This window comes from Bacteroides muris (ex Afrizal et al. 2022) (assembly GCF_004793475.1).
Classification (GTDB): domain Bacteria; phylum Bacteroidota; class Bacteroidia; order Bacteroidales; family Bacteroidaceae; genus Bacteroides; species Bacteroides muris.
Map to the genome: position 1 here is coordinate 1 of NZ_SRYZ01000021.1, position 57,671 is coordinate 57,671.

Genomic DNA, 57,671 nt, shown 5'->3' on the forward strand with positions numbered 1-57,671 from the left:
GTTGAGTATTGTTCCATAACTCTAATTGATTGACACTCATAAAGCTACAAATAAATCTCCAATTAACCTACTGATTTACAATATATTATTCATTGCAACAACGTTTATCTTCAATAAATTTTAAACAGCTTCTGAGTCTTTTCTGTTTCGATAACTACGGCTTGTTCGTCACCACCGCTACGGCAACCGTCAGCTCTACTACTGAAACAACAGGAACATTTGATGCCACAGTGCCCGACCATACGCGAATCATCCATTTTGTGGCCAACCAAAACATGTCGGAGTTTCCCGAAAATGCGTTCTCCGGAAAATCAGAGACAGAAGTAATGGCCCTGCTGCAAGGCTCGTCCGGAAAAATGATTTACTGGGCACGTTTTGCTTGCGACAAGGAGAATACTGGAGATAAAATAGACAAACAGTTGCAAGCAGCCGGTAATAGCATCCGGCTGATTCGTAACCATGCACGGATTTCCGTGAATGAAACGACTCAGAATAATGTTTTCACCGTGACCGGATTTAAAGTCTACAACACGAATGGTTTCGGTACCGTGGCTCCCTATCATCCGGAAAAAGGATTCGATTTCTCTTGGGATGAAATAAAGAGTGTCCCCTTCGTCACCCTTCCACTCAACCGTGCCAAGATGGATGACTTCCAGGATGTCACAACAGAGCTGAGCCAATATGTATTTGAATGTGAAAACAACCTTGACGATCCGGTCAGTGTAATCATTCGCGGACATCACCAAGGTGAAACACAAGACAGTTATTACCGCGTGATGCTGGTGGATGAAAATGGTGACCAGCTTCTGATATGCCGTAACCACCATTACATCGTAAACATCGTAGGCGAGCTCTCCTACGGCCAGCCCACCTTTGGCGAAGCATTGGAAGCCGCTGCCACCAACAACGTATGGATAGCCATTTCCGACGAGGTGACCGCAGTGGAAGACAACAGCTACCGCCTTTCCGTGGCGCAGACTTCTTATGTTCTCGACAGCGAAGAGGCTACCGGTCAGGGTTATTCTCTTGCATATACTGTGGAGGCAAAGAACGGCACGCCACTTACCGATGCCGATAAGCCGGACATCACTTGGCTGGAAGGAAACACCGTGGCGCAGCCAAGGATAGTGAATGACTTCAATCCTGCCACCGGCGCGGGAACCGTTACCATCACCACTTATGCCCTGGGAGAGAATGTGCACCGCCTGGAAGGTACTCTGCTCGTAAAGAAAGGACGGCTGCAACGCAAAATCAAGGTCATCAAGATAAAGAAGCAGTCGTTTGTGCCTGCATGGATGGGGGCTCAGCTTTATGGCAAGATTACCGACCTCAGTAATCGCCCCAAGGCTACAGCCGTGTTCACCATTCCCGAAAGCTGTCCGGACGAACTCTTCCCCATGCGCGTGCTGATTTCGGCAAACGAACTTGATGTCCGCTCTGCTTCGGGCATGAAGCTCGACATCATCCGCAAAGGAGAACCCGGTTATGGAGAAGACAATGGCTGGGGATATAAGTATGTGTATACTGCAACCGCTTCGGGCGGGCAGCGGATTTACTTCGAGAGTATCCTTAATCAGGCGGAAATGGCTGAACGCAAAGTTGTCATCGAGGCAGCGCATTTCGAGCCTGTGGAACTGAAATTTCATTTCTCTGAGAAGAACAGAGCCATCACCATGCCTAAGTTGTCTCAGTATAATGCCGGAGCCGGCGGTAACGGTCCTAAGGACGAGCCTATCTACTATCGCATGGTTCCGCAGAAGAAGAAAGCCCGGGTAGTGTTCTATATGGAGTTGCATGAAATGGGTACTGACTACACACCTCAAAATGCTATCAATGCCGGTGAGTCCGATGAATTTTTAGTGTACAACAGTAATTTGTTTCATTACAACGACGATGAATATGCTGATGCCGGTCTTGGGTCTGCTGACAAGTTTGATTGTGAGTTCTTTCATGATGAGGCTACCGCGTGGTCGGATAAACAAGTTAATATGGGGCAGGTATGTATGTTTAAGGCGCGTAAGCCCAATATTACTCCCGAACTCGGAGATGGTGTGTATCAGATTTATATGTATACCACCAAAGCAAAGAGTGCGGAGACAGTCCGCATTGCTTCCAATCTGCCTACTTTGGACGCGGTATTGAAGAGAGACGGTAATACCACAGGAAGTGATATGGATGACGACGGCGTAATAATTGGACCTGGTAAATACAAGGGAAACACTTACCGTAGCACCATTTTTGAGCTTGCCAACTACAGTCCGTTCCGTTTTGCTGCGGGCGTCAACTGGAATAAGCAAGGATTTATTGAAGAAGGTACGGATGATGCCGCAACGGGCGATGTGCCCGAGAAGGTGACTGATTTGGAATGGAGTTATGAACCCGGCCGTGAAGTCGATATCGAGTTTGATATCACCAGTTTCAGGGGAATGAAGGATGTTAATAAACAGGAGTATGAGTCTGTCGATCCTTTCGGCCAACAGTTTGACATATTTATTGATGCTCCGATGCTGGAAATAGATGAGAACCGCTTAGGCAATCTTGGTGGTAAACTGAGAAAAGACTCCAAAGTGTCCGGTCGCTTTATTTATACCGTGGATGCCAATCGTGAGAAGGAACGCACTTATGGTCAGGCAGAAGCTTACCGGAAAGACGAAATGGGAGGAGTGGATCAGAGTGGTGAGCGCAAACGTCTTCCGTTCAAAGTGAAGAGTGCCGTGAGTGCCGGTGACATCACCGTTTCGTCCGATGAAGACATGGTAGTCTATTTTGCCAAGACATTCCGTGTAAGCAATCGCCCCATCTCGGGCTCATTACGCTACAAATTGGCCGATGGAATAGTGCAGGATGTACCTCAGCATACCTTTGTGTCTTTTGAACGTACCGGCAACAATAGCCGCATCGGTGCAATCACCGTTGTGGGGAACGGCAAATATGAATTGCGCCTGCGTAGAGAGTATGATTTCAACTGGTATACACATGAAGTGGAATTGCGTTGCGAGATTAGCGGAACTGTCTATAGCGCAAAGGTTCGGAACCTGGCTACTTTGTTTAGTAATCCTGATATTGTCCTCGAACCGGTTTCGGCAGGCAACTAAAGTTTCTAAGTAATAGCTCTTGTTTTCAGGCACCCGTCGCGCAACAAGGACGGGTGCCTGAAAATTTATGTTTCTCTTCTTAATCCCTATAAACACTGCTGCTTATGAAAACGTTACATACCCTTTTCCTGGCGTCTCTATACTGTCTGGCAACCGCTTTTTGTCTGCAAGCCCGGGCGCAGCAGGCTTCCTCGTTCCGGTTGCCCGATGTGCCTGCCGTCCTTGCCACACCCGAAGAACGGGCCGCTTATTTGTCGTGCCACTATTGAGACCATTTCGATTTCTCCGATGTCTCTCTCATCGACCGCCCGGAAGTCACCGAGCAGGCTTTTGTCGACTTTATCGGCATCCTGCCTTATACCGACCGGGCGGACACTGCCCTGGAGACCTTGTTGCATCGTGCCTCTGTCGGGAAGAAAATGCTGCGCCATTTCATTTTGTTGGGCGACAAATACCTTTATGAACCCAACTCGCCCATGCACAACGAAGAATTGTACATCCTGATGCTGCGTGCCCTGCTGGCCAATCCCGCACTGGACGAAACCGAGAAAATACGTCCGCGCCACAGGCTGGAGACAGCACTGAAGAACCGGCCGGGACATACGGCTGCCGACTTCGGCTTTGTCTGCCGCGACGGCCGTCGGATGCAACTGAATGCCGTCTGTGCCCCTTATCTTATTCTCTATTTCAACGACCCTGACTGTGATGATTGCCGCCGTGCCAAAGAGCGCCTTGTCACCTCGCAATCCTTGAACAGGCTGATGGATTCGGGTAGCCTTGCCCTGCTTTCGGTATGCGTAGGGGGCAAGACGGCCGCCTGGCAGCAAGCCGCCTTTCCTGCCCGCTGGATAGATGGCTATGACGAAGGACGGCAACTCACCCGCCGGCAGGTGTACGACCTGAAGGCGATGCCTACCCTATATTTGCTTGACAGCCGGAAACGGGTTATCCTTAAAGATACCTCTATCGACAAGATTGAAGAGTGCTTACGGCATTCTGTCCGATGATGTCCTCTGACTCCTGTAGATAAAAAAGCCGTGATATTTGTAGCGTTTCATTTGTTCGTTTCATAAATAAGTCGTTACTTTGCATAAATTTTAAAGAGACTATGCAATCGCAGGAAATGAGAAGCAAATATAACCTCCGTTCGAATGAATTTCATTCGGGGACCGTCGGTTTCTCTTTTTTCGAGGAAGATATTTTTAGTTCTTTGGTAATGCGTTAATCCTTTATTGGGTGACGCATTTTTTTTTGTGTCCGAACGTGAAGAAGAAAAATAATAGACAACAACAAGAGAATATGGAAAAGAATTTAAAGAAAGTGCTTGTCTTGGGCTCTGGTGCGCTCAAGATTGGTCAGGCCGGAGAGTTCGACTATTCCGGTTCGCAGGCGTTGAAGGCGTTGCGCGAAGAAGGTATCGGTTCTGTGTTGGTAAATCCTAATATTGCCACTATCCAGACATCGGAAGGTATTGCCGATCAAGTTTATTTCCTGCCGGTGACTCCCTATTTCGTGGAAGAAATCATCAAGAAGGAACGTCCCGACGGAATCCTGTTGGCTTTCGGCGGACAGACAGCATTGAACTGCGGTACGGAACTCTATCAAAACGGCATTCTTGAGAAATATGGCGTGCGTGTGCTGGGTACTTCCGTTGAGGCAATCATGTATACCGAAGACCGTGACCTCTTTGTGAAGAAGCTGGATGAGATTCCGATGAAGACTCCGAAAAGCCAGGCTGTGGAAGGCATGGAAGATGCGCTGAAGGCAGCCCGCGAAATAGGCTATCCGGTTATGGTGCGCTCGGCGTATGCTCTGGGTGGACTGGGAAGTGGCATCTGTCCGGATGAAGAATCCTTCATTAAACTGGCCGAAAGCTCTTTCGCTTTTTCTCAGCAGATATTGGTAGAAGAGTCTTTGAAGGGGTGGAAAGAAATTGAGTTCGAGGTAATCCGCGATGCCAACGACCACTGCTTCACGGTGGCAAGCATGGAAAACTTCGACCCGCTGGGTATCCATACGGGCGAGTCTATCGTAGTGGCTCCTACTTGTTCGCTGACCGACGAGCAGGTGAAGATGTTGCAGGAACTTTCTACCAAATGTATCCGCCACCTGGGCATTGTGGGCGAATGTAACATCCAGTATGCGTTCAATGCCGAAACAAACGACTATCGTGTCATCGAGGTGAACGCACGATTGTCCCGTTCTTCTGCATTGGCTTCCAAGGCTACCGGTTATCCGCTGGCATTTGTGGCTGCCAAGATTGCTTTGGGCTATACGCTCGACCAGATTGGCGAAATGAGAACTCCAAATTCTGCATATGTTGCTCCGCAGCTTGATTATCTGATTTGCAAGATTCCGCGTTGGGACTTGACGAAGTTCGTAGGCGTCAGCCGTGAAATCGGCTCCAGCATGAAGTCTGTGGGCGAAATCATGTCTATCGGCCGCTCTTTCGAAGAAATCATTCAGAAGGGGCTGCGTATGATTGGCCAAGGAATGCATGGTTTCGTGGGAAATGAAGGCGTGGAATTCGAAGACCTGGATTATGAACTGTCTCACCCTACTGACCTGCGTGTCTTTGCCATTGCTGAGGCTCTGGAAAAGGGATATGCCATCGACCGTATCTTTGAACTGACCAAGATTGATCCTTGGTTCTTGGGCAAGCTGAAGAACATCGTAGACTACAAGCAGAAACTTTCTCAATATAATAAGGTGGAAGACATCCCTGCCGACATGCTGCGTGAAGCAAAAGTGCTTGGCTTCTCCGACTTCCAGATTGCCCGCTTCGTGTTGAATCCGCAAGGCAATATGGAGAAGGAAAACCTTGCCGTACGCGCCCGTCGTAAGGAGTTGGGCATCCTGCCTGCCGTGAAGCGCATCAATACGGTGGCTTCCGAGCATCCGGAACTGACAAACTACCTCTACATGACGTATGCGGTTCAGGGCTACGATGTGAACTATTACAAGAATGAAAAGTCTGTGGTCGTACTTGGCTCGGGCGCTTACCGCATCGGTTCGTCCGTAGAGTTTGACTGGTGTTCGGTGAATGCCGTTCAGACGGCCCGCAAGCTGGGTTACAAGTCCATTATGATTAACTATAACCCCGAAACCGTTTCTACGGACTACGACATGTGCGACCGTCTGTACTTTGACGAGCTCTCCTTCGAACGCGTGCTCGACGTTATCGACTTGGAGCAGCCGCGCGGTGTCATCGTGTCAGTGGGCGGACAGATTCCAAACAACCTGGCAATGAAGCTTCACCGCCAGTCCGTTCCCGTGCTGGGTACTTCTCCCATCTCCATCGACCGTGCGGAAAACCGCAACAAGTTTTCTGCTATGCTCGACCAACTTGGCATCGATCAGCCGGCTTGGCAGGAACTCACCAGCCTGGAAGATGTGAAAGGCTTTGTGGAGAAGGTAGGATATCCGGTACTGGTACGTCCGTCTTACGTACTCTCCGGTGCTGCGATGAACGTATGCTATGACGAAGAAGAATTGGAAAACTTCTTGAAGATGGCTGCTGAGGTGTCCAAGGAATATCCGGTGGTTGTATCCCAGTTCTTGCAGAATACCAAGGAGATTGAGTTCGATGCTGTTGCCCAAAACGGTGAGGTGGTAGAATATGCCATCTCCGAGCACGTGGAGTTTGCCGGTGTGCACTCCGGTGATGCTACGTTGGTATTCCCGGCACAGAAGATTTACTTTGCAACGGCACGTCGCATCAAGAAAATCAGCCGTCAGATTGCGAAGGAACTCAATATCTCCGGTCCTTTCAATATACAGTTCCTGGCACGCAACAACGAGGTGAAGGTTATCGAGTGTAATCTCCGTGCGTCGCGCAGCTTCCCGTTCGTATCGAAGGTGCTGAAGCGCAACTTCATCGAGACTGCTACCCGCATTATGCTGGATGCTCCTTATACACAACCGGATAAGTCGGCATTCGACATCGACCGTATCGGTGTGAAGGCAAGCCAGTTCTCTTTCTCCCGTCTGCACAAGGCAGACCCGGTATTGGGTGTAGACATGTCATCTACCGGTGAGGTGGGCTGTATTGGAGACGATTTCTCCGAGGCGTTGCTGAATGCCATGATTGCTACCGGATTCAGAATCCCTCGTCGCGAGAAGGGAGTGATGTTCTCCTCCGGAGCCATGAAGTCTAAGGTCGATTTGCTGGATGCCAGCCGCATGCTCTTTGCCAAAGGTTATAAGATTTATGCTACGGCAGGTACTGCCGCTTTCCTTAATGCTCACGGCGTGACGACAGAAGCTGTTTACTGGCCGGATGAACGCCCGGATGCGGAAAACAATGTGATGACGATGATTGCCGACCATGCCTTCGACTTGATTGTCAACATTCCGAAGAATCATACGAAACGCGAGCTGACCAATGGCTACAAGATTCGTCGCGGTGCCATTGACCACAATATTCCGTTGATTACCAATGCTCGCCTGGCAAGTGCCTTTATCGAGGCATTCTGCGAAATGAAGCTGGAAGATATTCAGATTAAGAGCTGGCAGGAGTACAAATAAATTGTTTGTTCTGTAAAACGATTGCAAGAGCGGAAAGCCGAAGGGGTTTCCGCTCTTTTGTTATACTGGGCTTATTTCCCTGTCTTGGCTTAGGGTTGAGTCTCTGTATGAAGCAAAAGAAGAAACTTTATCCGATAGCATAGCCGTTGGCAATCCGGCAAAGGTAATCCGGAAAATGAAGCAAAAAAAAATAATAGTATAAGTATTTGAAAATCAGAGTATATTATTAATTGGTTAAAAAAATATCGAAAAATATTATGCAAAAGTTTTGGTAATATCAAAATAAGCTGTATCTTTGCATCGCTTTTGAAACGGAAGTGTACGGGCGTTTAGCTCAGCTGGTTCAGAGCATCTGCCTTACAAGCAGAGGGTCGGCGGTTCGAATCCGTCAACGCCCACTGGAAATTTTGTTCGAAAGTGGTCTTGCAAGCGATTGTAAGGCCATTTTTTTTATCCATTGACTTCCTTTTCTTAAAATCTTTATCCTTTATGTCTTGTTACTCAGAAAAAAGCAGTAATTTTGCAATCCGATAATTATCATCATAAATACGACGTATGAAACTTGATTTACTTACCGCAATCTCTCCGATTGACGGTCGATACAGAGGCAAAACGGATGTTTTGTCTGCCTATTTCTCAGAATTTGCACTGATTAAATACCGTGTACAGGTTGAAGTGGAGTACTTTATCACGCTGTGTGAGCTGCCTTTGCCGCAGTTGAAAGGGGTGGATAAAGGTGTTTTCGAAACCTTGAGAAACATTTATCGTAATTTTTCCGAAGCCGACGCACAACGCATTAAGGACATTGAGAGCGTGACGAACCATGATGTGAAGGCTGTGGAGTATTTCTTGAAAGAAGAGTTTGACAAATTGGGTGGTATGGACGACTATAAGGAGTTCATCCATTTCGGCTTGACTTCACAAGACATCAACAATACGTCTGTTCCTTTGTCTGTAAAGGAAGCGCTGGAGCAAGTGTATTATCCCCAAATAGAGGAACTGATAGCGCAACTCCGCACTTATGCGGAAGAGTGGGCTGCTATTCCCATGCTTGCCAAGACGCACGGACAACCGGCTTCGCCTACCCGTTTGGGTAAGGAAATAATGGTGTTTGTCTACCGTCTGGAACGCCAGCTGGCAACGCTGAAGGCTTGCCCGGTGACAGCAAAGTTCGGTGGCGCTACGGGTAATTATAATGCCCATCATGTGGCTTATCCGGAATATGACTGGAAGGTGTTCGGCGATAAGTTCGTTTCCGAAAAACTTGGTTTGGAACGCGAGGAGTATACTACCCAGATATCCAATTACGATAATCTGTCTGCTATTTTTGATGCCATGAAGCGCATCAATACGGTGATGATTGATATGAACCGTGATTTCTGGCAATATATATCTATGGAATACTTCAAGCAGAAGATTAAAGCCGGTGAAGTGGGCTCCAGTGCGATGCCGCACAAGGTGAACCCGATTGACTTTGAAAATGCGGAAGGAAACTTGGGCATGGCGAATGCCATTCTTGAACACTTGGCGGTGAAACTGCCGGTTTCTCGTTTGCAGCGTGACTTGACGGACTCTACTGTACTCCGAAATGTGGGTATGCCGTTCGGGCATATCATTATTGCCATACAAAGTTCCTTGAAGGGCTTGCGCAAGCTGCTGCTGAACGAGCCGGCTATCTACCGTGACCTGGACAACTGCTGGAGTGTGGTGGCCGAAGCTATCCAGACCATCCTGCGCCGTGAGGCTTATCCGCATCCCTATGAAGCGTTGAAAGCGCTGACTCGTACCAATCAGGCCATTACGGAAGTGTCCATCAAGGAATTTATAGAAGGGCTGAGTGTAAGTGAAGAGATAAAGAAAGAATTGCGGGTGATTACTCCCCATACTTATACGGGAATTTAAGTAACCACAGAGGTGTGCCGGATGAATTTTAACTTTTTAGTCCGGCAATTGTTATAGAAACATATAAAATTCAAGGTATAATAGAGACAATGAATGGCCGTGAGGCCAAGGTTTAATTTTATTCGAATAAAAAACAATGAGTACAGAAAACGAAATTTGGCGTGATGCTTCTTTCTCAGAGGAGAACTCAGGTGCCGGCCGCGATGGTAACCAATTCAGCAAGGAGGGTGGCTACAGCCGCCCGGCTTACAACCGTGATAATGGCGACCGTCCTTATCGCCCTAGATTTAACAGTGAGAACGGTGATCGTTCGCAGCGTCCTTATAACAGTGACCGTCCTTATCGTCCGCGCTTTAATGTCGGTGCAGACAATGGTGATCGTCCGCAGCGTCCTCGTTACAATAACGATAATGGCGACCGTCCCTATCGTCCGCGCTATAACAGCGAAGGCGGTGACCGTCCGCAACGTCCTTATGGAAACAATTCGGGCGACCGTCCCTATCGTCCGCGCTATAGCAGCGAAGGTGGCGACCGTCCGCAACGCTCTTATAACAGTGACCGTCCGCAGCGCCCGCGCTATGGCAATGAAGGTGTTGACCGTCCGCAACGTCCTTATAACAGCGACCGCTCCTACAACAGCGACCGCTCTTATAATACAGACCGTTCCTATCGTCCGCGCTATAACAGCGAAGATGGCGACCGTCCGCAGCGTCCTCGCTACAATAATGAAGGTGGTGATCGTCCTTATCGTCCGCGCTTCAATTCGGGTGGTGGAAGACCGGGTGGATACGGTAATAGAGACAGCTATAGCCGTCCTATCCGTCGTTCAGCCGATTATGATCCCAATGCTAAGTACAGCAAGAAGAAACAGATAGAATATAAGGAGCAGTTTGTAGACCCGAACGAGCCTATCCGTCTGAACAAATTCCTGGCTAATGCCGGTGTCTGTTCCCGTCGCGAGGCTGATGAATTCATCACTGCCGGAGTTGTTTCTGTAAATGGAGAGGTGGTGACGGAATTGGGAACCAAGATTAAGCGTGGCGATGAAGTGAAGTTCCATGACCAGACGGTCAGCATCGAACGTAAGATTTACGTCCTGCTGAACAAGCCGAAAGATACAGTGACTACTTCGGATGATCCTCAAGCACGTCGTACGGTGATGGATTTGGTGAAAGGCGCTTGCAATGAACGTATCTATCCGGTAGGTCGTCTGGACCGCAATACTACAGGCGTATTGCTGCTGACAAATGATGGTGACCTGGCCTCTAAGCTGACGCATCCCAAGTATCTGAAAAAGAAAATATATCATGTGCATTTGGATAAGAATCTGACAAAAGCCGATATGGAGCAGATTGCAGCCGGTATCCAATTGGATGACGGGGAAATTTGTGCAGATGCCATCAGTTATACGGATGACTTTAAGAAAGATGATGTCGGCATCGAAATTCACTCTGGTAAGAACCGTATCGTACGTCGTATTTTCGAGTCGTTGGGATACAAGGTGATGAAGCTGGATCGTGTTTATTTTGCCGGTTTAACCAAGAAAGGCCTGCGCCGCGGTGAATGGCGTTATCTCACGGAACAAGAGGTGAACTTCCTGCGCATGGGGTCTTTTGAGTAATATATATAATGAGGTATAATAACTGTTTTATGGAAAAGATTAGTAGAACAAAGATTATTGACCTGCTGAAGTGTGAGGATTTTGGCGCTATGGTCAATGTGAAGGGATGGGTTCGTACCCGCAGAGGTAGTAAGCAAGTAAATTTTATCGCGCTGAATGACGGTTCTACAATAAATAATGTGCAGATTGTAGTGGATTTGGGCAACTTCGATGAAGAGATGCTGAAAGAGATTACTACCGGTGCTTGTTTGAGTGTAAACGGTGTGCTGACGGAATCTGTCGGTTCCGGTCAGAAGGCCGAAGTGCAGGCCCGCGAAATCGAAGTGCTGGGAACTTGCGATAACACGTATCCGTTGCAGAAGAAAGGCCATTCCATGGAGTTCCTCCGTGAAATAGCTCATCTGCGTCCCCGTACCAATACGTTCGGTGCGGTGTTCCGTATTCGTCATAACATGGCAATTGCCATCCACAAGTTCTTTCATGACAGAGGATTCTTTTATTTCCATACCCCAATCATCACGGCTTCCGATTGTGAGGGTGCCGGACAGATGTTCCAGGTGACTACGAAGAATCTGTATGACTTGAAGAAAGATGAGAACGGTTCCATTATTTATGACGACGACTTTTTCGGGAAGCAGGCCAGTCTGACGGTTTCCGGGCAGTTGGAAGGTGAACTTGCTGCTACTGCATTGGGAGCCATCTATACATTCGGTCCTACATTCCGTGCCGAGAACTCCAATACTCCCCGCCACTTGGCGGAGTTCTGGATGATTGAGCCGGAAGTGGCGTTCAATGATATTACGGACAATATGGATTTGGCGGAAGACTTCATCAAGCATTGTGTGCGGTGGGCTTTGGACAACTGTGCCGATGACGTGAAGTTCCTCAATGACATGTTCGACAAAGGGTTGATTGAGCGTCTGCAAGGTGTCTTGAAAGAAAGCTTCGTGCGCCTGCCTTATACGGAAGGTATCAAGATACTGGAAGAGGCTGTTGCCAAAGGACATAAGTTTGAATTTCCGGTATACTGGGGAGTTGACTTGGCTTCCGAACATGAGCGCTATCTGGTGGAAGACTACTTCAAACGTCCGGTTATCCTGACTGACTACCCGAAGGAAATCAAGGCGTTCTATATGAAACAGAACGAAGACGGCAAGACCGTGCGTGCCATGGATGTGCTCTTCCCGAAGATTGGAGAAATTATTGGCGGTTCCGAGCGTGAGTCGGATTACAACAAGCTGATGACGCGTATTGACGAACTCCATATACCGATGAAAGATATGTGGTGGTATCTTGATACCCGTAAGTTCGGTACGTGTCCCCACTCCGGGTTCGGTTTGGGCTTTGAGCGTCTGTTGCTGTTCGTGACGGGCATGACGAATATCCGTGATGTCATACCGTTCCCGCGTACGCCGCGCAACGCTGAGTTTTAGTTCTCGGAACATACGAATTATATAAGAATGAACCGCACAAACATTTTGTTGTTTGTGCGGTTTTTTTTGTATCTAAAAGTGTTATAATCTCGAAATAAATCTTTATATTTGTGTCTGATGGAATGGCATAACGTTAACCAATATCATACGAATATGAAACGAAACTATTTCTTTACCATGCTGGCGGCGGTGCTGTTTGCGGTAGTGGAATCCAATGCGCAGGAGAGTATAAAGTTTAAGCGGGTCAAGCCGAAATGCCGGTGCATTTGTTAAAATTCGAGAGTTGGAACGTTAAAGCTCATGCATAGAGCTTGACGAGTCGGAAGATGAAGAAGTCACGGTCTCTTACGCCGCGCATCTGCGAGCGGAAGATTTTCACTTTGGAGTTGAAGGCTTCGGCCGAGGCATTAGTTGCGCGACGTCGGAAATAATTTAGGATAGTCGGGGCGTGGTTCTTGAACGTCTTGATGACAGAGCGGAAGTTGTTGTTGCCCAATGCCATTACTTTTTCATACCACTTGTTCATCCGACCCATTGCTTTGGTGGGTGATATCTTTGCGTTGAAGATTTGGCGCAGTTCCATAGCCAGATGGTATGCAGTTTTCAGTATCGGATAGTGTTTGAACAGAATGTTTGCGCGATGACGCTGTATGTCAGTCCATTTGTTCTGCGACATCATCAGGGTGTGCTTGCTGCGGGCAAGGATCTGGCGCATGGTCTCGCCGTTGGAATATGTAATTGGGGTCTCTGATTTGTCACGGCTGTTGTCTTCGGCAATGAGCTGTCGGCGTATGTCTATGCGAATTTCGTCGACAGCCTCGTTATAGACCTGCTGCACATGGAAGCGGTCGTTAACGACGTGGGCGTTGTAGAATACCTCGGCGGCTATCAGCATCATCGAGGGCGACAGATCGCAGGTCACTTCTTTTACCCTGCGTCTGACCGATTTACCCATAGCTCCGATGAGGATTGTGGTTATCTCATCGCTCTTTGTGCCGGGTATGGCCGCCGCCAGCGTCCCACGGCCACCGTGTCCGTCCTTGTTCGTGAGGAAAGTCCATACCTCGCCGTTGCTCAGGCAGGTTTCGTCAAGACTCATGTACGGGCCGATATTGTTAGCGTTGAAGTAGAAGCCGCAACCGAGTTCGGCCTCACGCCATTCGGTATAACCGCTTATCCTGTTGCGATACTGTTCGGCAAAATATTTGCCGTTGACGCAGTACATCTGCGCTATATGCTTAATCGACAATGCCGTCGTCTCCACCTTCGTCTTTTAAAAAAGCCACGAACTCGGCGCTGAGTCGTGTCCTCTCCTCGTTGGGCAGTTCCAGGTTATATGAGAATATCTCGTTGGTCTTTTTGTCCCACCATTTGTTCTTGCGCATGTGCAGGAACACCGGTCTGCCGCGCATCGGATAGTCCTGGACTGTAACGTAATCCGTGTATCCACGTGCAACAATGTTCGGATTGCGGAAATCCTCATCCGACAGTTTCTTCTTCTCGTCAAGCCATATGTCGTAGGACTGGTCTGTCTTTTCAAACTTGACCATCTCAAACAGTTCGTCCAATCCTTCAGGCAGGAATTGCCAAAATGCATCTGCGGTTTTCATACCGCAAATTTAACACTTTTCCAAAAATTCATGCACCGGCATTTCGGCTTGACCCGTTTAAGCCTGCAGATTTGGCAGGAATTTGGCAGTTATGTCATTATGTGTCCGAAATCCCGGATGTGCCCGGGATATTGAAACCGAGTAATACCTTTAAGGTGCTAAGCGATGATGGTCGCATTGTTAATTTTACGATTATTCCGGGCAAGGATGCCATCATTACGGGATATGGCACTTATCAACAGCTGACGGATAATTCTTATAAAGAAAGCATCGAGAAAAACATCCATCTGCCCATGCTGGACCATAAAGACAATATCTTGGAATTTGAAATAGGGGATGATGGGGTGATGTATCTGAAATATTTTATAGCCAAGGATTTGAATGGAAATGAACTGAATACATGGTTTCATGAAACATGGAAGCGGATAGATATGCCTTCGAAATTCCCTGAAGACATTGTACGCTGATGCTTTTACCCCTTTTCACGTTTCTTTCTCAATATAACTTTAAAAGCCTTTCATGACGGCATCGGCCGATGAAAGGCTTATCCTAAAGAGTTGTCCTACGGAGATTCTTCCGTTTCCCCGCAGAATAACCTTGTCTATTGTATATCAGCCAAGTGGCTCTCTAAAAAAAAGTGGAAAACTTTTGCCAATTCTAAGAAAAACCGTACCTTTGCAAGCCGATTATTATCTCAAAAGGATAAGCATTTAATTCATAGTGAGTTAATCTTTCATTGTCCGGGATGATTGACTTGCGGTGAAGAGAAACATTTAGTAGTAACATTTAAAAAACAATTAAGAGTGGATACTTTAAGTTACAAGACCATTTCTGCAAACAAGGCTACAGTGACTAAAGAATGGGTCATTGTTGACGCTACAGACCAGGTGTTGGGCCGTCTGGGCGCAAAAGTTGCGAAACTGTTGAGAGGAAAGTATAAACCTAACTTTACTCCTCACGTAGATTGCGGCGATAATGTAATCATTATCAATGCCGACAAAGTAAAATTAACCGGTAACAAGTGGAATGACAAGGTGTATCTGTCATATACAGGTTATCCCGGCGGTCAGAGAGAAATCACTCCTGCTCGTTTGCAGGCAAAACCGAACGGTGATGACAAGTTGCTGAGAAAAGTAGTAAAGGGTATGTTGCCTAAGAACAAGTTGGGCGCACAATTGCTGGGTAATATGTATGTATATGCCGGCAGCGAGCATAAACATGATGCTCAGAACCCGAAAATGATTGATATTAACGTACTTAAATAAGAAATAATGGAAGTAGTAAATGCATTAGGCAGACGTAAAAGTGCAATTGCACGTATTTTCGTAAGCGAAGGTACCGGAAAGATTACTATTAATAAGAGAGACCTCGCAGAGTACTTTCCATCAAGCATTCTTCAGTATGTAGTTAAACAGCCGTTGAACAAGCTGGGTGTTGCTGAAAAGTACGACATCAAAGTTAATCTCTGCGGTGGCGGTTTCACCGGACAGTCTCAGGCTTTGCGTTTGGCAATTGCCCGTGCGCTGGTGAAAATCAATGCTGAGGACAAGGCTGCTCTCCGTTCTGAAGGCTTCATGACTCGTGATCCTCGTTCTGTTGAACGTAAGAAACCGGGACAACCGAAAGCACGTCGTAGATTCCAGTTCAGTAAACGTTAAGAGTTGGAGAACGGTTGGGGCGGACAAGTTGCTTAATTCTCGACTTTCACCTCTCAACTCTCAACTGAAAAAGCGTTTAGTATCTAAACTACCGGGACTCTTCAGATTCAGACTACCCGGCGGTTGGTTTAGAAGAAACAAAAAAGAAAGTAAACGATTAATTTAAAAGAAAATGTCTAGAACAAATTTTGATACATTATTGGAAGCCGGTTGCCACTTCGGTCACTTGAAAAGAAAGTGGAACCCTGCAATGGCTCCTTACATCTTTATGGAGCGCAATGGTATTCATATCATTGACCTCAACAAAACGGTTGCTAAAATTGACGAAGCTGCTGAAGCTTTGAAGCAAATCGCTAAATCAGGAAAGAAAGTCCTGTTTGTTGCTACTAAAAAACAAGCTAAGCAGGTGGTTGCCGACAAGGCTGCATCTGTAAATATGCCTTATGTAATCGAGCGTTGGCCGGGTGGTATGTTGACTAACTTCCCGACTATCCGTAAGGCTGTGAAGAAGATGGCTACCATCGACAAGTTGACTAACGACGGTACCTATTCAAACCTCTCCAAAAGAGAGATTCTTCAGATTTCACGTCAACGTGCAAAATTGGACAAGACTTTAGGCTCTATCGCTGACCTGACTCGTCTGCCGTCTGCCCTGTTCGTTATCGACGTGATGAAGGAAAACATCGCAGTTCGTGAAGCTAACCGTCTGGGTATTCCCGTATTCGGTATCGTTGATACAAACTCCGATCCTACAAACATCGATTTCGTAATCCCGGCAAATGATGATGCTACTAAGTCTGTAGAGGTGATTCTTGATGCTTGTTGCGCTGCTATGCAGGAAGGTCTGGAAGAGCGTAAGGCTGAAAAAGTAGATATGGAAGCTGCCGGCGAAGCTCCTGCAAACAAAGGCAAGAAGAAAGCTACAAAAGCAAGACTCGACAAGTCCGATGAGGAAGCAATCAATGCTGCTAAGGCTGCTGCTTTCATGAAGGAAGAAGAAGAGGCTTAATCATACTGTTGAGAGTTGAGAATTGAAAGTTGAGAGTTACTTTACAGCAATTCTCAATTCTCTATTCTCAGCTCTCAATTACTTTATAAAGATATTATTAACAATTAAAATAGAAAGATTTTATGGCTGTAAGTATGGCTGATATAACCAAGCTCCGCAAGATGACCGGTGCTGGTATGATGGATTGCAAGAATGCTTTGACAGAAGCTGAAGGCGATTTCGACAAGGCAATGGAAATTATCCGTAAGAAGGGACAAGCTGTTGCAGCTAAGCGTTCAGACCGCGAGGCTTCTGAAGGCTGTGTGCTGGCTAAGACTACGGGTGACTTTGCCGTTGTCATCGCTCTGAAGTGCGAAACTGACTTCGTGGCTCAGAATGCTGATTTCGTGAAACTGACTCAAGATATTCTAGACCTTGCCGTAGCTAACAAGTGCAAGACTTTGGACGAAGTAAAAGCTCTGCCGATGGGTAACGGTACTGTACAGGATGCAGTAACAGACCGTAGCGGTATCACTGGCGAGAAGATGGAGTTGGATGGTTACATGACTGTAGAAGGCGCAAGCACTGTAGTCTATAACCACATGAACAGAAACGGTCTCTGCACCATCGTTGCTTTCAACAAGGCTGTTGAAGAAGGATTGGCTAAGCAGGTTGCCATGCAGATTGCTGCTATGAGTCCGATTGCAGTAGACGAAGACGGCGTATCTGAAGAAATCAAACAGAAGGAAATTGATGTTGCTATCGAAAAGACAAAAGCTGAACAAGTACAGAAGGCTGTTGAAGCTGCTTTGAAAAAGGCTGGTATCAATCCGGCTCACGTGGACAGCGAAGACCACATGGAAAGCAACATGGCTAAAGGCTGGATTACTGCTGAAGACGTGGCAAAGGCAAAGGAAATCATTGCTACTGTTTCTGCCGAGAAGGCTGCAAACCTGCCTGAACAAATGATTCAGAATATTGCTAAGGGTCGTCTTGGCAAGTTCTTGAAGGAAGTTTGCTTGCTGAACCAGGAAGACATCATGGACGGTAAGAAGACAGTTAGAGAAGTATTGAAGGAAGCTGATCCTGAATTGAAGGTTGTTGACTTCAAGCGTTTTACTTTGCGTGCTGAATAATTCCGCTTAGAAACGATTTAATAAAAAGAAGTGACCGTATTGGGAGTAAATCCTGAACGGTCACTTTTTTTGTGTCTTTTCGGTTGTTTTGAAGCGGAGGATATGCTTGAGTTCATCCCACGGGTTTGGTCTGCGTGTATCCTTCTGATTTCAGCAGTTCGATGACTCTCTGCTTGAAGTCGCCTTGCACGATGATTTCTCCATCTTTGGCACTTCCGCCTACTCCACATTTGCTTTTCAGCAATTTGCCCAGTTCTTTCAAGTCATTATCGGTGCCCACGAAGCCAGTGACAAGGGTGACGACTTTGCCACCCCGGTTCTTGCGGTCCAGTTGTACGCGCAAGCGTTGTTGTGTGTGGGGAAGGGTAGTTTCCTCCTTGTCGTCGCTCATCTCATAGTTGTAGTCCGGATTGGTGGAATAGACTATATTCAACCGGTCTTTCCAATCATTATTTTTCATATTTCTTTCTTTTAGACTTTCCAAAAGTACAATATTGTGTGGAATTATGCAATTAGAAATTATGTTAAGCTTTTGTTGCATCCGTATCACGGATTAGAAAAAAGCATTACTTTTGTCAATCACAATATTGAGAACTTAAATAAGGAACTATGAGCAGTACGTTACAGAAAAAAGAAACCATGAAGGTGCCGGAGCCTACCTTGCGCCGACTTCCGTGGTATCTTTCCAATGTAAAGTTGCTGAAACAAAAGGGGGAGCGATTCGTATCATCCACCCAGATTTCCAAGGAAATCAATATTGATGCTTCACAGATTGCCAAAGACCTTTCGTATGTCAATATCTCGGGGCGTACGCGTGTGGGCTATGAAGTGGATACACTGATAGCTGTACTGGAGGATTTTTTGGGATTTACAAATATGCACAAAGCCTTTCTGTTTGGTGTAGGAAGTTTGGGAGGTGCCTTGCTGCGCGACTCGGGTCTGAGCCATTTCGGCTTGGAGATTGTGGCTGCTTTCGATGTGAAGCCCGAACTGGTGGGTACTACGTTGAGTGGCATCCCCATCTATCACTCGGACAAGTTCAAGCAGAAGATGCAGGAGTACGATGTCAATATAGGCGTGCTGACGGTACCTATTGAAATAGCCCAGCAGATAACGGATTCCATGGTAGAGGGCGGCATCAAGGCCGTATGGAACTTCACTCCGTTCCGTATCCGTGTTCCTGAGAATATTGTTGTGCAGAATACTTCCCTTTATGCCCATCTGGCTGTAATGTTTAACAGACTGAACTTTAACGAAATCAAGTAATGAAGATTATTGCTGTAGGAATGAACTATGCTCTGCACAACAAGGAGCTGGGACATACACACGAGAATAATGAACCGGTTATTTTCTTGAAACCCGATTCGGCCATTCTGAAAGATGGCAAGCCTTTCTTTATCCCCGACTTTTCTGATGAGGTGCATTACGAGACGGAAGTGGTCGTACGCATCTGCCGTTTGGGAAAGAACATTGCACCCCGTTTTGCGCATCGCTATTACGATGCGGTGACGGTGGGCATCGACTTCACAGCACGCGACTTGCAACGTAAGTTCCGTGAGGCGGGTAATCCGTGGGAGCTTTGCAAAGGTTTCGACAATTCGGCAGCTATCGGCACCTTTGTCCCTTTGGAACAAGTGGGCGGCAATGTACAGAATTTGGACTTCCATTTGACGATTGATGATAAGGAGGTGCAACGCGGTCATACATCGGATATGCTTTTTCAGGTAGATGAAATCATTGCTTATGTCAGCCGCTTCATGACCTTGAAAATCGGTGACTTGCTGTTCACGGGTACCCCTGTGGGAGTAGGTCCCGTCAGCATCGGCCAGCATTTGCAGGGCTATCTTGGGGAAGAGAAAGTACTTGACTTCAATATCCGCTGAGCAGCATTCGGGATTTTTGTCCGTAAACCTCTATGTTAGCTTACTAAACTTCTGCTTTATAAAGCTAAAGTACCCCTTTACTAATTTCGTCCAAACATCTTTTGTCCAAAGAACTTTGTAATCAACGGGTAAATGTTTACTTTTGTGATGTAATCTTGAACTATAGACAGAGAAACCGTACTGCATGAAACGTTTGTTTGCCATCCTTTTCGCTTTGTTTTGCACTATGCCTTTATTCTGCCAAGATAGAGAGGTGGATTCATTGCTTCGGGTGCTTGATGCATCTGTGCAGGGGCGTGAACGATATACACTGGAACGTCAGTCTCAAATTAATGCCTTGCAGTGCCAGCTGAAGGCTACCCGTTCCGATGCGGAATTACTGGAAATCTACCAGGAGTTGTTCGGCAAATACAGCGCCTACCGCATGGACTCTGCCTTGTGGGCAGCAAATCGTTGCGTGGAAGTAGCCCAGCGTATGTCCGTAGCATCGCATCTCTACTCTGCCCGTATGCGTGTGGCAGAGGTGATGATTGGTACAGGAATGTATAAGGAAGGACTGGAAATTTTGGAAGACATTCCCCAGGAGGAACTGGGTGCGATAGATATGTTCTACTACTATAATCTTTATCATAAAGTGTACACGCTGATGGCATCCTATGCTTTTTCAGAAGAATTGCAGGCGTCATACTCCCGGCTGGCATATCAGTACAAAGACTCCATTCTGCGTGTGAAGCGTCCCGATTCGCAAGGCTATCAACTGACTTTGGGCGACAAACTACTGTATGAGGGTAAGTATGACGAAGCCATAGGTGTTTTGGAGGGTTGCTATGATATCCATAGCCAGAAGGACTTCAGCCTTGCCATTCCTTCTGTTGCATTGGCAAGCGTTTATGGTGCCAAAGGAGACCACAAGCAGGAAAAGAAATATCTTACCATCTCGGCAATAGCCGACGTGCAAAGCGGAACAAAGGAATACATTTCGCTTTGGAAACTTGCCAACCTGCTCTATGGCGAGGGCGACATAGAACGTGCGTATACCTATATGGAATGCTCCATGCAAGATGCTACCTTCTGTAATGCTCGCTACCGTACGATGGAGATTTCGGGGATGTTGCCCGTCATCAACTCCACCTACGAGGCCAAGTTGCATGAGGAAAAAGAACAGCTGGTCACCTTATTTATATGGATATCCATCCTGGCGGCAGTATTGCTGGTGGCCTTGGTCTATATTTATCATCAGATGAAGCGCCTTTCCCTTGCCAGAAAGACCATGGATGACATGAACAAGGAATTGAAGCACATCAACGGTGACTTGCAGGAACTGAATGCTCGGTTGCAGGAGTCGAACCGTGTGAAGGAGGAGTACATCGGCTACGTCCTCAACATGTGTTCCGTCTATATAGACAAGCAGGAAGAATTCCGCAAGATGCTGGCAAGGAAAGTGAAGGCCGGGCAGCTGGACGACCTGGTGAAAACCATCCACTCCACCACCTTTGTCACCGGCGAGTTGAAAGAATTCTTCCATACGTTCGACAGCGTCTTCCTGAAACTCTATCCTAAGTTTGTGAACGACTTTAATAACCTTTTGCAGGAGAACGAGCGCATCTATCCTAAAGAGGGCGAACTGCTGACTCCGGAACTCCGTGTGTTTGCCTTGATTCGGTTGGGAATTTCAGATAGCGGAAAGATTGCCACCTTCCTGCATTACTCTTCGCAGACCGTATATAATTACCGCTTGAAAGTGCGGAGCAAATCCTTCCTTTCTAAAGAAGATTTCTTGAATATGGTGCAGAAAATAGGGTAAAACTCCTCCTATGCCCTTTATGTGAATCTACTTTCTTACTTTCTGCTGATTTTTACAATATGTTGTTTTTTAAGGCTTTATAGATAAAGATAATCTGCTTGCGTCTACTTTAAGCTTCTACTCGCCTTTTTCGCGGGACAGTTAATCATATACCTTTGCAACATCGACAAAAGATTAAAGTTAACTGTAGTTTTTTGATAAGTATTAGTTAAGAAGATTGGGTATAAGGATTGCATGGAACCGGGCGTGCTTGGTTCCTTTTCTTGGCAAACATTATTTTTATTAACTATATATTGTATTATATGAAAAACATGCTTAAAATCGCAAAGAGTATTCTCCCGTTGCTGGGATTACTCTTGTCTTTGTCACTTTCGGCACAAGATGTTGCAGTGAAAGGACATGTGAAAGACCACACAGGCGAACCACTGATTGGGGCTAACATCTTGATAAAGGGTACCTCTGTGGGAACTATCTCTGATGTGGACGGTAACTTTACTTTGAAAGCTGCCGTCAATGATATTCTCTCCATTACATGTATCGGTTTTAAGGGCCAGGAACTGACGGTTACCGGCAGCAATACACCGCTCGTCATCACTTTGCAGGAAGACACGGAGATGCTGGACGAAGTCGTTGTAATCGGTTACGGTCAAGTGAAGAAAGGAGATGTCACTGGTTCTCTGCTAACTGTGAAGCCGGACGAGCTGAACAAAGGAAAGCAATTGACTGCCGAAGACGCTCTGGTGGGTAAGGTTGCCGGTGTGAACATTGTACCGGGCAGTGGTGCTCCGGGCAGCGGCGGCACCATCCGTATCCGTATGGGAGCTTCTTTGTCAGCAGACAACGACCCACTGATAGTTATCGACGGTGTGCCTGTCAGCAACGCCTCCATCAGCTCTATCAACCCGAATGACATTGCTTCGTTTACGGTATTGAAAGATGCTTCGGCAACAGCCATCTACGGTTCGCGTGCCTCCAACGGTGTCATCATTATCACTACGAAGAAAGGAAACACCGACGGTGTTTCACGTCCCTCTTTCAGCTACAGTGCCAACGTGACGGTGGGCAATGTGTATAAGAAACTGGATGTACTTTCCGCTTCCGAATATCGCGAAGCCTTTGCCAAGTATGCCAATGCTCCGGAGGCTTTCAAGCTGGGTGATGTCAATACCGACTGGCAGGATGAAATCTACCGCGTGGCAATGGGTACAGACCACAACCTCTCCATAACTGGTGCTTTGAAGAATATGCCTTACCGCGTGTCCGTGGGCTATACTAACCAGAACGGTACGTTGAAAAACAACAACTACCAGCGCCTCAATGCCAGTATCGGTTTGTCGCCCAAGTTCTTCGACAAGCATCTCTCTGTTGACATCAATATCAAGGGTAGCATCGAGGACGAAAAGCCTGTTTCCACCAGTGTCATCGGAAGTGCCGTAGGTTTCGACCCTACACGCCCTGTATATCAGAACTATGACGGTAATGTAGGTTTGGGGTACTATATGTGGATGGGTGCAAGTAATACCCCCATCACGCTAGCTGCCTCAAATCCCGTCTCCGACTTGGAACTTGCCGACAAGCAGAACAAGACCAAACGCTCCATCGGTAATATTGCCCTCGATTATAAAATACACGGTTTTGAAGACTTTCGACTGAACCTGAACGTGGGGTATGATTTCCTGACGGAAGACAAACACGATAACATGCCTGACTTGGCCCCCGCCATGTACACCGGCAACGAACAGGATGGTACCGGAAAGCGTTATACATATCATAGCGACAAACGCAATACACTACTCGACTTCTATGCCAACTATGCCAAAGACTTCAACGACCATAACCTCAATGCCATGGCTGGTTACGGCTGGCAACGTTTCTGGTACAAGAACCATGATACCACTACCGACACCAAGGGTGAGGATCTTACCTCTCCCAAGCACGAGGAAGCTGAACTCTACCTGCTCTCCTTCTACGGTCGATTGAACTACTCTTGGAAACAGCGTTATATGCTGACTGCTACGTTACGTGCCGATGCTTCTTCTCGCTTCTCGCCCGAGACCCGTTGGGGCTACTTCCCTTCCGTAGCCGCTGCATGGCGTGTGAACGATGAGGCTTTCTTGGCAGACAACAAAGTAGTGTCCGACCTAAAACTCCGTTTGAGCTACGGTCAGACCGGCCAGCAGTCCATCGGTTCCTACTACCAGCATTTGTCCACCTATACTGCATCTTACGATGAGTCCAGATACTTGTTCGGTAACAAGTGGTACACCACCTACCGCCCCAACGGCTACGATCCCAACATTAAATGGGAGACTACGGAAACTTACAACATCGGCATCGACTACGGTTTCTTGAACAACCGCATCTCGGGTACGATTGACTACTACTGGCGTAACACGAAAGACCTGCTGAACGACATTTTTGTACCTGCCGGCAGTAACTTCACCAACCGTATCGAAACCAACATCGGTGATATGGAAAGCAAAGGTCTTGAAATCGGTGTGAACTTGGTTCCCATCCAGACCAAAGATTGGGAATGGAACATCAGCGGTAACTTCACTTGGAATGCCTCAAAGATTACCAAGCTGAACACCATCGACAACGAGAGCAACTACGTAAAGACAGGTAACGCCGGAGGTACAGGCCGCTATCTGCAAGTACACATGGTAGGAGAGACTCCGAATACCTACTATCTACTGAAGCAAGCTTATGACGAAAACGGACAGCCGCTGGACGGTAAATACATTGCCAAAGACGGCTCCATCACTTCTAGCGAAGAAGACTCTAACAAGTACGTCACCGGTAAGAGTTCCAAGGCCCCTTACTATTGCGGTCTGTCCACCCGTCTGTCCTACAAGAATTGGGATTTGGGCATCAACGGACACGGTAGCTTCGGTTTCTATGTCTATAACTATGTGGCTGCTTCCAACTCCTTGGATGCACTCTATGGCAGCAACGGCGTTTCCAGCAACATCCTGCGTTCTACGCTCGAAAACAAGTTTACGCAAGACCGCCAGTTCACCGACCATTTCCTGGAGAGAGGCAACTTCTTCCGTATAGACAATATCACCATCGGTCATACGTTCAATAAACTGTGGAACGACGGGACATCGCTCCGTCTCTCCTTCGCCGTACAGAATGTATGCACTTTGAGCGGATACTCCGGTCTCGATCCGGAGCTTTATGACGGAATCGATAAAAACATCTATCAGCGTCCGCGTACGTTCATGCTGGGAGTTAACCTTAATTTTTAATGACTAAAAACAGATACATGATTATGAAAGCTAGATATTTCAAATTAGTAACAGTATGTTTGCTGGCCGTGTCACTTTTTGCTTCTTGCCTGGGCGACCTGGATACATTGCCGCTGGATGATAACGAACTGACAGGTGAGATGGTGTACTCTACTCCCGAGGGCTATATCGGCATGATTGCCAAGTGTTATGCTGCCCTGATACAGACAGGGCAGAAGGGTGGTGACGGAGGAGACGGTGATGTGTCGGGCATCGATGAAGGATATTCCGGTTATACTCGTGCCTTGTTCTACTTGCAGGAAGCTTGTACGGACGAAATCGTATTCCAGTCCGGTGGCAGCAAGGGTGTACGTGCCATGCTTTACTTGAATTGGGATGCTTCTACCGAGATTGTGGGTTATCCTTATTACCGTCTTTTCATGACCATCAACTATTGCAACGAGTTCCTGCGTGAATGTACAGAGGGCAAATTGCAGGAGAGAGGTGTGTATGAAGCCTTGAAAGACGAGTATCAATACTATTGTGCCGAAGCCCGCTTCATCCGTGCTTATAGTTACAGCATGCTCTGCGACCTTTACGGTTCTACACCCTTCGTGGACGAAACGATGGAAGTAGGTGACATGCCCGAGCAAGCCACTCGCGAGGAAATCTACAACTTTGTGGTGTCCGAACTGGAAGAATTGACCACCCTGCTGAAAGAACCCAAAAAGAACGAATATGCCCGTGTGGACCGTGTAGCAGCCTGGTTCTTGCTGTCACGTGTTTACTTGAATGCCGAAACTTGGGTAGGAAAGAATGAATACACAAACGCATACAAATATGCCAAAAAGGTAATTACGGAAGGTAATTATCCGCTGGCCTCCGATTATCGCCACATCTTCCTGGCAGACAATGAAACTTGTTCCGAAATCATCTGGCCCTTGGTGCAGGATGCAGACTATGCGCAAGGCAGCGCAGGTACTAACTTCTTGATTAAGGCGTTGATGAATGGAGATATGGGCAACTATATCCGGATAGGTGTGAACGGCACCTGGGGCAATGCCCGCGTAAAGACACAGCTGGTGGACATGTTCGAAGAAGCAGACCAGACTTTTGTGGCAGACGACATCTGGGGGAACGGCAAGAAAGACAAGCGTGCCCAATTCTTCTCTATCGGCCACACCAAGGAAACGTGGGTAGAAGGCAAGGAATTCCAGAGCGACTTTAATAACGGCTACGCCTGCATCAAGTGGAGAAACGTGCGCAAAGATGGCAGCGAACTGGAACCGGGCGGCACGAAGTATTCCTCTGTCGATTATCCGATATTCCGTACGGCAGATGCTTACTTGATGGCGGCTGAGGCTATTCTGCGCGGTGCCGAAGGCGGTTCGCGTACTGAAGCGTTGGAGTATGTGAATGAAATCAGAGACCGTGCCTACTTGTCCGGCAAATACGGTAATGGCGTATCGGGACGCATCAGCGACAGCCGGTTGAATCTTGATTTCCTTTTGGATGAACGTGCCCGCGAGTTGCACATGGAGCTGGTTCGCCGCACGGACCTGATTCGTTTTGGTAAGTTCACCAAGGGATATAACTGGGACTGGAAAGGTAGTGACAATGGCGTGGCAGGTTCTTACATGGGTAAGGATGTGGACGACAAATACAACCTCTTCCCCATTCCGCAGGACGAGTTTACCACCAATCCTAATTTGACACAAAATCCTGATTTCTTGAACTGAAGAGCTTTATTATCCTATGAATTTTAGATTGAAACGAACCGTTTTTTCTACCATTCTTTTTGCCGCATCGGCTGTGCATACATCGTCGTATGCACAAGCCACGCGCGAAGAAATCTTCGATAACATTGCCGTTACCGGAGGAGTGTATTATGCCTATCCGGCACCGGGTGTACAGACCAAGGCACCGGAGGGTTACGAGCCTTTCTATATCAGTCACTTCGGACGTCATGGCTCGCGCTGGCTGATTTCTGACGAGGAGTATATCCGTGTGATGGAAGTGTTTGAAAAGGCACATCAGGCAGGTAAACTTACTCCGCTGGGCGAAGATGTGCGCAAGCGGTTGGCTATTGTCTGGGCAGATGCCGAAGGACGCGGTGGAGACTTGAGCCCAGTGGGCGTGGATCAGCAGCGCGGTATTGCCGAACGTATGTATCAGGCATTTCCCGAAGTCTTTAAAGGTGCGCCGGAGATGTCGGCATGTGCTACACTCGTAATACGTTGCGTACTCAGTATGGATGCCTTCTGCGAACGTCTGAAGGAATTCAATCCCCAGCTGAAGATTGAGCGTGAATCCAGCAACAAATACATGCCTTACTTGAACTTTCATACGCAGGAAGCCATGAAGTTCACTTCGCACAAGGGCCCTTGGTACGAGGAGTTCCGCAAATTCGAGAAGAGCCATGTTCGTCCCGAACGTCTGATGAACTCACTTTTCTCCGATAAAGAGTTTGTCCATAAACGTGTGAATCCGGAGGAACTGATGCGCGGTCTTTATGCGATAGCCTCGGACATGCAGGACGTGGAGCAGGAAGTATCGTTCTATGATATTTTTGAGAAGCAGGAGTTGTTCGACATCTGGCAGATACACAACTACAAGAACTACGTGTGCGACGGTCCCTCGCCCATGACCAACGGACTGATGGTGGCAAACGCCAAACCGACTCTGGAGAACATCATTGACGCTGCCGACGAGGCTATTGCTTCGGGTAGAAACTCGGCTACTTTCCGCTTTGCACATGATGGAAACATTATCCCCCTGGCAGGATTGATGAAGTTGGAGAACTGCTATAACGAGGAGGCCGACCCCGATAAGTTCTATCAGGCGTGGTGCAACTACAAGGTTGCGCCGATGGCAGGAAATATACAGCTGGTGTTCTTCCGCAAGAAAGGCTCGCCGGAAGATGTGATTGTAAAACTGTTGCTGCACGAGCATGAAGTAAGTATCCCGGTGAAGACGGATATGTCTCCTTTCTATCACTGGCAAGATGTGAGAGCTTTTTATAAAGGAATTGTAGACAGTCTGCCCGACAGACCGTAACATATTCTTCATACTCCATACCGATTGCACGGTTTACGTTCGATTTTCTTTCCACAAGGGGAGCAAAAAACGGCGTAATCCGTGCAATTTGTGTCTTGTTCCTTCTCTTGTTCCTATTTTTTCCGTACTTTCGTATCAACTTAAAGAAGTAACGATATGAAGATACGTGTAGGTTTCGGCTTTGATGTCCACCAACTGGTGGCAGGGCGCGAGCTTTGGCTGGGCGGTATCCGCCTGGAACATGAAAAGGGATTGTTGGGGCACTCGGATGCAGACGTGCTCATCCATACTATCTGTGACGCATTGCTGGGAGCGGCGAATATGCGCGACATCGGCTATCATTTTCCCGATACTGCCGGTGAGTTCAAGAATATAGACAGCAAGATTCTGTTAAAGAAAACAATAGAACTGATAGCTGCTAAAGGCTATTTGGTGGGTAATATTGATGCTACCATCTGCGCTGAGCGGCCTAAGTTGAAGTCCTATATTCCCGAAATGCAACGTACGCTTGCCGCGGTGATGGGAATAGACGAGGATGACATCTCCATCAAGGCCACCACCACGGAGAAACTCGGCTTTACGGGCAGGGAGGAAGGTATATCCGCCTATGCCACTGTATTGATAGTGAAGGAATGACATGAAATAATATCAACTCAATTTAATCATCCACTTATATGAAGAGAATCTCCTTGACTTTTTGTCTTGCACTCTTGTCCTTCTTGTTCTGCCCGGCACAAGTATCGCCTTTGCAGTTCGACAAGAACGGAGAGTTTAAAATCGTCCAGTTTACGGACGTCCACTTCAAGTATCGCAATCCGGCTTCGGACATCGCTTTGAAGCGTATCGGCGAAGTGCTTGATGCCGAGCGCCCCGATTTGGTAGTCTTTACCGGTGATGTAGTCTATGCCGCACCTGCCGATACGGCCATGCGTAAGGTGCTTTCCTATGCTGCAGACCGTAAGATTCCTTTTGTCGTAACCTTTGGCAACCACGACAACGAGCAGGGAAAGACACGTGCCGAACTCTATGACGTCATCCGCTCCATCCCCTTCAATATCCAGCCCGACCGTGGCGGAGTGGAATCGCCCGACTGTGTCCTCACCCTGAAGTCCTCGGACGGCAGAAAGGACGCAGCCCTGCTTTACTGTCTGGATTCCCATTCCTACTCCAAACTGCCCGACGTAAAGGGATACGACTGGCTCACTTTCGACCAGGTGAACTGGTACCGTCGGCAGAGTGCCGCTTATAAAGCAAAGAACGGCGGACAACCTTTGCCTGCACTGGCATTCTTCCACATTCCTTTGCCGGAATATAACGAGGCCGCTTCCGACGAGAACGCCATACTGATAGGTACCCGCATGGAAAAGGCGTGTGCCCCGGTACTGAATACGGGTATGTTCACTGCTATGAAAGAGGCCGGTGATGTGATGGGTATGTTTGTCGGACACGATCATGACAACGATTATGCCGTAATGTGGAAGGGTATTCTGCTGGCTTACGGCCGTTTCACCGGTGGGAATACCGAGTACAACCATCTGTCCAACGGTGCGCGTGTCATTGTGATGAAGGAAGGCGCCCGTACTTTCACTACCTGGATTCGTCTGAAAGGTGGCGAAATCGTTGATAAGACGGTCTACCCCGACAGCTATGTGAAGGACGACTGGCGTAAGCGCCCGTTGGTGACGGAATAGGTCTGCCCCGCGAGGGTGGTTTCCTGATAGCCCGAAGTCTATGCCCCTTCGCTGCAAGCATTACTCTTCTTACTGTACGAGATGCCCATCTCATACTGCATGAGATGTACATCTCGAACAGTGTGAGATGGGCATCTCGTGCAGTAAGAGCAATAGCCCTCCTTCTCTTCACCTCCGGTGTTCTCTTTCCTCCCCTCTATTCTTTCTGTCCGGATGTGGCAGCCTTACCGTCATTCACCTTTGGCTTTATTCATTTTGATGCAAACAGTTGCCGTGTCGGCTGATTTTATTAATTTTGCCGGAAGAAAAAAGAATGCCTTATGGACAGGATAAGAACCGGATTAGCCGCTTACGGAATGTCGGGACGTGTTTTTCATGCTCCCTTCATCTCCGTCAGCCCCCATTTTGAATTGACTGCCATTACGGAGCGCAGCAAGGAACTCTCCCGCGGGAAGTATCCCGACGCATGTATTGTGAGGAGCTTTGATGCGCTTATCGGACTGGAAGGGCTGGATTTGGTTGTCATCAACACACCGGACGGCACCCATTATGAATATGCCCGCCGTGCCCTCGAAGCAGGCAAGCATGTGATTGTGGAAAAACCTTTCACCACTACTGTAGCGGAAGCAGAGGAACTTGTGGCGCTTGCCGCGAGCCGGGGGCTGACCCTGAGCGTTTACCAGAACCGGCGATGGGATGGCGATTTCTTGACAGTCAGTCAAATACTGTCCGAAGGCTTGCTGGGGCATCTGGTGGAGTTTGAATCTACCTTTCCCCGTTACCGTAATTTCGTCAGGCCGGATACTTGGAAGGAGACCGGAAAGGATGGCGGTGGACTGACCTATAACCTGGGTGCTCACGTCATAGACCAGGCTGTGCAACTCTTCGGGATGCCCGAAGCTGTTTTCGCGGATATTGCCACGTTGCGCAAGGACGGCAAGGTGGACGATTATTTCATTATCCATTTGTTGCGTCCCTCGAAAGCGCCCGAAGTGAGGATAACACTGAAGTCCAGTTATCTGATGTGCGCGAACGAACCCCGTTTCGTTCTTCATGGCAGGGAAGGGTCTTACGTGAAGTATGGTCTCGACCCTCAGGAAGCGGCCTTGACCGAGGGGCTGCTGCCCGGCACTCCGCACTGGGGCGAGGAAGACAAATCTTTCTGGGGACTGCTTCATACCGAAAGGGACGGCAAAGTCGTGCGTGAACCGTATCCGAGTCTTCCCGGTGATTATGCAGCCTTTTACGACAATATCTATCAGCATATCCGTTGCGGCAAACCGTTGCAGAGCGACGCTCGGGAGGTGGTCGGAGTCATCCGACTGATAGAGGCAGCCTGGGAGAGTAGCCGTATGCAGCGTGTGGTTCGTATCTGAGAAAGCCCTTTACTTGGCAGCGCCTTGCAGCTTGACATGGGTCAGCCGGGTATATTTGGTGCTTCCTATTAAATAGGTACGTGCTATGCGTGCCGATGCTATTGCCATGATTTCCCCTGTTTGGTAGGCGTGTTCCACGGCGGGCAGCCGGCATGATTTCCGGCTTGCCGTGCGTGCGTTTATCCGGATGCTGACGAAGTTGCCGACGGAGTCTCTTAGTTTCAACACTTGGCACACGTAGAAATAAGGAGTGGTTCCTTTGAGTTGTGTCTTGTACGGATTGTCCTCCAGTCGCACGCTGAGCACGGTCAGTGTCAGGTTCTTCACCTTTTCCCCTTCCTTCCCCAGAAAATGTCCGCCGGTGGTCTGGTACGTCTTTCTCCGTTGTATGTCGAGGTAAACCGAATGGTAAATCTTGGCAATCTGTACGAAACGTTCCTGCTTGGGGATGCGTGGCTGAAACTTGAAAGCTATCCACGCAAGGTAGGCGGGGTCTATACGGAGGATTTCGTGCAGGAAGTGCCCACGGTATTTTCCTATGGGGATGATGTCGTCTCCTTTGCTCTGCATTCTTTTGGCGTTGTGCTCCACAAGCAGCAGGCTGCGCGGCGAGTAGAAGCATAACGTGCTTGCCATCCGCAGCGTTTCGTGAATGTCGGTAGAAAGGTCGCAAATGTAGAAGATGGATTGTCTTTCGGGCAGTGGAGAGTAAACCCATAAAGTATATTGGGGATGTTCCGGCCGGGGCAGTACGACAAGATAAGCGCCCGCTTCCTTGTAAGGGGCTCTCCCTTGATTGTATGCATTCAACTTACTATACAGTAAGTCTTGTTCAGTCTGCGGTATACCGGGTATGATTGGATTTGCCATAGCTCGGAATAATTTATTTCAAATATACCTTTTTGGAATGAAAAAAGCAAGGGGAAGCCAAAAAATATCATAAATGTGTGTTGGTTATTTCCATGCGGCCTTGTTCTGTACCTGCCCTTTCACCATGTTGTTAGGAAAACTTACTTTTTCGAGTAAAGAGTGTTTCATTCAGTAATATTTTCTATATTTGCATTTCAATCTTTCCATTGTTTTTTATAAATGTTGGCTAATGTTTTGTGACGGTATTGCATAACCTTAAATGAAAACCTGATGGTACACTTATATAGATATATCATTTTAATAATCTGTCTTTGCACTACCCAAATGGTTTCCGCATACGGATTGAGATTTCGTGGTGCGGCCAGCCCTATCGATGAAAGAACATCCTATGACGTGTTTGCCCACAGTTCTCCCTCTTTCAAGGACTACTTCGACTTGGAGTTCAACATGGCCCTGTATTCTACCGAGAGTGTCGGCTATGTATTGCGGGTTAAAGGAGCTGACGAAGGACAGATTTTCAATCTTTTCTTTGATTTTCGTGGCGATGACATCTTGTTCCGTCTGAACCAGGAGGGGAAGTGTGTGTTGATAGCCTTGCCTGTCAGTAAGGCGGAGGCGATGAAATCCCATTGGTTTAAGGTAAAGATAGCTTTCAACCTGAAGCAGGATGAGATTACTCTCAGAATTCACAATCAAGAAAAGGTATGCAAAGGTGTGCTGCTCTCTGATGAGTTCAGTCCGAAAATAGTGTTCGGTAAGAGCGACCACATCATTGACGTTCCGGAGATAGCTATTGATAAGGTGGCTGTGAATGCCGATTGTACTTACACATTTCCCTTGGATGAGGCGGACGGAGAATCGGTCTGCAACCGGGAAGGTATTCTTTATGGAAAGGTGGAGAATCCGATATGGTTGATTAACGAGGCCTGCCACTGGAGGAAAGAGGGGGGCTTTGCGTCGGCATCGGAAGCTGGTTCCTGCTACAATGCCGACAGAAACGAGATTTATTATTTCAACCGTGATTCGTTGTTCGTCTACAATATGGAGACGGGAAGCACTTCTGCCAAGGCTTTTGCCGAACGGTGCCCCGTGAAGCTGTTTCTTGCCGGCAGTTTCTTCGATAGTGGCAGTGAAAGGCTCTATGCCTACGAGGTGTATGCCGAGAATGGAGAAACGGAGCCTATGATAGCGAGTTTGGATTTGCAGACGTTGAGCTGGAGGGTGGAGAGCTACAGTCGGCTGAACATGCAATTGCATCATCACTGCTCCTATTATGATGCAGTTCGCAAACGTTACACCATCTTCGGCGGCTTCGGCAATATGTACTACAGCAATAAGTTCTATATGTTCAATGCGGAGGAGGGACGTTGGGAGACGCAGGGTTCTCTGTCCGGCGATTTTCTTTGTCCGCGCTATTTCTCTTCGGCCGGTTATCTGGACAGTAATCATTCTGTCTATGTTTTCGGCGGTATGGGCAATGAATCGGGCGACCAGGTGGTAGGCCGTCGCTATTTTCACGACCTTTATAAAGTGGATTTGCAAGAAATGCGTGTGCAGAAACTTTGGGACATTTCAGAAGGACAACCTAATGTGGTTCCGGTGCAGGATATGGTTATACTGAATGACTCTTGTTTCTATGTTTTGCGTTATCCCGAAAGTGTGTCCAACTCGTTTTTGCATCTCTACCGTTTTTCTGTAGAAGACGGCAGTTTTCATATATTGGGTGATTCCATTTCCATTTACTCCGATAAAATTACCACGAACGCTCGTCTTTATTACAACGAGCGCCAAAGCAGGCTTTTTGTGACCGTGCAGGAAACAAGCGACGACGTGTCTTCCAGATTTTCCGTCTATTCTCTGCTCTTCCCGCCGGTTTCTCTTGACAAATATACTGCACATAACGGTGGAGGAAATGCTTCGCATGCGTGGCTTGTACTGGTAGCCGCGGTTGTGGCTGTAGCTGGCGGCAGCGTATGGATGTACAAGTGGCGTCGAAACTCCGGCAAGGGCGAGGATAGCGAAACCGCGAGAGGCGACAAGGAGCAACTTCCTGATGCTTCTGATGCAAAGGTAGAGAAGATGGCGGCAGATACGGGAGTTGCCAATTCGGTGTATTTGTTCGGTGATTTTTCTGTTTTCGACCGGAACGGACGCAATATTTCTTATATGTTTTCCTTGCGTATCAAGCAGATATTCTGTCTCATTTTGCGTTATAGCGATGCCGACGGAATTTCTTCCAAGCAACTGAGCGATTTGATATGGCCCGACAAGCCAAAGGACAAAGTGAAAAACTCGCGTGGAGTAGCCATCAATCACCTGCGCAAAATTCTAAAAGAATTGAATGGCATAGAACTGGTTTACGAAAAAGGATGTTTCCGCTTCACGCTGTCCTCCGGTTTTTATTGCGACTACTTGCGCTTTATGGCGATAGTTGCCGAAAACCGGATAGAGGAATGCCGGCAAGAGTTTTTGCATATCGTAGGGCGTGGCAAGTTTGTAGGTTTTATGGACGGTCCGTTGTTCGACGGTTTCAAGCAAGATGTGGAGTGCCGTTTGGAGGTGTTTGTCTTGCAACTGATGAAGAAGGCTTTCGAGGCACAGGATTATTCGGAAGCTGTGAGCTTGGCCGAAGCGGAATTCAATATCGACCCGGTGAACGAGACGGCTTTGTACTGTTGCATCAAGTCACTTTTCATGCTCAAGCATGAGAATGCCGCTATTGGCACTTACCAGAGATTCGTGGCGGAATACAAAAAATACACGGGGGAGGATTATCCTCATCCTTTCAGTCTTTACTGGAGTTAGTTTCCCGGCACGTTGCATCCGGTGCTTCCAGTCTTTTCTCTTTTTGTTCTTCGGTCTGCCTCTTTCAGCTTGTCCGATAACTCTTGTCATGTTACATCTATGGCTGATAACTGTTTGCAAAGCAAAAAACTTTTGACTTCAGTTGCATATTCAGGGTACCTCAGTTGTATACTTAGGGTGCCTTAGTCATATACAGAGATAGGACTATTATGAGACTTTTGATAATCAATTCTTTAAGAATTAAGGCTCCGGCATTGATAAAAGGAGACAAATGGACTGTTGGAAATGGGAATTTGGTAGAGCGTGCGATAATTGCTTGACTTGCGTTGCCCATTTCAAAACTAGAAGAGCCGAATGAATCCTTTTCTTTCCTTTCTTTTATGGGTTAAAATGGCTCGGATTAATGCTTTTTTTATCCCATTATACTCAAATTAACCCTAAAATTAACCCATAAGAAATCAAATTTGTAGTCGAAGGGGCGGTTTATAATGCCCTGAGGCTGATGTGGTCGATTGGCATCGGCTCCTTTGTTGTATTAACTTCTAATAATAATTAAACTATGAAACAGGCAAAAAAACTGAAAGTCTTCGGACTGATGACCATGCTTATAAGTATGGTGTTCATGGTAAGCTCCTGCTCGGATGACGATACGGACGGAGGGGGGGTATCTTATGGCAAGGTGACGGGCGTTGTCACTGACGATTTATCTTTTCCCCTTGAAGGGGTAACGGTTCAGGTCGATGGTTCCGGTATAACGGCTACACCGGACGGTCCGCGGGCCACGACAAATTCACAGGGTGTATATACACTCGAAAACATTTCAATAGGTACACATATAATTACATTTACGAAAGCCGATTATCAGACGGTAAGTGTTACCGTCGTAGCTGAAAAATTCAATGAAGAACAAGTAGCCGAAGTCAGTCCTAAGATGGAGTATGCAGCTGCAAAAATCAAAGGAAAAGTGACCGATGCAGGAAAGGGTAGTGCTCCGTTGGAAGGAGTGACAGTCAGCATCAGCTCCACGCAGACTACCACCACCGGAAGCGACGGTACGTTTGAAATCGGCAACTTGCCACTGGCCGACTATACCGTTACCTTCACGAAAGAGGGTTATGCTTCTATCGTGAAGAAAGTGGTTATGGCCGACTTTACGGATGGCATTGCTACTACAGACGTGCGCATGGGGGGAACGGAAATCCTGCGCGGACTGACCATCGACGACTTGAAAGCTGCCGAAAAATGGTATTATAACGAATACCGCGGTGGACGAAACGCCGAAAGCTATCCCCACTGGGACTGGGCTTGCAACTACATGTGTACGATGGACTTCCGTGGCGACTGGGAAGAGCAGAACGAAGGTACCACTCTCCGTATCCGCAACAATGAGGCCGACCGTAGCAATCCGGCAGATATGGAAGTGTTCGATTCATTTGTCTTCGGTAGCAAGCTCATTACACCCGACAACTACATTATGACACTCCAGATCCGTACGCACAATGCTGATGACGCTGCTCCGGCTTACTATGGTGTGCAGGTGGTAGACTTGTCTGAGGCCGATCCGAAAGCCAAGATGATTGGCGATGTCAGAACCTATGCTTCCGGTGATTACGGTTCAGTCCCAGTAGACCTGAGCGAATACATCGGTAAGGAAATCATCATCGCCATCGGTACTTTCCGCGCCCAGACAGGCGACTATTGGAAACAGCTGGTATTGCGCCGCATCTCGTTTGCCACAGAGGTGGTTAAAGGCTGGGGCTGGTTGCCGGGTACCGAAATCGCAAAGCTGGAAGGTTGGAAGATGACGCACGAGATGGTACGCTCCACCATGCCGCATATCAAGTCGCAGTTTACCGGTATCAATCCCATTGAAGGAAACCGTGATAACTATGTGGACGCTTATCGTGCTTGGCGCGAGGTAGACCACGTATGTGCCGAGTGGTCGTATATGCCGTTGACCAAAGACCCCGAAGTATTCCCTTCCGAGGGTTATCTGATTAAGACACGCGGTGGAAACGCTGTAAGCACTACCGTGCCCGAATCTTACTTCTATGCCAAGTTTTCCATTGCTTCCGGACGCAACAAGCTGACGCTGAAGACGCGTAACTTCAGCGCCACCAACGCCACCTTCTTCAAGGTGACAGCCATTCGTATGGACGGAACTGTTACCCACTTGGCACCTGTCTCTAATACAGCTCGGTTTGCCGAAGCGGCTGCCGACGGTTGCTGGAAGTTTATCCACGAGGCCGGAGGAAAGGGCGATTCGGAAGGATATGCCGATTTCGTTTACGATTTGTCTCAGTTCAACGGAGAAGACGTGATGTTGACCATCGGCATCTTTAAGGGCGAAGCGAATGACGATGAGAACAAGCTGGTGATGCGTGGCATAACAATGGAATAACAAACTACTGATATTTAATTATTCTTGAAGCTTTCCCCTTGCTTCTTTCCGCATCTTATGGAAGAAGGAGGAGGGAAGTCTGAGGAAACTAATAGTATGTATGAACAGAATGAAAAAATTATTTACTTTACTGACTTTGCTTTTATGGACGTTAGTGGCTTGCAGCAACGATTCGGCCGCTGATGAAAAGCCGGGTAGTGGGGAGACGGATATTCCTGCGGGTAATCTTCCTATGCAGAACGTGGCGCGTGCCATAGAACTGATTGACAATGCCGTGGAGTGCTATTTCAGGGGTACGGGCATGGCTATGTCACGTTATTACAATCCTTATACCGGCAATCGTTCCAGCGAGTTGGGCAGTGTGTGGATGTACACCAGTTCCATTGAGGCTGTAAACGCTGCGATGAAAGCCATGAAGACCGGACAGGCAAAGGGAGAAACGGCTCTTTATGATTCTCACTTTAATCGTTACAAGGAACTTTTGACTCAACTTTATGATAATTTGGAGTATTATGCAGGTACTTTCACGCTGACCTCTTATACGCAGACCAGGCAGTGGACGGTATACGGCGTAGACCGTGGTTCCGATAAGGGAGCTGCTCAGGTGGAAGGCGTACTCAATGTCTACGACGACCAGATGTGGCTGATACGCGAACTGCTGGAATCCTATCACATCACCGGTGAGCAGCGCTACCTGGATAAGGCGGAATACCTGGCAGAGTATGTGCTCGATGGCTGGGACTGCACGCTCGACGAGCAGGGCAGACAGCTGGGAGGCATCACCTGGGGCCCCGGTTATCTCTCCAAGCACTCTTGCAGCAATGGCCCTATGGTCAGCCCGCTGGTATGGCTACACGAGATTTATAAAGGAAAGTCCGATGAAGTGACCTACGGCTACGTGGATACGGACAACAGCCGCAAGCTGCGTACAGAGAAGAAGGCCGATTACTACCTGAACTTTGCCAAGGTCATTTACGACTGGCAGAAGGCACATCTGTTGCGCCCCGACGGCGTGTACGACGATATGATGGGTGGAGCTGAATCGCCTGAGATAGAATATGTCACTATTGACGGTCTACGCTATCGGAAAGGCACCAAGCTGCGCGACCGCGTAGGTCCCGCCATCACTTACAACAGCGGTACGATGCTTTCCGGTGCAGCCGACCTCTATCGGGCAACCAGCGATGCCGCTTACCGCACGGACTTGGCTGCATTGACCGACAAGAGCTTTGTCTATTTTGCCAAGGAGGACGCCTCCAAGCCGGGTTGCTATGCCTTCGACATCAGCGGCTTCCGCAATTGGTTCAATGGCGTGCTGATGCGCGGATATGTAGATGCCTCTGCGGCGCACACCGCTGCATCGGGCTGTATCGCGGCTTTCCAGCACAACTTGGATTATGCCTACGATAACTACCTCTACAAACAGATGCTTCCTACCAATTTGCTGGTGGGCTGGAACAAAGCCGAGAAGAGCAAGAACAATGTGGAAGCAATGTTCACTTTTGCTTTTGCAGCCGAGTATGCAGTGTTGGCGAATTATGAATGGAGCAAAAATTAATTTAAAAAATAATGGACTATGAAAGATTTTAGCAAGATGCGACAAGGACTGGCTTGCGTGGTGATGGCATTGCTTATGATGCTGATTCCGACAGGCGTTTTCGCACAGAACTCTATTTCCGTTTCGGGAGTAGTGATAGACGATACCAACGAGCCGGTTATCGGAGCGGCCGTTATGGTGAAAGGCACCACTGTCGGTGTGATTACCGACATTGATGGCCGTTACACCATCAACGCTCCTGCCGATGGTGTCCTCAGCTTCTCCTACGTGGGATTGAAAAGCAAGGAAGAGAAAGTGAACGGACGTACCACCATTAACGTTGTGATGCACACCGACTCCCAGATGATAGATGAGGTGGTGGTTATCGGTTACGGTACGCAACGCCGTGGTTCGGTAACGGGTGCCGTTGCCGGCGTAAAGGGTAAGGATATGATTCAGACCAAGAACGAAAACCCACAGAATATGTTGACTGGACGTGTGGCAGGTCTTCGTGTATGGCAGAAGAGTTCCGAACCCGGTACGTTCAATAACAGTTTCGATGTGCGTGGTATGGGTACGCCGCTGGTGGTTATCGACGGTATTCCCCGCAGTGTGGAAGAGTTCCAACGCTTGAATGCTCAGGACATCGAGGACATCTCCGTATTGAAAGATGCCTCTGCTGCCATCTACGGTGTGCGTGCCGCCAACGGTGTGGTACTGGTGACCACCAAGAAGGGAGCGGCCGGCAAGACCGAATTCTCTTACAACGGTTCTTACACCTTCCAGCAACCCTCGCGTATGCCTGAGTTGTGTAATCCTTTTGAATCAATGACGCTCTTCAACGAAATGTCTATGAACAACATCAACGGTGGTTCGTGGGTATTCGGCGAAGATGCCTTCGAGGCATACCGCAACGGCACACGTCGTACGACGGACTGGAACGACCTGATTATCTCCAACGTGGCTCCTCAGACACAACACGACATCAGCATCTCCGGTGGTACCGAAAAGACGAAGTTCTACATCAGCATGGGTTACTTCTATCAGGAAGGCATCTTCCGTTCCGGCGACTTGAATTACAACAAGTTCAACTTGCGTTCCAATATCTCCACCGAGATTACCAAGGGTATCAAGTTCGAACTGGGTGTGAGTGCTGTTTCCGACGAACGTAATACGCCTTTCTCAAGTGCGCAGGACATCATTCGCAACTACTGGCGTCAGGGTGTACTCTATCCTGCGTTCGCCGACCTCGAAGGAACGATGTTGAACTACAACGGTCTGGATATGGAACAGAACACCGTGGCTATGATGACGTCCGATGTATCCGGTTACAAGAAGTATAAACAGAAATATTTCCAGTCTTCGGCTACCGTATCAGTAGACTTCGGTGAATATACACCGATATTGAAAGGCTTGACTGCCAAGGCTATGTTCAGCTACGACTACCGTGCCGACAACAACGAGGCTTTCCGCAAAGAGTACTATCAGTATGCTTACGACGAGCAGACCGGTGCTTACAACCAGAAGGTCTACAACGAAAGTTCGCCCAGCAATATGCGTCGCGAGTTTTATGACAAGTCTCAGATGCTGGGTCAGTTTACCGTGAACTACAACCGCACTTTCAACGATGTTCACCACGTAGGCGGTGTCGTTGGTTGGGAAGTCCAGAAGCGCAACGGTGATAACTTCTACGCCATTCGCGACTTGGCATTCTCTATGCCTTATCTGCTGGCGGGAGTGACCGAAGGTCAGATTGGTGCTATGCAGACAGGTGGTGGCGACCTCTACGAACAAGCCAACGAAGCCTTGATAGGTCGTGTCAACTACTCGTTTGCCGACCGCTACCTGCTGGAAGCACAGTTCCGTTACGACGGTTCCAGCAAGTTTGCCAAAGGACATCAATGGGGTTTCTTCCCCTCCGTATCGGCAGGTTGGAGAATTTCCGAAGAACCTTTCTTCAAGAGTATCGATGCTCTGAAATTTGTCAATCAGTTGAAGTTGCGTGCCAGCTATGGTGTACTTGGTGATGACGGTGACTTGAATTACGACTGGGCGATGGGATATACCTATCCTGCGACAAGTTCCAATATGACTAATGGTGACTATGCTTCTTACTCACCGGGTTATGTCTTCGGCGGCAAATTTATCAGTGCGGCCAGTCCGATGGCGCTGCCCAATGAGGACATCACGTGGTTCAAGTCCAAGACGTTCGATATCGGTTTCGACTTTGAGGCTTGGAACGGTATGCTGGGTGTTTCATTCGACTACTTCAACCGTTTGCGTACCGGTCGTTTTGCCCGTCGTTCCGGTGCCTTGCCTACCGTGGTTGGTGCCACTGCTCCGCGCGAGAATCTGGACAGCGACCGTCAGTTCGGTATGGAATTGGAATTGACACACCGTCATAAGATTGGTCAGGTGGCCTACAACCTGAAAGGTATTGCTACCGTTACCCGTCAGAAGTACCTGACTGCTTCGGAGAAGGGACCTTGGGCGAACTCCTACGACCGCTGGCGCAACGATAACCTGACACACCGTTACCAAGGTGTGCAGTTTGGATATACTTCTGCCGGACGTTATACCAGCTGGAACGATATCTGGAGCTATAACGCTTTCAAGGAACGCGACATTCTGCCGGGCGATTATAAATATGAAGACTGGAACGGTGACGGCGAAATCAACGGCCAAGACGAACATCCATTTGCCTTCGACCAGACTCCGTGGTTGCAATTCAGTTTGAATGCCGGTCTGCAATGGAAGAACTTCGACTTCAATATGTTGTTGCAAGGTTCTGCACTGGGCTCTATGGAATACAAGGAACCGCTGCACGAAATCTGGGGTAAGAACGGTGGTGGCGCATTGACTCAATTCCTCGACCGCTGGCATCCGCTGGATCCGAAAGCCGATCCATACAATCCTGCTACGGTTTGGACTTCCGGTCACTACGCTTACACAGGCCGCTGGGCAAAAAACAATTCAGCCTTCAACCGCGTAAGCACTGCTTACCTCCGCTTGAAGAGCATCGAACTGGGTTACACTTTCCCGAAATTGAAACAGATTCCCAATGCCAGCCTGCGCGTCTATGCCAATGCTTACAACCTGCTCACTTTCACAGGTGTGAAGTTTGTAGACCCTGAACATCCCGATGATGACCTGGGCCGTATGTATCCGTTGAACAAGACCTATACACTGGGCGTTTCGCTCTCATTCTAAATAACCAATGATATAAATCTAAAAAGAACAATAAATATGAAACATAAACTGATATCCGCGATGTTGTGTATGACCCTCGCCACTTCCTGTGTCGATATGGACATTGCACCCAAGAATATCGTGACTTCCGAGTCGTTGCTTTCCAATGAATCGGGAATGGACATCTATATGGCACGTATGTATAGCAATATGCCGTGGGAAGACTTTAAATATATGGCTCAATGGGGATTGAATTTCAGCGGCTGGCTGAATGCTATCGGTATCGAGGGCACCGGCGAAGCTATGAACCGCGATGGTATCTGCCGTGCGTTTACCGGTGAAGACAATGCTTATTGGGGAAGAGCTTTTGAATTGTTGCGCGACGCCAACTACCTGATTGAGAACCTGCCGAAGTACCAAGGTTCCTACGCCGAGATTGCCTACAATCACTATTTGGGTGAAGCTTATTACGTGCGTGCCACGGTCTTCTACGCCATGGCTCGTCGTTTCGGTGGTATCCCTTTGGTGACAAAGGTCATCCAGTACCCCGGGGACGGTAATCTGGAAGTGCCCCGTGCCAGTGAGGAAGAAACTTGGGACCGGATTCTGGAAGATTATGACAAGGCCATCGAACTGATGATGGCTACCAGCCCCAAGAGCGGTTACAGCAACAAGTATGTAGCGTTGGCTTTCAAATCCGAAGCAATGCTCTATGCAGGTAGCGTGGCTAAGTACAACGAAACAGTAACCGGCCGTCTGACCGGTCTGGGTGCCAAGACCGGCGTGCGTGTCATCGGATTTGATGAAGGCCGTTGGCAAGAGGCTTCCAAGAAATACTTTGCCGAGGCTTATAAGGCTGCTTCCGAAGTAATCAAGAGTGGTGTATACTCACTTTACAAGAAGAAATGGGCTGCCAACGACCCGGAAGCACAATACCAGAATATGGTGGATATGTTCTCCGATCTTAACGGTAATCCGGAGAATATCTATGTAAAGGAATACGTCTATCCTACCAGTACCCATGCTTACGACTCTTACAACCTGCCGCGTACTTTCAAGGCTCCGTTGAACTGCGGTGTCTGCCCGACAGCCGACTTTGTAGAGTTGTTCGACGGTTTCGACCGCTATGCCGACGGTACGCTGAAGGTAACAACCGGTAATTCGAACACCGAGGGAAACTATATTATGTATGACGAACCGATGGATTATTACAAGAATGCCGAACCGCGTCTGCGTGCATATGTCATCTTCCCCGGTGATATGTTCAAAGGCAAGGAGATTGAGATTTATGCCGGTGTTTACACAGGTTCTGCACCGATCAAACCGCTCTTTAATGATTATTCGTATGGCTCGGCTACTGTTAAGTACAACCACCTGAGTGCTTATACTGAAAAGCCCAAGACGCTTTATCTGAGTACCGGTGCTAACGACCAGCAGGAAATCGTGACGTTGGCGAATGGCTCTACAATGACGGCTGCCGGCGAAAACGGTCCTTTCTATAATGATGGCGGTAGCGCAATGACCGGTCTGTTGTCTCGTAAATGGTTGAATCCCGATCCTGCATTCGTGCCCCGCGAAGGTAACAGTGCACAGCCTTTCATCTTGATGCGTTATGCCGAAGTATTGTTGAACGCTGCTGAGGCTGCTGTGGAACTCTCGCTGGCAGGTGCTTCCTCACCGGACGGTACCGATATGTTGGGCGTGGCTACGCAGGCAGTCAACGACATTCGCGAACGTGCCGGTGCCAAGTTGCTGGCTTCTTCACTGAACGGTACGGTAAACAGCCGTGACATCGTTCGCAAGGAGCGCCGTAAAGAGTTGGCGTTTGAAAACAAGATCAAGTGGGATTTACGCCGCTGGCGTGTAAACCACTATGAAGGTCGCGACGGATTCTGGGGCGAACAATGCGACAAGGACCGTTTCAGCAATACGACTCGTTATCGTTTCCGTGGTATCTATCCGTTCTACTCGACAGCTACTGGCAAGTGGTTCTTCGATGTTTGCTTCAACTACACTACGGCAGGTGACAAGGACTTCGGTTATACTCCGTTGGACTATTACTTTGAAATCCCGGGCGGTGAGGTATCGAAGAGTAACGTAATCGATCAGCAGCCTAACCGATAAAAACTAATTAGACAATTAAAAACTTAAAAGTATGAGAAAGACAATATTTTATAGCTTATTCAGCACCCTGTTTCTGTTGACCTCGTGCAGTATGTTTGAAATAGACAACTATGATGAGCCTGCCGAAACGATTTGGGGCGAGGTGGTTGATGAAGCCACAGGCAAGCGTGTACTGACCGATCAGGGCAGTGAGGGTATCCGTGTTCGTCTGACCGAATTGAGCTGGGGCGACAACGTACAGCACAATCCCGACTTCTTCTGCATGATGGACGGTACGTTCCGGAATACAAAGATTTTCAAGGGTGAGTACAACGTCCGTGTCGATGGTCCCTTCATTCCCTTGGTACGTGAAAACACGGACGGTACTTTGCTTTACGACGGTTCCGTCAATACGGAAATCAGTGGTACGACGAAGCTGAAATTTGAAGTGCAGCCTTTCCTGAATGTGGAGATTGTGGGTAATCCGCAGGTAAGCAACGGAGTTGTCAAGGCACAGGTACGCGTGACTCGCGGTGTGTCAGATGACATCTTCCGTGAGAAAATCCAGCCGATGGGCAACTGGAAGGACGAATACCTGAACGTAACCGATATACAGCTTTTTGTCAGCTATTCAAGCACCGTGGGCTATCGGGCACGTGACGAACGTTGGTCAAGCAGCATCAACTACGACGGCAAGAGCTTTGAGGAGTTGCTGGGCAAGGAAGTTACCATTCAGTCGAACGGTAGTGTACCCTCGGGGCGCAAGGTGTTTATACGCGCAGCTGCACGTATAAACTACGATACGCCTGTGGGTAGTGGTGTTCGCAGATGGAACTACAGCGAACCGATGGAGGTGCTGATTCCTTAATCAGACAAGCCCGTATAGTAGCGTGTGCCGAAAAGACTGGTACAATAGAGTTTTTTAGATGCGTCTAAAAAATGCGATACAGTGTTTTCGACACACACTTTCTGTCTATGTGAAGCCATTGTTGCAGATAATGGCAAGAGCAAGAATCCAAATTTCATAAAAAAACAGAAATTGATATGAAGCAAAAACATCTTTTGATGAGTCTGGCTATCTTGGCAACGGGCATTCCTGCGAGTGCTCAGACCCGGAATAGTGTGAAAACTACTTTTCAAACCTCACGCGAGTGGAAGCCTGCCATCGACAATAGGGCTGATGCCGTGATGGTGTATGGAGTAGGGGGAAATCCCTCGGACAAGTCACGCAAGCTCTCTTTCGAGGAACGTGTGAAATCCTGGAAAGATCGTGGATATACCATTCATTTTATGACCGGCATTGCCTGGGGCGAATACCAGGACTACTTCACCGGACAGTGGGACGGGAAATGTCATTTGGACGAGGGACAGGTCACGCAGGCCGGAGACACGATATGGCACGGTCATATGGTGCCCTATATCGTACCATCGGAGAATTTTTTAAGTTATCTGAAAGAGAGACATGTGAAGAGGGTAATCGATGCCGGTGTGGACGCCATCTTCATGGAGGAACCTGAATTCTGGGCAAGAGCCGGTTATAGTGAGTCCTTTAAGAAGGAATGGAAAAACTACTATGGCTTCGACTGGAGACCGCAACATGAGTCTCCGGAAAATACTTACTTGTCGAGCAAACTCAAGTATTACTTGTACTATCGTGCGCTGAATGAAGTCTTCACCTTTGCCAAGGAATATGGTAAAAGCAAAGGGATGGACGTGAAGTGCTACGTTCCCACCCACTCGCTGGTGAACTATTCGCAATGGCAGATTGTCAGTCCGGAAGCAAGTCTTGCTTCACTTCCTTGCGTGGACGGTTACATAGCCCAGGTATGGACCGGAACTTCGCGTGAGCCGAATTTCTTTGACGGTCGCAAACGTGAGCGTGTGTTTGAGACTGCCTATCTGGAGTATGGCTCCATGGAGTCGATGACTGCTCCCACCGGTCGTAAGATGTTCTTCCTGACCGACCCTATTGAAGACTGGCCGCGTGACTGGGCAGATTATAAGAAGAATTATCAGGCCACCTTTACGGCACAATTGCTCTATCCCAACATAGCCGATTACGAAGTGATGCCTTGGCCGGAACGTATCTACGAAGGACTATACCGTACAAGTGCCAATAGCGATAAGAAAGAACGCATTCCCTGTTTCTATTCCACACAGATGCAAGTGATGATTAATGCCTTGAACCGTATGCCTCTGACCGATAAGAAACTGACCGGAAGCGAAGGATTCAGCGTACTGATGGCGAATTCCTTGATGTTCCAGCGTTTCCCTACGCACAACGGATATGAAGATCCGCAACTTGCCAACTTCTACGGTCAGGCGTTGCCTTTACTCAAACGGGGCGTGCCCGTCAAGACCGTCCACATTGAGAACCTTGGCTATAAAGAAGCGCTGGCTGACACAAAAGTGTTGCTGATGACTTATGCGAACATGAAACCGCTTGAGTCCGAAGCGCACAGCCGCATTGCCGATTGGGTGAAGAAGGGCGGGGTGCTGATTTACAGTGGGACGGACAACGACCCATTTCAGAATGTAAGAGAATGGTGGAATACCAACGGGCATAACTATGCAACTCCTTCCGCACATCTTTTTGAGCAGATGGGACTCCCTGCCAGACCGGAACAGGGAGAATACAGTTACGGTAAGGGAACCGTATGTATTGTCCGTACCGACCCTAAAGATTATGTCCTGCATGAAGGCGGTGACAAAGATTTTTTGTATCTTGCAGCCCGAATGTACGAGCAGAATGCCAAAGCGGGGAAACTGGAATTCAAAAATAATTTCTATCTGCAAAGGGGGGATTACGACTTGGTTGCTGTGCTTGAAGAGAGCGTGAGCGACGAGCCGTTTACTGTGGAAGGATGTTTGATTGACCTTTTCGACCCTCAATTACCGATATGCACTTCCAAGCGGATAAATCCGGGTGAACAAGCCTTGTTGCTGAATGTGGAGCGCGTGGCCGGTAAGAAGAAGCCTCAGGTTCTGGCTTCGGCAAGTCGGGAAGAACAGGAAGAACGCGGAAAAGGCCGGTACTCCTATGTGGCGAAAAGTCCTGCCGAGACTTCAAACGTATCGCGGGTGCTGTTGCCCCGTTGTCCTAAGAGTGTGACAGTTGACGGCAGAGAAGTATTCGATGCCGAGCGTTGGCATGCAGCAAGCCATACCTATTTGATAGAATTTGAGAATAATCCTGACGGAGTGTCAGTGAAGTTTTGCTGGTAATCTCGGCCCTTTTATTTTTTTAAGTGTAACAACATAAACAATTACTTTATATAACCAATATGAGAAAAAAGCTTTTATACACCTTGTTGGCATCATGCCTTTTTGCATGCAGTGACAAGGGTACGTCTTACGACGTCATAAAGAACGACTTGAGAGCACCTGCCTACCCGCTTGTAACTATCGACCCTTATGCCAGTGCATGGTCTATGAGTGACAACCTTTACGACAGCCCCGTGCGGCATTGGACGGGTAAGGATTTCCCGCTGGTTGGCGTGTTGAAGGTGGACGGTGTTTCCTACCGTTTCATGGGAACCGAGGAATTGGAGATGAATGCCATCGTTCCTACCTCGCAGCAAGGGGACTGGACGGGCCGGTATACCACGGAGAAGCCTGCGGGCGATTGGACTTCTGCCGTTTACGACGATTCCAAATGGAAGTCGGACCGCGGTGCCTTTGGTACTAAAGAAAATGAGCCTACGGCCAAGACTCAATGGGGAACCCGCAATATCTGGGTGCGCCGTACGGTAACTATCGACCATGATTTGGCCGGTATTCCTGTCTATCTGGAATTCTCCAACGATGACGATGCCGTGTTCTATATCAACGGAGTGAAGATATACAGTACCGGAACCACATGCAACAAGAACAAAGTTGTGAAACTTCCCGATGAGGCTTTAGCAGCCTTGAAGCAAGGGGATAACATCATTGCCGCGGAATGTATCAATCCTGTTGGTAACGGCTTGCTCGACTTCGGCCTGCAGATTCCGAAACATCTGGAAACCGTGTTTGGCAAAACTGCCGTGCAGACCTCTGCCGACGTGCAGCCCATGCAGACACACTACGCTTTTACTTGTGGTGATGTCGACCTGAAAGTCACCTTTACGGCACCTCTCTTCATGGAAGACCTGAAGCTGCTGAGCCGTCCCGTGAATTACCTTACTTATAGTGTTGCTGCCCGTGACGGCAAGGAACATGAGGTGGAGGTGTATTTTGAGGCTTCTCCGCGCTGGGCGCTCGACCAACCTTACCAGCAATCAGCAAGCAAGGGATATGAAGCAGACGGACTGCTCTACCTGAAGAGTGGAAGCAAGGAACAGGACATCCTGGCAAAGCAGGGTGATGACCTCCGCATTGACTGGGGATATTTCTACATGGTTGCCGGCAAGGAAAACACTGCATACAGTGTCGGCAACAGTACCGAACTGCGCAAGAACTTCGTGAACGGAACCATGAACTCAGCTTCGCTCGAGGGAGAGGATAGCAATGGAAACATGGCTTTGGTGCGTAGCTATGGCAAAGTGAAGAATATCACCGACAAGATAATGCTTGGATATGACGACATTTATTCCATCCAATACTTCGGTACAAACTTGCGTCCTTACTGGAACTCGAAAGGCGACCGCACCATCGAGGCGGAAATGCTGGCTGCCTACAATGAGTATGACAAATTGCTGGCACGTTGCTATGCCTTCGATAAGAAGTTGATGGAAGATGCTTCGGCGGCAGGAGGCAAGGAATATGCCGACCTTTGCGCGTTGGCCTACCGTCAGTCCATTGCCGCCCACAAACTGGTGGAAGCCCCCAACGGTGACCTGTTGTGGCTGTCGAAGGAGAACAACAGCAACGGCTGTATCAACACCGTAGACCTGACTTACCCCTCGGCTCCCCTTTATCTGATTTATAATCCTGAACTGGAGAAAGGCATGATGAACGGTATCTTCCATTATAGTGAAAGCGGTAAATGGACCAAGCCCTTCGCTGCCCATGATTTGGGAACTTATCCTCTTGCCAACGGGCAGGTATACGGAGGCGACATGCCGGTGGAAGAGAGTGGAAATATGCTGATTCTTACGGCTGCCATTGCTGCTGTAGAAGGCAATGCCGACTATGCTGCCAAGCATTGGGAAGTTCTCACCACCTGGACTGATTATCTGGTGGAAAAGGGACTCGACCCTGAAAACCAACTCTGTACCGATGACTTTGCCGGACACTTTGCCCATAACACCAATCTCTCCATCAAGGCAATTCTAGGAGTAGCCTCTTATGGCCGGTTGGCCGAAATGCTCGGCAAGAAGGATGTTGCCGAAAGCTATACGATGAAGGCCCGCAAGATGGCAGCCGAATGGGGGCGCATGGCCAACGACGGTGACCATTATCGTCTGACCTTTGACAAGCCGGGCACCTGGAGCCAGAAGTACAATTTGGTTTGGGACAAATTGCTCGGATTGAACATCTTCGACAGCAAAATTGCAGAAATGGAGATACCTTATTACCTGACCAAGCAGAATATCTATGGTTTGCCCCTGGACAGTCGTGAGACTTACACCAAGACCGACTGGATCATGTGGACTGCCACTATGGCTCCTGACTTGGCCACTTTCCGTGAATTCATCGTTCCTATGCATAAGTTCATGAACGAAACGATAGACCGCGTTCCTATGTCCGACTGGGTGTTTACCGACAAGCCCAACTGGCGTGGTTTCAAGGCGCGTTCGGTAGTAGGGGGATATTACATGAAGATGCTTGAGGCTAAATTGATGCAGAAATAACAATGATAAAACTTATGTATATGAAACGATTTTTTGCATGGGGAGCCGCTTTCCTACTTGCAGGAGGCATGCAGGCGGCTTCACTGCCGGATGACGGAGAGAATACTCCGGTTGACTATGTCAGCACTTTGGTGGGAACACAGTCCAAACATGCTCTTTCTACCGGAAACACGTATCCGGCTGTAGCTATGCCTTGGGGTATGAATTTCTGGACTCCGCAGACCGGAACCATGGGCGACGGATGGGCCTATACTTACGATGCCGACAAGATTCGCGGCTTCAAGCAGACACATCAGCCCAGTCCGTGGATTAACGACTACGGGCAGTTTGCCATCATGCCCGTCACCGGAAAGGTGGCTTTCGACCAGGACGAGCGTGCCAGTTGGTTTTCTCACAAAGCCGAGACTGCCACTCCTTATTATTATAAGGTATATCTTGCCGACCATGACGTGACAACAGAGTTTGCTCCTACCGAGCGTGCCGCTGCTTTCCGCTTTACTTTCCCTGAAACGGAAGAAGCCTATGTGGTGGTCGATGCCATGGACAATGGTTCTTTTGTGAAAATCATTCCGGCTGAACAGAAAATCATAGGCTACACCACCAAGAACAGTGGTGGCGTGCCTGAAAACTTCAAGAACTACTTTGTATTGCAGTTCGATAAGCCTTTTACTTATACTGCTGCCGTGAAGGATGGAAAGATTGACTCCCGCACCACCGAGGCAGGCGCCAATCATGCCGGTGGCATCATCGGTTTCCACACCAGCCGTGGCGAGCAGGTGAATGTACGTGTGGCTTCTTCATTCATCAGTCACGAGCAGGCCGAGCTGAACTTGAAGGAACTGGGCGGCCGGACGCTTGAGGAGGTGGCGAAGGCCGGGCGTGACGAGTGGAACCGTGTGCTGGGCCGCATTGAAGTGCAGGATGCCGACCTTGACCGTCTGCGTACTTTTTACTCTTGTTTCTACCGTTCGGTACTTTTCCCGCGCAGTTTCTATGAGATAGATGCGCAAGGTCAGGTAATGCATTATAGCCCTTACAATGGCGAGGTGTTGCCCGGATATATGTTTACCGACACCGGTTTCTGGGATACTTTCCGTTGTCTTTTCCCCTTCCTCAACCTGATGTATCCGTCCATGAATGCCAAGATGCAGGAAGGATTGGCCAACACTTACAAAGAGAGTGGTTTCTTGCCCGAATGGGCCAGTCCGGGACACCGTGGCTGCATGGTGGGCAACAATTCCGCCTCTGTGGTGGCGGATGCCTGGCTGAAAGGGCTACGTGGCTACGACATCGAGACATTATGGGAAGCTGTGAAGAGCGGTACGGAGAATGTGCATCCCAATGTTCCCTCTACCGGACGCTTGGGACATGAATATTACAACAAGCTGGGTTATGTGCCCTATAATGTGGGTATCAACGAAAATGTAGCCCGTACGCTGGAGTATGCCTATGACGATTGGTGCATCTACCAGTTGGGACTTTCGCTTGGCAAGTCGAAGAAAGAACTGGCCCCTTTTGCGAAACGCGCGCTGAACTACCGGAATCTTTTCGACCCTGCCTGCAAGCTGATGCGCGGCAAGAATGAAGACGGTACGTTCCAATCGCCGTTCAACCCTTTGAAGTGGGGTGATGCCTTCACCGAAGGAAACAGCTGGCACTATTCGTGGTCGGTTTTCCACGATCCGCAAGGACTCATTGATCTGATGGGAGGCAAGGATTCCTTCAACCAAATGATGGATTCCGTGTTTGTGTTGCCGCCTGTGTTCGACGAAAGCTATTATGGCAGTGTCATCCACGAAATCCGGGAGATGCAGATTATGAACATGGGCAATTACGCTCACGGCAACCAGCCCATACAGCACATGATTTACCTCTATAACTATTCCTCCCAGCCGTGGAAGGCGCAGTACTGGCTGCGTGAGGTTATGGAGCGCATGTACAATGCCAATCCCGACGGCTATTGCGGTGATGAGGATAACGGTCAGACATCTGCTTGGTACGTGTTTTCTGCTTTGGGATTCTATCCCGTCTGTCCGGGTACAGACCAGTATGTGCTGGGTGCTCCTCTTTTCCGTTCTGTGCGTCTGCACTTGGAAAATGGTAAGACTGTGGCGATTGAAGCTCCTGAGAATAGTCGTGCCAACCGCTACGTGCAGAAACTCACAGTGGACGGTGTTGACTATACACGCAACTATCTGACACATGAGCAACTGATGAACGGTTCCTCACTGCGCTTCACTATGGACAATGTGCCCAACAAACAGCGTGGGGCAGGAGAGGAGGATGCTCCTTACTCCTTCTCGAAAACACTTAAACAGAAGAAGTGATTTCAAAGCCAAAACCATAGCAATTAATGATGAGGGTGTGCCGAATGTCTGACGGAGTAATAGCTGAAAACATTCTGACACCTCTCTCTCTTGCGATAAATCATTGTTTGAAAACCCTATTTACCATGAAACTTAAGAAACTTACTATTTACTGTTTGGCATTGTTTTGTGCCTTTTCTTCTCTTTACGCGCAATCTGGCAAGGAAGTTCAAAAGAAACGTAGCGGCAATCCGGTTTTCCCCGGTTGGTATGCCGACCCTGAGGGGGTAGTGCTGGACGGGAAATTCTGGATTTATCCTACATATTCCGCTCCTTATGATGAACAGACTTTTATGGATGCTTATTCTTCGCCCGACTTGGTGCATTGGACCAAGCATCCACGTGTGCTTTCAAAGGAAAATATCCCATGGCTGCGCCGTGCTTTGTGGGCGCCGGCTGTCATCGAGGCCAATGACCGCTATTATCTTTTCTTCGGAGGAAACGACATACAGAACAACTCTGAGATTGGCGGTATCGGGGTGGCTGTGGCAGACAATCCGGCAGGCCCTTTCAAAGATGTGCTGGGCAAACCCTTGATTGATAAGATTGTGAATGGCGCACAGCCCATCGACCAGTTTGTGTTCCGCGATGACGACGGCACTTGCTATATGTATTATGGAGGATGGGGGCATTGCAACATCGTGAAATTGTCTCCCGATTTACTTGGCGTCGTTCCTTTTGATGATGGTACAGTCTATAAAGAAGTGACTCCTCAAGACTATGTGGAAGGCCCTTTCATGTTGAAACGTAACGGAAAGTATTACTTCATGTGGTCGGAAGGCGGTTGGGGAAGTCCCGACTACCGTGTGGCCTATGCCATTGCCGACTCTCCTTTCGGACCGTTCCATCGCGAAGGGACAATTCTTCAGCAAGATGCCGATGTAGCCACCGGTGCCGGACATCATTCTGTGGTGCGTGGAAAAGGCAAGGATGAATGGTACATCATTTACCACCGTCGCCCGTTGGGAGAGACGGCTGCAAACAGCCGTGCCACCTGCATTGACCGGATGTACTTTGACAAAAATGGAAAGATAAAACCGGTACGTATGACTTTCGAGGGAGTGAAAGCTACCAAAACTCCACTTGACTAATAGCAATTTTCAATTCAAATTAATATGAAGAAATATTTTTGGGGGTGAGTTGATATTGAAGTTGGTTAATGGAGGGAAGGTGGATTTATTGGATAGCATCGATTAAGATATGACATGAAGAACTTATATGTGGTTCGAATAAATAGAAAACTTGAAATAAAATGAAACGTATTGCTTTTTTGGATTATGTGCGCGTGTTTGCGTGTTTTTTGGTAATGCTGGTTCATGCCAGCGAGAATTTTTATGGAGCTGCCGGCTCTACGGACATGGCAGGACCGCAGTCCTTCCTTCAGAATGAGGCGGATAGATTGTGGGTATCAGTTTACGATGGCTTCTCCCGTATGTCCGTGCCTCTGTTCATGATTGTTTCGGCCTATCTGCTTGCACCGATGAAGAAAGGACAGAGTTGTTGGCAGTTTTATCGTAAACGTTTCCTGCGTATCATGCCGCCGTTCATCTTTTTTATGGTGCTGTACAGCACGTTGCCCATGTTGTGGGGGCAGATAGACGGAGAACAATCCCTGAACGACCTTTCACGTATCTGGCTGAACTTTCCTGCGCTTGCCGGGCACTTCTGGTTCATGTATCCGTTGATAAGCCTTTATCTGTTCATTCCGGTCATCTCACCGTGGCTGGAGAAGGTCTCGGCCAAGGAAGAACGTTTCTTCATCGGACTGTTCCTGGTTTCTACTTGTATACCTTTCCTCAACCGTTGGTTTGGCGAGGTGTGGGGACAGTGCTTCTGGAACGAATATCACATGTTATGGTATTTTTCGGGTTATTTGGGCTACCTTGTGCTGGCACATTATATCCGCGTGCATCTTGCCTGGGGGCGTTCCTTGCGTCTGAGGGTCGGTTTCCTGCTCATGCTGGCGGGCGCGGTGGCCACCATGTGGTCGTTCTATGTCCAGGCTGTTCCGGGAGTGGTTCATTCTACGCCGGTCATTGAGGTGGGATGGGCTTTCTGTACACTTAATTGCGTGGCGTTGACGGCAGGTACGTTTCTGTTGTTCAGCTGTATCGGCATTCCGCAGCCTCCGCGCATCATTGCCGAAATGTCGAAACTCAGCTACGGCATGTTCCTTATGCACATTTTCTGGCTCGGCTTGTGGGTGTCGGTGTTTAAGTCTGCATTGGGCTTGCCCACTGTAGCTGCCATTCCGGTTATAGCGATATGTACGTTTATCAGTTGTTTCGTGGCAACCAAGCTCATTTCGTTGATACCGGGCAGTAAGTGGATTATCGGGTAAGGATCTTGATTGCCAGGATTATGTGTGAATAGATTACTCATTCTTTTATTTCTTTCTTTCGGTTTGTCGGCTGGCTCCCGTACGGAAAAAGGTTGGAGGTGAAGGCTCAAGAACTGTCAATTGCCTGCCTCCAATTCCACAGCTAGCGGCTGCAGTGCTACTGCATAACGGCTGCAGTGCCACTGCATAGCGGTTGCAGTGCCACTGCATAGCAGTTGCAGCGCCACTGCATAACGGTTGCAGCGCCACTGCAAAATGGATGCATTGTTTTTGCAGTGCTTATCTGTTGATTCATACATGGTTATGCTAAAAGGAAGAAATCTGCGATTAAAGACCGAAGCGCAGTCAAAAGAAGGCAGGAGCGTCTATGGAGTGTGATAGTGCGAAGAAAGGAGGTTTCACCGCAAAAGCCGATGAATAGGAGGATTGAGGAAGAAGGTGAAGGTGATGGAGGATGAAAATACTCTCTCTTTAGCTGAAAAACTGTGTATTCTGCTTGAAAACGTGTACTTTTGCAAACTGTATGAATGAATGGCAGAATATGAACAAATCCGAAAAACGAGTATTAGTGGGAATGAGCGGAGGTATAGACAGTACCGCCACTTGCCTGATATTGAGGGAACAGGGCTATGAAATAGTCGGTCTCACTATGTGGGTGTGGGGAGACGAACCGGTAGAAGCCCGCAACCTTGCCGACAGTATGGGAATTGAACACCATGTGGCGGATGAGCGTGAGGCTTTCCGGCAGATTATCGTTCAGAACTTTATCGATGAGTATCGTCGGGGGCGTACTCCCAATCCTTGTGTGATGTGCAATCCGTTATTCAAGTTCCGTATCCTGGTGGAATGGGCCGACAAGCTGGGATGTACATTCATTGCTACCGGACACTACACCCGTCTGGAGGAACGGAACGGGAAGGTTTACATTGTTGCCGGGGATGATGACAAGAAAGACCAGTCCTATTTCCTGTGGCGACTGGGGCAGGAGGTGTTGAAACGGTGTGTCTTCCCGTTGGGAGCGTTCACCAAATTGCAGGTTCGCGAGTATCTTCGTGATAAAGGATATACGCTCAAGGCCGAAGAAGGGGAAAGCATGGAAGTCTGCTTCATCAAAGGAGATTACCGCGACTTCTTGCGCGAGCACTCTCCGGAGATAGACACTGAGGTGGGACCGGGCTGGTTTGTCAATTCGGAAGGTGTCAAACTGGGCGAGCACAAAGGATTCCCTTACTACACTATCGGACAGAGGAAAGGCTTGGAGATAGCTTTGGGCAAACCCGCTTATGTGCTGAAAATCAATCCGCAGAAGAATACCGTGATGCTGGGCGACGCGGAACAATTGAAGACCGGATATATGCTGGCCGAACAAGAGAACCTGACGGATGAAGACGAATTCTTTAGCTCAGAAGAACTCACCGTGCGCATCCGATATCGCAGCAAACCTATTCCTTGCACCGTGAAGCGTCTGGAGGACGGGCGTCTGCTGGTGCACTTCTTGTCCGAAGCTTCTGCCATTGCTCCGGGACAGTCTGCCGTGTTTTATGTCGGCCGGCGTGTAGTCGGCGGCTCATTCATAGCTTCCCAACGGGGCATCGGAATGTATATTGCAGAAAATAATAAAAACACTGATATATGAGAAAAACCTTTTTCCTTCTACTTTTTACTTTGGCTGTTGTAAGTGCATCGGCCCAACAAGACACATTGAAGTATCGCATCAGTCTGACGGACAAGGCTGCCACTGCATTTTCGCTGGAGCATCCGGAAGCATTCCTTTCTGAAAAGGCCATCGAGCGTCGTCGCAAGCAGCATCTTCCGATAGATTCTACGGATTTGCCGGTGTGCCGTAAGTATATAGACGAAATCCGGCGTCAGGGTGTAAATATAGTGGTTACCGGTAAATGGGAGAACTTTGTTACGGTTTCATGCAACGACTCCTCTTTGATAGACCGCATTGCCGCGCTTCCTTTTGTGCGTACTGCGGAAAAGGTCTGGATGGCTCCCGAAGGTGACGGGCCGATGATGTCGACTCATCGTGATTCTTTGATAAACCGGCCGACTATGTATCCGGACAGTGTGTATGGGCCGGCCATTAATCAGATACAGTTGAGCAACGGTGATAAATTACATCGTGAAGGTTTCAAGGGACAAGGCATGACGATTGCCGTTATCGACGCTGGTTTCCACAATGCCGACAAGATAACCGCCATGCAGAACATCCGTGTCTTGGGAACCAAAGACTTTGTAAATCCGCAGGCGGATATTTTCGCCGAGAGCAGCCACGGCATGATGGTGCTGTCTTGTATCGGCATGAACAGGCCCGGCATCATGACCGGTACGGCACCCGAAGCCTCCTTTTGGTTGCTGCGCAGCGAAGATGAGTATTCCGAGCATCTGGTGGAGCAGGATTATTGGGCCGCAGCGGTAGAGTTTGCCGACAGTGTGGGGGCGGATGTTCTCAATACCTCATTGGGCTATTATACTTTTGACGACAAATCAAAAGATTATAAGTTCCGTGATTTGAACGGACGGCATGCACTGATGTCCCGTCAGGCTTCGCGTGTGGCAGACAAAGGAATGGTGCTGGTATGCAGTGCCGGTAATTCCGGCATGGGTTCGTGGAAGAAAATCACGCCTCCGGGTGATGCCGACAATGTGCTGACCGTGGGTGCTATTGACAAGGAAGGTGTGTTGGCTCCTTTCTCGTCTATCGGGAATACGGCAGACCATCGGATAAAACCGGATATTATGGCTGTCGGTCTGGGGGCTGATGTCATACGTACGGACGGCAATCAGGGAAAGGCAAACGGCACGTCGTTCTCTTCTCCCATCATGTGTGGCATGGTGACCTGTTTATGGCAGGCTTGTCCCGAACTCACGGCGAAGGAAGTGATAGAACTGGTACGACGTTCCGGTGACCGTACGGACTATCCTGATAATATCTACGGTTATGGTGTGCCTGACATGTGGAAAGCGTATAAAAGCCATAAGCAGTGAGTTTTAGTGAATAAACCGGAAATCATGGAAGCCCTTTCTTTATATGACTTGAATGCATTGGTGCGGCGCTGCATAGAGCAATGCCTGCCTGATGAGTTCTGGGTGCAGGCAGAGTTGAGCGATGTACGTACCAACAGTACCGGACATTGCTATCTGGAATTTGTGCAGAAGGATTCCCGTACCAACAGTCTGATAGCTAAAGCCAGAGGCACAATCTGGGCAAATGTGTTCCGGCTGTTGCAACCCTATTTTGAGGAAGCCACAGGGCAGGTGTTTGGTT

Annotated in this window: 36 protein-coding genes, 1 tRNA gene and 2 pseudogenes (1 of these 39 running past the window's edge); 35 read left to right on the plus strand and 4 right to left on the minus strand. The window is 48.4% G+C overall.

Features of this window, described 5'->3' with window-relative positions:
* The first annotated feature begins 92 nt into the window (after nucleotides 1–92).
* The 7 genes and pseudogenes from E5355_RS10420 to asnS all read left to right on the plus strand — a co-directional run bounded on the left by E5355_RS10420 (nucleotide 93) and on the right by asnS (nucleotide 12,578).
* Nucleotides 93–3,095, plus strand: coding sequence for a hypothetical protein (locus E5355_RS10420; protein WP_136010319.1), 3,003 nt, complete (start codon nucleotides 93–95; stop codon nucleotides 3,093–3,095).
* Between the two features lie 104 nt (nucleotides 3,096–3,199).
* Nucleotides 3,200–4,102, plus strand: a pseudogene (locus E5355_RS10425) (DUF5106 domain-containing protein).
* A 292-nt stretch (nucleotides 4,103–4,394) separates the two neighbouring features.
* The gene (carB, locus tag E5355_RS10430) at nucleotides 4,395–7,622 is read left to right on the plus strand and encodes a carbamoyl-phosphate synthase (glutamine-hydrolyzing) large subunit (RefSeq protein WP_136010320.1); all 3,228 of its coding nucleotides are present in this window, start codon (nucleotides 4,395–4,397) and stop codon (nucleotides 7,620–7,622) included.
* A gap of 323 nt (nucleotides 7,623–7,945) precedes the next feature.
* A tRNA-Val gene (locus E5355_RS10435) sits at nucleotides 7,946–8,020 on the plus strand.
* 157 nt (nucleotides 8,021–8,177) lie between these two features.
* Nucleotides 8,178–9,524 (plus strand): adenylosuccinate lyase, encoded by a 1,347-nt coding sequence (gene purB, locus E5355_RS10440; protein WP_136010321.1) that lies wholly within the window; start codon nucleotides 8,178–8,180, stop codon nucleotides 9,522–9,524.
* Between the two features lie 136 nt (nucleotides 9,525–9,660).
* On the plus strand, nucleotides 9,661–11,145 hold the full coding sequence (locus E5355_RS10445) for a pseudouridine synthase (RefSeq protein WP_136010322.1): 1,485 nt from the start codon (nucleotides 9,661–9,663) through the stop codon (nucleotides 11,143–11,145).
* A 29-nt stretch (nucleotides 11,146–11,174) separates the two neighbouring features.
* The gene (gene asnS / locus E5355_RS10450; RefSeq protein WP_136010323.1) at nucleotides 11,175–12,578 is read left to right on the plus strand and encodes an asparagine--tRNA ligase; all 1,404 of its coding nucleotides are present in this window, start codon (nucleotides 11,175–11,177) and stop codon (nucleotides 12,576–12,578) included.
* A gap of 298 nt (nucleotides 12,579–12,876) precedes the next feature.
* Here the strand turns inward: asnS and E5355_RS10455 are convergent, their stop codons facing one another.
* Both E5355_RS10455 and E5355_RS10460 read right to left on the minus strand, forming a co-directional pair.
* Nucleotides 12,877–13,803, minus strand: a complete 927-nt coding sequence (locus E5355_RS10455) for a transposase (protein ID WP_246866926.1) — start codon at nucleotides 13,801–13,803, stop codon at nucleotides 12,877–12,879.
* Nucleotides 13,804–13,816: 13 nt separating this feature from the next.
* A complete protein-coding gene (locus E5355_RS10460) occupies nucleotides 13,817–14,188 on the minus strand; it encodes a transposase family protein (RefSeq protein ID WP_123612966.1) in 372 nt (123 codons plus the stop codon).
* A gap of 53 nt (nucleotides 14,189–14,241) precedes the next feature.
* On the opposite strand from E5355_RS10460, the pseudogene E5355_RS10465 reads away from it, so the two are divergent.
* The 5 genes and pseudogenes from E5355_RS10465 to tsf all read left to right on the plus strand — a co-directional run.
* A pseudogene (locus tag E5355_RS10465) lies at nucleotides 14,242–14,655 on the plus strand (DUF4488 domain-containing protein); the annotation flags it as partial.
* 336 nt (nucleotides 14,656–14,991) lie between these two features.
* On the plus strand, nucleotides 14,992–15,453 hold the full coding sequence (gene rplM, locus E5355_RS10470; RefSeq protein WP_025835241.1) for a 50S ribosomal protein L13: 462 nt from the start codon (nucleotides 14,992–14,994) through the stop codon (nucleotides 15,451–15,453).
* A gap of 6 nt (nucleotides 15,454–15,459) precedes the next feature.
* Entirely contained in the window at nucleotides 15,460–15,846 is a 387-nt protein-coding gene (gene rpsI, locus E5355_RS10475) for a 30S ribosomal protein S9 (protein ID WP_005829603.1), read from the plus strand.
* Between the two features lie 172 nt (nucleotides 15,847–16,018).
* The gene (gene rpsB / locus E5355_RS10480) at nucleotides 16,019–16,855 is read left to right on the plus strand and encodes a 30S ribosomal protein S2 (RefSeq protein ID WP_136010324.1); all 837 of its coding nucleotides are present in this window, start codon (nucleotides 16,019–16,021) and stop codon (nucleotides 16,853–16,855) included.
* Between the two features lie 122 nt (nucleotides 16,856–16,977).
* On the plus strand, nucleotides 16,978–17,970 hold the full coding sequence (gene tsf / locus E5355_RS10485; protein WP_136010325.1) for a translation elongation factor Ts: 993 nt from the start codon (nucleotides 16,978–16,980) through the stop codon (nucleotides 17,968–17,970).
* Nucleotides 17,971–18,082: 112 nt separating this feature from the next.
* On the opposite strand, the gene E5355_RS10490 is transcribed toward tsf, so the two are convergent.
* Nucleotides 18,083–18,430 carry a translation initiation factor gene (locus E5355_RS10490; protein ID WP_136010326.1) on the minus strand — a complete coding sequence of 116 codons (348 nt, stop codon included), beginning with the start codon at nucleotides 18,428–18,430 and terminating at the stop codon, nucleotides 18,083–18,085.
* Nucleotides 18,431–18,579: 149 nt separating this feature from the next.
* Here E5355_RS10490 and E5355_RS10495 point away from each other — a divergent pair, with 149 nt between their 5' ends.
* From E5355_RS10495 to E5355_RS10535, 9 genes are all read left to right on the plus strand, one after another.
* Entirely contained in the window at nucleotides 18,580–19,236 is a 657-nt protein-coding gene (locus tag E5355_RS10495) for a redox-sensing transcriptional repressor Rex (RefSeq protein ID WP_136010327.1), read from the plus strand.
* Nucleotides 19,236–19,853 (plus strand): fumarylacetoacetate hydrolase family protein, encoded by a 618-nt coding sequence (locus tag E5355_RS10500; RefSeq protein ID WP_136010328.1) that lies wholly within the window; start codon nucleotides 19,236–19,238, stop codon nucleotides 19,851–19,853. Before E5355_RS10495 ends, E5355_RS10500 begins: the two co-directional genes overlap by 1 nt.
* Nucleotides 19,854–20,037: 184 nt before the next feature.
* On the plus strand, nucleotides 20,038–21,657 hold the full coding sequence (locus tag E5355_RS10505; RefSeq protein ID WP_136010329.1) for a DUF6377 domain-containing protein: 1,620 nt from the start codon (nucleotides 20,038–20,040) through the stop codon (nucleotides 21,655–21,657).
* 302 nt (nucleotides 21,658–21,959) lie between these two features.
* Complete coding sequence (locus E5355_RS10510; protein ID WP_136010330.1) at nucleotides 21,960–24,908, plus strand: SusC/RagA family TonB-linked outer membrane protein; 2,949 nt, start codon at nucleotides 21,960–21,962, stop codon at nucleotides 24,906–24,908.
* Between the two features lie 23 nt (nucleotides 24,909–24,931).
* Nucleotides 24,932–26,626 carry a RagB/SusD family nutrient uptake outer membrane protein gene (locus E5355_RS10515; RefSeq protein ID WP_136010331.1) on the plus strand — a complete coding sequence of 565 codons (1,695 nt, stop codon included), beginning with the start codon at nucleotides 24,932–24,934 and terminating at the stop codon, nucleotides 26,624–26,626.
* 16 nt (nucleotides 26,627–26,642) lie between these two features.
* Nucleotides 26,643–27,944 (plus strand): histidine-type phosphatase, encoded by a 1,302-nt coding sequence (locus E5355_RS10520; protein WP_136010332.1) that lies wholly within the window; start codon nucleotides 26,643–26,645, stop codon nucleotides 27,942–27,944.
* A 156-nt stretch (nucleotides 27,945–28,100) separates the two neighbouring features.
* On the plus strand, nucleotides 28,101–28,580 hold the full coding sequence (ispF, locus tag E5355_RS10525) for a 2-C-methyl-D-erythritol 2,4-cyclodiphosphate synthase (RefSeq protein WP_005833434.1): 480 nt from the start codon (nucleotides 28,101–28,103) through the stop codon (nucleotides 28,578–28,580).
* A 38-nt stretch (nucleotides 28,581–28,618) separates the two neighbouring features.
* A complete protein-coding gene (locus E5355_RS10530; protein WP_136010333.1) occupies nucleotides 28,619–29,635 on the plus strand; it encodes a metallophosphoesterase family protein in 1,017 nt (338 codons plus the stop codon).
* 320 nt (nucleotides 29,636–29,955) lie between these two features.
* Nucleotides 29,956–31,011, plus strand: a complete 1,056-nt coding sequence (locus E5355_RS10535; protein WP_136010334.1) for a Gfo/Idh/MocA family oxidoreductase — start codon at nucleotides 29,956–29,958, stop codon at nucleotides 31,009–31,011.
* A 9-nt stretch (nucleotides 31,012–31,020) separates the two neighbouring features.
* On the opposite strand, the gene E5355_RS10540 is transcribed toward E5355_RS10535, so the two are convergent.
* A complete protein-coding gene (locus E5355_RS10540; protein ID WP_136010335.1) occupies nucleotides 31,021–31,881 on the minus strand; it encodes a hypothetical protein in 861 nt (286 codons plus the stop codon).
* A gap of 270 nt (nucleotides 31,882–32,151) precedes the next feature.
* Between E5355_RS10540 and E5355_RS10545 the strand changes: the two genes are divergently transcribed.
* The 14 genes from E5355_RS10545 to xseA form a co-directional block, all read left to right on the plus strand.
* Entirely contained in the window at nucleotides 32,152–34,686 is a 2,535-nt protein-coding gene (locus E5355_RS10545; protein ID WP_136010336.1) for a hypothetical protein, read from the plus strand.
* Between the two features lie 559 nt (nucleotides 34,687–35,245).
* Nucleotides 35,246–37,087, plus strand: a complete 1,842-nt coding sequence (locus E5355_RS10550; RefSeq protein WP_136010337.1) for an MSCRAMM family protein — start codon at nucleotides 35,246–35,248, stop codon at nucleotides 37,085–37,087.
* Between the two features lie 100 nt (nucleotides 37,088–37,187).
* The gene (locus E5355_RS10555) at nucleotides 37,188–38,645 is read left to right on the plus strand and encodes a glycoside hydrolase family 76 protein (protein ID WP_136010338.1); all 1,458 of its coding nucleotides are present in this window, start codon (nucleotides 37,188–37,190) and stop codon (nucleotides 38,643–38,645) included.
* Nucleotides 38,646–38,663: 18 nt separating this feature from the next.
* Complete coding sequence (locus E5355_RS10560; protein WP_136010339.1) at nucleotides 38,664–41,834, plus strand: SusC/RagA family TonB-linked outer membrane protein; 3,171 nt, start codon at nucleotides 38,664–38,666, stop codon at nucleotides 41,832–41,834.
* 36 nt (nucleotides 41,835–41,870) lie between these two features.
* Nucleotides 41,871–43,937: a RagB/SusD family nutrient uptake outer membrane protein gene (locus E5355_RS10565; protein ID WP_136010340.1), complete on the plus strand. Its 2,067-nt coding sequence runs from the start codon at nucleotides 41,871–41,873 to the stop codon at nucleotides 43,935–43,937.
* Nucleotides 43,938–43,968: 31 nt separating this feature from the next.
* Nucleotides 43,969–44,784, plus strand: a complete 816-nt coding sequence (locus E5355_RS10570) for a DUF3823 domain-containing protein (protein WP_136010341.1) — start codon at nucleotides 43,969–43,971, stop codon at nucleotides 44,782–44,784.
* Nucleotides 44,785–44,960: 176 nt separating this feature from the next.
* Nucleotides 44,961–47,141 (plus strand): hypothetical protein, encoded by a 2,181-nt coding sequence (locus E5355_RS10575; protein ID WP_136010342.1) that lies wholly within the window; start codon nucleotides 44,961–44,963, stop codon nucleotides 47,139–47,141.
* 59 nt (nucleotides 47,142–47,200) lie between these two features.
* Entirely contained in the window at nucleotides 47,201–49,690 is a 2,490-nt protein-coding gene (locus E5355_RS10580) for a glutaminase domain-containing protein (RefSeq protein ID WP_136010343.1), read from the plus strand.
* 68 nt (nucleotides 49,691–49,758) lie between these two features.
* On the plus strand, nucleotides 49,759–52,017 hold the full coding sequence (locus E5355_RS10585) for a GH92 family glycosyl hydrolase (protein WP_246866929.1): 2,259 nt from the start codon (nucleotides 49,759–49,761) through the stop codon (nucleotides 52,015–52,017).
* Between the two features lie 125 nt (nucleotides 52,018–52,142).
* On the plus strand, nucleotides 52,143–53,147 hold the full coding sequence (locus E5355_RS10590) for a glycoside hydrolase family 43 protein (protein ID WP_136010344.1): 1,005 nt from the start codon (nucleotides 52,143–52,145) through the stop codon (nucleotides 53,145–53,147).
* Nucleotides 53,148–53,308: 161 nt separating this feature from the next.
* Nucleotides 53,309–54,397, plus strand: coding sequence for an acyltransferase (locus E5355_RS10595; protein WP_136010345.1), 1,089 nt, complete (start codon nucleotides 53,309–53,311; stop codon nucleotides 54,395–54,397).
* Nucleotides 54,398–54,938: 541 nt separating this feature from the next.
* Nucleotides 54,939–56,033 (plus strand): tRNA 2-thiouridine(34) synthase MnmA, encoded by a 1,095-nt coding sequence (mnmA, locus tag E5355_RS10600; protein WP_136010346.1) that lies wholly within the window; start codon nucleotides 54,939–54,941, stop codon nucleotides 56,031–56,033.
* Nucleotides 56,030–57,391 (plus strand): S8 family peptidase, encoded by a 1,362-nt coding sequence (locus tag E5355_RS10605; RefSeq protein ID WP_136010347.1) that lies wholly within the window; start codon nucleotides 56,030–56,032, stop codon nucleotides 57,389–57,391. Before mnmA ends, E5355_RS10605 begins: the two co-directional genes overlap by 4 nt.
* 24 nt (nucleotides 57,392–57,415) lie before the next feature.
* Nucleotides 57,416–57,671: the 5' end (the start) of an exodeoxyribonuclease VII large subunit gene (xseA, locus tag E5355_RS10610; RefSeq protein WP_136010356.1), read on the plus strand. It continues 980 nt past the right edge of the window; the window shows 256 of its 1,236 coding nt (coding positions 1–256); it begins with the start codon at nucleotides 57,416–57,418; the stop codon falls past the right edge of the window.

Bases quoted from the DNA above. Each gene is read 5' to 3' on its own strand.
- E5355_RS10535 (WP_136010334.1), top strand. From the start codon at position 29,956: ATGGACAGGATAAGAACCGGATTAGCCGCTTACGGAATGTCGGGACGT.
- E5355_RS10460 (WP_123612966.1), bottom strand. From the start codon at position 14,188: ATGAAAACCGCAGATGCATTTTGGCAATTCCTGCCTGAAGGATTGGAC.
- E5355_RS10550 (WP_136010337.1), top strand. From the start codon at position 35,246: ATGAAACAGGCAAAAAAACTGAAAGTCTTCGGACTGATGACCATGCTT.
- E5355_RS10560 (WP_136010339.1), top strand. From the start codon at position 38,664: ATGAAAGATTTTAGCAAGATGCGACAAGGACTGGCTTGCGTGGTGATG.
- E5355_RS10445 (WP_136010322.1), top strand. From the start codon at position 9,661: ATGAGTACAGAAAACGAAATTTGGCGTGATGCTTCTTTCTCAGAGGAG.
- E5355_RS10505 (WP_136010329.1), top strand. From the start codon at position 20,038: ATGAAACGTTTGTTTGCCATCCTTTTCGCTTTGTTTTGCACTATGCCT.
- tsf (WP_136010325.1), top strand. From the start codon at position 16,978: ATGGCTGTAAGTATGGCTGATATAACCAAGCTCCGCAAGATGACCGGT.
- E5355_RS10570 (WP_136010341.1), top strand. From the start codon at position 43,969: ATGAGAAAGACAATATTTTATAGCTTATTCAGCACCCTGTTTCTGTTG.
- E5355_RS10605 (WP_136010347.1), top strand. From the start codon at position 56,030: ATGAGAAAAACCTTTTTCCTTCTACTTTTTACTTTGGCTGTTGTAAGT.
- E5355_RS10490 (WP_136010326.1), bottom strand. From the start codon at position 18,430: ATGAAAAATAATGATTGGAAAGACCGGTTGAATATAGTCTATTCCACC.
- E5355_RS10510 (WP_136010330.1), top strand. From the start codon at position 21,960: ATGAAAAACATGCTTAAAATCGCAAAGAGTATTCTCCCGTTGCTGGGA.
- E5355_RS10590 (WP_136010344.1), top strand. From the start codon at position 52,143: ATGAAACTTAAGAAACTTACTATTTACTGTTTGGCATTGTTTTGTGCC.
- E5355_RS10555 (WP_136010338.1), top strand. From the start codon at position 37,188: ATGAACAGAATGAAAAAATTATTTACTTTACTGACTTTGCTTTTATGG.
- ispF (WP_005833434.1), top strand. From the start codon at position 28,101: ATGAAGATACGTGTAGGTTTCGGCTTTGATGTCCACCAACTGGTGGCA.
- E5355_RS10515 (WP_136010331.1), top strand. From the start codon at position 24,932: ATGAAAGCTAGATATTTCAAATTAGTAACAGTATGTTTGCTGGCCGTG.
- mnmA (WP_136010346.1), top strand. From the start codon at position 54,939: ATGAACAAATCCGAAAAACGAGTATTAGTGGGAATGAGCGGAGGTATA.
- rpsI (WP_005829603.1), top strand. From the start codon at position 15,460: ATGGAAGTAGTAAATGCATTAGGCAGACGTAAAAGTGCAATTGCACGT.
- rpsB (WP_136010324.1), top strand. From the start codon at position 16,019: ATGTCTAGAACAAATTTTGATACATTATTGGAAGCCGGTTGCCACTTC.
- E5355_RS10500 (WP_136010328.1), top strand. From the start codon at position 19,236: ATGAAGATTATTGCTGTAGGAATGAACTATGCTCTGCACAACAAGGAG.
- E5355_RS10585 (WP_246866929.1), top strand. From the start codon at position 49,759: ATGCAGGCGGCTTCACTGCCGGATGACGGAGAGAATACTCCGGTTGAC.
- E5355_RS10520 (WP_136010332.1), top strand. From the start codon at position 26,643: ATGAATTTTAGATTGAAACGAACCGTTTTTTCTACCATTCTTTTTGCC.
- E5355_RS10545 (WP_136010336.1), top strand. From the start codon at position 32,152: ATGGTACACTTATATAGATATATCATTTTAATAATCTGTCTTTGCACT.
- purB (WP_136010321.1), top strand. From the start codon at position 8,178: ATGAAACTTGATTTACTTACCGCAATCTCTCCGATTGACGGTCGATAC.
- asnS (WP_136010323.1), top strand. From the start codon at position 11,175: ATGGAAAAGATTAGTAGAACAAAGATTATTGACCTGCTGAAGTGTGAG.
- E5355_RS10595 (WP_136010345.1), top strand. From the start codon at position 53,309: ATGAAACGTATTGCTTTTTTGGATTATGTGCGCGTGTTTGCGTGTTTT.
- E5355_RS10455 (WP_246866926.1), bottom strand. From the start codon at position 13,803: ATGTACTGCGTCAACGGCAAATATTTTGCCGAACAGTATCGCAACAGG.
- E5355_RS10565 (WP_136010340.1), top strand. From the start codon at position 41,871: ATGAAACATAAACTGATATCCGCGATGTTGTGTATGACCCTCGCCACT.
- carB (WP_136010320.1), top strand. From the start codon at position 4,395: ATGGAAAAGAATTTAAAGAAAGTGCTTGTCTTGGGCTCTGGTGCGCTC.
- E5355_RS10575 (WP_136010342.1), top strand. From the start codon at position 44,961: ATGAAGCAAAAACATCTTTTGATGAGTCTGGCTATCTTGGCAACGGGC.
- E5355_RS10540 (WP_136010335.1), bottom strand. From the start codon at position 31,881: ATGGCAAATCCAATCATACCCGGTATACCGCAGACTGAACAAGACTTA.
- E5355_RS10580 (WP_136010343.1), top strand. From the start codon at position 47,201: ATGAGAAAAAAGCTTTTATACACCTTGTTGGCATCATGCCTTTTTGCA.
- E5355_RS10495 (WP_136010327.1), top strand. From the start codon at position 18,580: ATGAGCAGTACGTTACAGAAAAAAGAAACCATGAAGGTGCCGGAGCCT.
- E5355_RS10530 (WP_136010333.1), top strand. From the start codon at position 28,619: ATGAAGAGAATCTCCTTGACTTTTTGTCTTGCACTCTTGTCCTTCTTG.